The sequence below is a fragment of the Kibdelosporangium banguiense genome (genome assembly GCF_017876405.1).
In the GTDB taxonomy this organism is placed as follows: Bacteria; Actinomycetota; Actinomycetes; order Mycobacteriales; family Pseudonocardiaceae; genus Kibdelosporangium; species Kibdelosporangium banguiense.
In genome coordinates this window covers 6,249,993-6,306,981 of record NZ_JAGINW010000001.1, presented here as the reverse complement: position 1 = coordinate 6,306,981, position 56,989 = coordinate 6,249,993, and the positions used below count along the sequence as shown (strand labels likewise).

Here is a 56,989-nt window from a genome sequence, read left to right as displayed (position 1 = left end):
CTTGTTCGCGGCCGCGGCCGCCGCGGCCTGCTTGGCGCGTTCCTCGTCTTCGCGTTGCTTGGCCGCCTGCCATTCGCGATACCGCTGCAGTTGGGATTCCAGGCCGCCGACCTCGGCCTGGGCCCTGGTCAGTTCCTGCTCGGTCTGGGCCTTGGCCGCCTCGATCTGTGCCGCTTCGCCCGCCTGGCTGCGGCGGGCCTGTTCGGCCGCGCGAGTGGCGTTGTCCGCGACTCGTTTGGCATTTTCGGCCGCGGTCTGCTTTTCGTTCGCGGTATTCACCGCGGCCCGCGCGAGTGACTCTTTGTTGGCCTGTTCGATACGGGCTCGTTGCATTCGTTCGAGCGCGTCGATCTGGCTGCCGCTCACCGCATTCAGCAATGCCGCCCGGTCCAGCAGATCCTGTGGGCTCTTCGCGCCGAGGAACGCCGTAATGGAACCGACCGTGCTGCCTTGGCGGAAACTCGCCGCGGCGAAGTCGTCGACTTCTTTGTGGACCTGGGCAATGGCCGCGGACGCCGCGTCGGCCTCGGTCTTGGCCGCGGTGGCAAGACTCCGGGCTTTCGCCGCCTCGTCGCGGGCATTGTCCAGGTCGACCAGCGCTTTGTTGGCGTCCTCCATTTTCAGCTCGACCGCGGCCTGCAGGTCGATCAGCTTGGTCTCGGCGGCCGCCAGCTGGTTGGTCAGCTCGCCGACCCGGCCGGCCTTGGCGTCCCGGTTGGCCTTGCTGTCCTGGATCTCCTGGTCACTGGGCTTCGGCGGAGGCGGCGGGACCGCGAAGGCGCAGGGGGTGGCGGCCAGGACGAGCACTGCCGCCAGGACCGGGATGGCCGCTCGACAGACCCGCACGGCGCCTCCTGTTTGCAGACCGCTTCCGTCACAGCAGAACGTGCCGTAACAGTGACAACATAGTCACCGTGCATCACAAAATCCTCTTTGGACAGCCCGGACGTGCCGAATCGACCCGAAAGAGGGACACGATCCAGCGTGCTGCGACGATGAGCGTGTGCGTACTTTGATGCCGAGGATCGGGGCCGTCGGGGCAGCCACCGGTTTGGTGACACTGATACTCGGCACGTTCCTGGCATGGACGCGGTCCGGATCGGTCTACCGCGACAGCTATCAGTCTCTCGGCCTGCTCAAGCAATTGGGTTTCATGGGGGCGTTCCCCGCGCTGGACTTTTTCCTGCAGGGATGGCTGGCCGTTATACCCGCAGTGGCGATAGCAATCGCACTGTACGCTCTGGGACTACGCAGATCGGCCGCAGGACTGGCGGCCGTCCTGGCGATATTGATGGGAACGATCGCGGGGGTGGCGGCCGTCCAAGGGGGTGGCACGAACGGACTCGTGGGGATAGCCAGCGCCGGGCCGGTGGTCACATTCATCGGTGCGCTGCTGGCCTTGCTTGGGGCCGTGACCGTTCTTGTCAGCCAGCGCACCCGCATGAAGCAGCAAACAGGAGGGGAACCGTGACCTACCCGCCGTCCGGCGGCCAATGGCAGCCCAACGACCCGAATCAGTACTTACAGCAGCAGCCGGGTACGCCGAGCGGGCCGTTTCAGGCTCAGCCCGGTTACCCGCAGCAGCCGGGCGGCTACGCGCAGACGCCGCCGCAAGGTTACCCGCAGCAGCCGGGATATCCCCAGCAGGGCTACCCGCAACAGGGCCATCCCCAGCAGGGTGGCTACCCGCAGGACGCCTACCAGCAGCCGATGTACGGCGCACCGCAGCAGGGCGCCGGCTTCCCGCCGCCGAAGAAGAAGCGGACCGGCCTGATCGTCGGCGTGTTCGTCGCCGTGCTCGCCCTGGTCGCCGGCGGCATCGTCTACTTCGTGGCGTTCAACAAGTCCGACCACGTCGCCGAAGGCGCCCCCACCCCGTCGGACGCCGCGCAGAAGCTGATCGCCACGGTCAGCAACGGTGACGTCGCCGGCCTGCTGACCTCGCTGCCGCCGGCCGAGGGCAAGCTGCTCAGCGACCTCAACACCCAGGCGTTCGCCGAGATGGAGCGCCTGGAGGTGTTCAAGAAGGGCGCCGATCCGAACAAGATCCCCGGCGTGCAGGTCAAGACCGAGGGCCTGAAGTTCGACGACGCCAGGAAGCAGGAGGTCAACGACCACCTGACGATCACCATGCTGACCGAGGGCAAGGTCACGGTGACCTCGGACGCGCGCAACCTGCCGCTCACCGAGAAGTTCCTCGACCTGGCCGGCGCGCCGTCCAAGCCGGAGACCGAGACGTTCGACATCACCAAACAGGTGCAACGCACCGGCAAGCCGATCCGGATCGCCACGGTCAAGGTCGACAACGAGTGGTACCCGAGCCTCTTCTACACGATCGCGGACTACGCGCTGCAGGACGCCAGGAAGTCGTGGCCCAAGACCTCGATCCCGGGCAACGGCGCGGGCAGTGCCCAGGACGCGGTCAAGCAGGCGGCCGACGCCGCGGTCAACGCCGACTTCAAGCGGCTGATCGAGCTCATGCCGCCCGACGAGATGGGCGCGTTGCACGACGCGGGCCCGGTGCTGATCGAGTCGATCGCCGGCAAGGCCAGGCCGACCGGCGCGAAGATCAACAAACTGGAAGCCGACACCAGCAGCGTGACCGGCGGTACCCGGGTCACGTTCAAGGAGCTTGAGGTCACCGCCGAGGGCGAGACGGTCCGCGTCGTCAAGGCGGGCGACTGCTACGAGGCGAGCTCCAAGGGCCGCACCGAGAAACTGTGCGCGGCCGACCTGGCCACCGAGATCGGCGGCAGTCGCATGCCGGCCCAGGCCAAGACCGCCGTGACCAACATCGTCCAGGGCGTGTTCAAGAGCGGTGTCGGCGTGGTGGCCACCGAGGTCGACGGCAAGTGGTACGTCAGCCCGGGCCGTACGTTCTTCGAGCTGTTCCTGACCGTGCTGCGCGGTGTGCAGCCGGCTGACATCGAGGCGTTGCTGAAGTCCGGACGCTGATATTCGATCTCCGCTGCCCCCGCGCCGCCCGGTACGGGGGCAGCGGTGTCTCCAGCCACGAAACAAGCCGTAACGAGAAGGCTTTCCGCCCATACAATCCGGGTATGGATGATGCGGGCATCCGGATCAGCGACACCAAGCGCGACGAAGCCATCTCGACACTGGGCAAGCACATGTCCACGGGTCGCTTGGAACTGAGCGAGTACGAGGAGCGTTGCGGACGCGCGGCCACCGCTCGCACCAGGGGCGAACTCGAGGCGCTGTTCGAGGATCTGCCTGCCCCGCATCCCGACCTCAGCTCGGCCACGCCGCCCGCGGTCAAAGCCACCGCGCCCGCCCGCAGGTCCGCGAAGGATGTCGGGAAAACACCGGCGAACGCCGCCTTCGAGGCTCTCGGCGCGCTGAGCTTCATCGTCGGCATCCCCGGCGCGACCCTGCTGACCATCTTCCTCGGGATGTGGTGGGTGTTCTTCCCGGTCATCGGCATGCTGATCATCGCGGGCGCGATGTCCCAGGCCACCAAGAAGCCGGAGAACCGACGTCCCGGTCAGTCGTGAATGAACTCGATGCGGTTGCCGACCGGGTCGTAGGTATGAAGCCGGCGCCTGCCAGGGATCTCGGCCGGGTCGGCCCATACGATCTCGCAACCCGCGGCGTCCAGCGCGGGCACAAGCACGTCCAGATTCACCATGAACGCCGGGTGGGCCTTGCGGGCAGGCCGGAAATCGGCCTCGACACCCGCATGCAGCTCTCCCCCGCCGGGAACCTGGAACCAGCAGCCGCCGCGAGCGGCCAGCAGCGGAGGCTTTGCCAGTTCGGCCCAGCCGAGCACGCCGTGATAGAACGCCCGTAGTCGATCTTCGCTGCCCGCCGGACAAGCCACCTGAACGTGATGGATCACGTGTGTCCCATCCCTCGTTGTCGCCGAATACAGGACAAGCGTACTGTTAAAGACGAGATGGGGGTCGGGGTCTGCGAGCCCGGCAGGGATGCGCGAGACTCGGCCTATCCCAGAACTGACTTTGCTGCCACCCGCACACCGGCGCGCGAGATGGAGTTGGACGTGACTGCACCTACGAGCAAGGACAGCTTTGGTGCCCGCGGCACGCTGACTGTCGGCGACTCCTCATACGAGGTGTTCCGGCTGAACGCGGTCGAGGGCGCCGAGCGCCTGCCGTACAGCTTGAAGATTCTGCTGGAGAACCTGCTTCGTACCGAGGACGGTGCGAACATAACCGCCGGCCACGTCCGCGCGCTGGCCGGCTGGGACCCCAGTGCGGAGCCCGCCACCGAGATCCAGTTCACCCCGGCCCGTGTGGTGATGCAGGACTTCACCGGCGTGCCCTGCATCGTGGACCTGGCCACCATGCGTGAGGCCGTCACCCAGCTGGGCGGCGACCCGGACAAGGTCAACCCGCTGGCCCCGGCCGAGCTGGTGATCGACCACTCGGTGATCGCCGACATCTTCGGCCGCCCGGACGCGTTCGAGCGCAACGTCGACCTGGAGTACGAGCGCAACAAGGAGCGTTACCAGTTCCTGCGCTGGGGCCAGACCGCGTTCTCGGAGTTCAAGGTCGTCCCGCCGGGCACCGGCATCGTGCACCAGGTCAACATCGAGCACCTGGCGCGCGTGGTCATGACCCGCAACGGCCAGGCTTACCCGGACACCCTCGTTGGTACCGACAGCCACACCACCATGGTCAATGGCATCGGCGTGCTGGGCTGGGGCGTCGGTGGCATCGAGGCCGAGGCCGCCATGCTGGGCCAGCCGGTCTCCATGCTGATCCCGCGGGTCGTCGGCTTCAAGCTGCACGGTGAGCTGCCCCCGGGCGCGACCGCGACCGACCTGGTGCTGACGATCACCGAGATGCTGCGCAGGCACGGTGTGGTCGGCAAGTTCGTGGAGTTCTACGGCACCGGCGTGTCGGCTGTCCCACTGGCCAACCGCGCCACGATCGGCAACATGAGCCCGGAGTTCGGCTCGACCTGCGCGATCTTCCCGATCGACAGCGAGACCATCGACTACCTGCGGCTCACCGGCCGCGACGAGCAGCAGCTCGCGCTGGTCGAGGCGTACGCCAAAGAGCAGGGCATGTGGCACGACCCGGCTTCGGAGGCCGCGTACTCCGAGACGCTCGAGCTGGACCTGTCCACTGTGGTCCCGTCCATCGCCGGCCCGAAGCGCCCGCAGGACCGCATCGAGCTGGCGTCGGCCAAGCCCGCCTTCCGCCAGGCGCTGCGCAACTACGTCGCGCACACCGAGGAGCAGTCCACCTCCGCTGTGGACGAGGCGATCGACGAGACCTTCCCGGCCAGCGACCCCACCTCGCCGCACGAGGGTGAGAACGGTGACGGCAAGCCGCGCGTGGCGTACTCGGCCGCCGAGGGCAGCGAAGGCCGCCCCAGCAGCCCGACCACGGTCACAGTCGACGGCAACACGTTCGAACTGGACCACGGCGCGGTCGCGATCGCCGCGATCACGTCGTGCACCAACACCTCCAACCCGTCGGTCATGATCGGCGCCGCGCTGCTGGCCAAGAAGGCCGTCGAGCGTGGCCTGGAGCGCAAGCCGTGGGTCAAGACCACGCTGGCACCCGGCTCCAAGGTGGTCATGGACTACTACGAGCGCGCAGGCCTGCTGCCGTACCTGGAGAAGCTCGGCTTCCACCTGGTCGGCTACGGCTGCACCACCTGCATCGGCAACTCCGGCCCGCTGCAGGACGAGATCTCCGCGGGGGTGCAGGAGTCCGACCTCGCGGTGGTGTCGGTGCTGTCGGGCAACCGCAACTTCGAGGGCCGGATCAACCCGGACATCAAGATGAACTACCTGGCCAGCCCGCCGCTTGTGGTGGCGTACGCCCTGGCCGGGTCGATGGACACCGACATCGTCAAGGAGCCGATCGGCACCGGCTCGGACGGCCTGCCGGTGTACCTCTCCGACATCTGGCCCTCCCCGCAGGAGATCCAGGACGTGGTCACCACCGCGATCACCTCGGAGATGTTCACCAACGACTATGCGGACGTGTTCGCCGGTGACGACCGGTGGCGCTCGCTGCCCACGCCGACCGGCAACACCTTCGAGTGGGACGCGGACTCCACCTACGTGCGCAAGCCCCCGTACTTCGAGGGCATGCAGAACGAGCCCTCGCCGGTCACGGACATCTCCGGCGCCCGGGTGCTCGCGCTGCTGGGCGACTCGGTCACCACCGACCACATCTCCCCGGCCGGTGCGATCAAGCAGGACTCCCCCGCCGGGAAGTACCTGACCGAGCACGGCGTGGAGCGCAAGGACTTCAACTCCTACGGTTCCCGTCGCGGCAACCACGAGGTGATGATCCGCGGCACCTTCGCCAACATCCGGCTGCGCAACCTCCTGTTGGATGACGTTCAGGGCGGCTTCACCCGCGACTTCCTGACCGACGGCGCGCCGCAGACCACCATCTACGACGCCTCCGTCGCCTACGCTTCGGCCGGCATTCCGCTGGTTGTGTTGGCAGGCAAGGAATACGGGTCGGGTTCGTCGCGTGACTGGGCCGCGAAGGGCACTTCGCTGCTCGGTGTGCGTGCGGTCATCGCCGAGTCATTCGAGCGCATCCACCGCTCGAACCTGATCGGCATGGGTGTGCTGCCGCTGCAGTTCCCCGAGGGCGAGAACGTCTCGTCGCTGGGCCTGGACGGCACCGAAACGTTCGACTTCGCCGGTGTCACGGTCCTCAACGACGGCGAGACCCCGCGCACGGTCAAGGTCACCGCGACCAAGGCCGACGGCGGCAAGGTCGAGTTCGACGCCGTGGTCCGCATCGACACCCCCGGTGAGGCCGACTACTACCGCAACGGCGGCATCATGCAGTACGTGCTGCGCAAGATGGTCCGTTCCTGAGTAGCTCTCCGGACAAGCGGCCTCGCGGGACACCCGCGGGGCCGCTTTTCTTTCCGCTGAACTCATCCGGCTCCCACACTGCGCCGTTTGAGGACATAGGGCAGCACGAACAGGTACAGCCCGCTGGCCAGCAGCAGGAAGAGCGGCGGCAACGGCAGGTAGACGATCCAGTCGACCGCCACCTGCAACGCCAGCGCGACCGAAGTGACCAGGACCGTCACCGTGAACGTGACGGACAGCCAGCGATGGGTCTGCCGAATCCACTTGTCGCGGTGCATGGGAATCTCCTCGAAGCAGTCCGGGCATGTGCCGGGTTTTCGGACTTTCAGCCGGTTTCAGGCGTTGCGGTAACGCTAGGTGCGGCCGTCTGCCCGGTGCTTCTCGATTCCTGACCAGGTTCGCCTGCCTTCAGGCGGGTAATGCCGCCATCTCGCCGCGGGCCCGGAATAACACGGAGACCCACGTTCGGTACGGCTTCCAGTCTTCGGCGACTCGTTCGAGGTCGGTCACCGATGGCGAGGTGAGGCCGTAGGCGGTGGTGACGGCCTTGTGCAGGCGGGGTTCGGCGGTGGCGAAGACATCTGGGTGCCCGGCGCCGCGCAGCAGGATCAACTCGGCGGAGAACGTGCCGATGCCGGGTAGCTGGGCCAACTCGCGCAGGGCGTCGGCGGCGGGGATCGAGCGCAGGTAGGCGGCGTCCAGCTGTCCTTCGAGGGCGGCCTCGGCCACGCCGCGCAACCGGCGGTTCTTCACGTCGGCGACCAGGGGCACGTGGTCGAGTTCGAGAAGTCGCCGTGGGGCCGGGAACGCATCGAGCTGTATCCCCGACAGCTCGGCGGCCCCGGCCGGCACGGCGACCTTGACTCCGACCCTACGCGCGATCTGGTCCTTGAGCGTAGCTGCCTGGGTCATCCGGACCCGCTGGCTGAGGATCGACCAGCAGGCGGCCTCGTACGGCGAATGGAACAGTACTGGTCGCAGGCCCGGCAGGCCGGCCTGCAACTCGCGGATCACCCGATCTCGTCGCGCCAGCTCCGGGAAACCCGCACCATCGACATCCAGCGACAGGATCCGCCGCACATGCCCGACCGCGGCCGGCACATCCGCCGGCGACGCGGTCAACCGCACCTGCACCGGCCCGTCCGGTTCACACTGGCGAACCACCGCCCCGACCGGCCGCCACGACGGCGACGCCGGGAACGCGAGCCGCAGCGAGCCACCCCCTTTGTCCACATAGGACTGCCGCCCGGCCGGTGTGAACCCTTCCAGGAACCGTGCTGACGCACCGAGATCGAACGGTCCCGACACCGGCAGGTCGATCCACTCGCTGAGCATCGCGGTCATCTGTTGTCCCCTCCTCTGAGCGCCTGTGTGCACACCATCGCAGAGGGGTCCGACAATTCTTGATTGCCTCGCTTCGCTCGGCGGGCTTTGTCGCCAAAGCCGGCCGTTTCCACCCCGCCCCACGCAACCGGCCTCTTCGCCCGGGGCCGACCGCCGCCGGGGCTGGGGCGACGCCGGGCGCGTTGCGGCGCGTAAACGACCAGCGCGACAAAGCCAGCCCGCTTCTGATGTCCGCCAGTAGTTCAAGTCTTCGGATTCGCGCAGGTCAGTCCGAGATGTCCAGGAGGTAGGCGCGCAGTACGCGCTTGAGTTCGCCGGTGATCTCGGTCCGGGTGCGGCCGGAGGCGCTCAGGACCGCGGGCAGCAGGGCCTCGAAGATCTTGACGGTGACCAAGGCGATCAGGCGGCGTCTGCTGGGGTCGAGTTCGGGGACGCGGATGGCTATCAGGCCGTCGACCTGGTCGGTCACTGCCGACTGGAGGCGTCCGGAGAAGTGGAAGACCGCGGTGAAGCCATGGTTTTCCGAGGCTATCCGAATGGCCGGGTCGACCATCTGATTGATCACGTCGTCCAGCGGCACACCGGCGATCCGGCGATCGGCGGCCTGGTCATGGGCGACGGCCAGTGCGGCGATGTACTGGTCTGCCAGGGCTTCGGCCATGGACTGCTTGTTGGGGAAGAACTGGTAGAGAGTGCCAGGTGAGACGCCTGCGGCCGCGGCTATCGCGTTGGTGGTCGCGGCTGTGTAGCCGTCGGTGGCGAAGACGTCCGCGGCGGCGTCCAGTAACTGGGCTATCCGCCGCTCACCGCGGGCCTGTCTGCGGCGAGGTTTCACGGTCTGCATGGCCACCTCCTCAAAACAGGCGAGAGGCGAGTCCCTGCTCGTCTGACGGAGGGTAACGACCCTGTACCGGATATGACAGTGGTCATCACGAATAGGCGGTCACCACGCAGGAACGTGGTGACCGCCGGTTCAGATGAACGAACGGCTAAACAGCCTGGGAGAGTGACAGCCCGAACCGATCGCCTGAATCGGTCCACCACCGGGTCACCTCGAAGCCCGCCTCGGTCAGCTCCGCGGCGATCCCCGGACGCCGGAACTTCGCGGAGATCTCGGTCCGCAACTCCTCCCCTTGCTCGAACGACACCTCCATACCGAGCGCCGGGACGTGCACGGTCATCGCGCGCTGGGCCCGCAGGCGCATCTCGATCCACTCCTGGCCCTCGTCCCATAACGCGACATGATCGAACGCAGTCACGTCGAAGTCCGCACCCAGTTCACGATTCAGCACGTGCAGCACGTTGCGGTTGAACTCGGCTGTCACACCGGCCGAGTCGTCGTAGGCCACGCGGACGACCGAAGGGTCTTTCACCAGGTCGGTGCCCAGCAGCAGCCACTCCCCCGGCTCCAGCACGTCCCGCAGCGACGACAGGAACTTGGCGCGCTCGGCGGGAAGCAGGTTGCCGATCGTGCCGCCGAGGAAGGCCACGATCCGCGGCGCCTCCCCCGGCAGTAACGCCAGATGTTCGGTGAAGTCGCCGACCACCCCGTGTACCGCCAGATTCGGGTAGTCGACGGCCAGAGCCGCCGCCGCGTCACGCAATGCGGTGCTGGACACGTCCAGCGGGACGAACTGGTGCAGAGTGCCCTCGTCACGCAGGGCGTCGAGCAGCAGCCGGGTCTTCTCCGACGAACCCGAGCCCAGTTCGACCAGCGTGTGCGCCTTGCTGGTCGAGGCGATCTCGCCGGCGCGGTCGCCCAGGATCTCGCGCTCGGCCCTGGTCGGGTAGTACTCCGGCAGACGGGTGATCTGCTCGAACAGGTCGCTGCCGCGAGCGTCGTAAAACCACTTGGGCGGCAGGGATTTCGGGTTCGCCGACAGCCCCGCGCGCGCGTCCGTGGCGAGCGCGCGGGCGGCATGGTCGTCAGCCAGGTGAACGTCGATCACCGGGTCGGTCATTGCGGTTCCTCCAGTAGCGCCCGCACGGCGAGCGAAAGCGGGCCAGGGCAAGCGCTGGCCACGACGATGTGACGATCCGGGACCGGCGTCCATCGCGGATCGGTGTCCCACGGCTCCGACGCGATCATCACGGCCTCCTGCGTGACCAGCGTCGAAAGCGAGTGGGTCCAGGCGGTCGCGACCAGCGACCGCCCGTCGGTGAGCATCAGGTTCAGCCGTGAGCCGGGGGCCAGGTTCTCGACCTCCAGCACGGTTTCGGCGACCGCGTCGGCCGGCGCCTGTCCGTCGCGCAGCCGGTGACGGACAAGCGCCCACAACAGTGCCGCGTCGGTCGGCGCGTCGAGCGTCATCAGGTCTGTCACGGGAAGGCGCGAGGCCAACGCGGCGACCGACGACGGCCAGCCACGCACAACTCCGTTGTGGCTGAACAACCATTGGCCGTCGGTGAACGGCGCCGCGGCGGTCTCGACCACCGGCATGCCGACGGTCGCCGATCGCACGGCCGCCAGCACCCCGGTCGCCAGTACCGGCCGGAGCAGGCCCTGCAGCGCCGCGTCAGTCCACATCGGACTGGCGCGGCGGTACACGACCGGTCCGGCGCCGGCGAACCAGCCGACGCCGAACCCATCGGCGTTGATGGTCCCGCCCGCGCGCATGTCCGCCGGTGCCCAGCTCTGCCGCAGCAACGAATGCGGCGGATCGAGCACCAGACCGGCCACGGGCACGGCAGGGCCCAGGTAACCCAGATGGCGGCACACCGGGCTAGCGCGTCTCTTCCGGCCCAGGATCGCGCGCTAACCGGAATCCGCTGAAGATCTGCCTGCGGATCGGGTAGTCCCAGTTGCGGAACGTGCCACGGCAGGCCGCCGCGTCCGCGCCGAACGAACCACCCCGCAGCATCTTGTAGTCGGCTCCGAAGAACACCTCGGAGTACTCCTGGTACGGGAACGCCACAAATCCCGGGTAGGCGTGGAAATCACTGCTCGTCCACTCCCACACGTCCCCGATCAGCTGAGCGACGCCCAGCGGCGACTCCCCGCGCGGGTACGCCCCGATCCTGGCCGGACGCAGATGCGCCTGCCCCAGATTGGCGTGCTCGGGGCCGGGATCCTCGTCGCCCCACGGGTATCGGCGGGATCGGCCGGTCGCCGGGTCGTGCCGCGCCGCCTTCTCCCACTCGATCTCGGTGGGCAGCCGCTTGCCTGCCCACGCCGCGTACGCCTCAGCTTCGTAGAAGCACACGTGCACAACGGGTTCGTCGAGCACGAGCGGCTCGACCACGCCGAAACAGTCACGCAGCCAGCGATCGCCGTCCCGCACCCAGAACCGCGGCGCCCGCAGGCCGGTCTTCCGGTTGTAGGCCCAGCCTTCCTCGCTCCACCACTGTGGCCGGTCGTATCCGCCGGACGCGATGAACTCCAGGTATCCGGCGTTGGTCACCGGGTACTTGTCGATCACGAACGCACCGACCTCGATCCGGTGCGCAGGCCGCTCGTTGTCCAGGGCCCACGGCTCGACCGAGGTCCCCATGGTGAACGGCCCGGCTGGTACCAGGATCTCCTTGTCGAGCACGGGTCCCGGCGGTGCGGGCGGCATCGGCGCGTGCAGAACCGGTTCGCCGTCCCGCAACTGGTGCGTGGCCAGCATGGTTTCGTTGTGCTGCTGCTCGTGCTGCACGATCATGCCGAACGCGAACGCGTTCTCCACCAGCTTGCGGCCCTCTAAAGGCGTGCTGGCCAGCACGTCCATCACCTTGGTACGCACTTGCTGCACGTACGAACGGGTCTCGGCCGGCGAGAGCAACGGCAGCGCCGGCCGGTCGGATCGAGGGTGCTGGAAGGCGTCGTACATGTTGTCGATGTCGTCGCGGACCGGCTCCCTGCCGCCGACGTCCCGCACCAGCCACAGCTCCTCCTGGTTGCCGATGTGCGCGAAGTCCCACACCAGTGGCGACATCAGCTTGGAGTGCTGCTTGACCAGGTCGTTCTCGTCGACCGCGTCGGTCAGTGCGGTACTGCGGGCGCGTGAGCGGGCCAACTGCCCGGCTACGCGGTCGCGTAGCGATTCCGTGTCGAGTTCCCCGAATGAAGTGGTCATACCTGGTCCCTCTTCTCGCGCAGCCTGCGTTCGATGTCGCCGGTCACCTGGTCCGCCAGTCCGGCGGACAGGCCCGTGGCGCCCAGACCGGCCAGGCCGATCTCGGCGACCCGTGTGGCGGCCTTGGCGATCGCCGGGTCTCCCAGCCCGTCACGCGCCGCTTTCAGCCAGCGGTCCGCGACCGGGGTGCAGACGTCGATCACCGCGTCCACCTGAGCGGGCGTGGCGAGCAATGCGACAAGCAACGCCGCAGGCGAAAGCCAGTTGTCCCCCTGCTGCGCGTCGATATAGCGGATCTCGAGGTAGCCCTGCGCCCGCACCGGCGGGAACAGCGTCGAGAGGTGGTACTCGAGATCTCCCACAGTGGGCGCGCGGTCGAGCGCGCCGTTGATCCAGTCGGCGAAGGTGACGCCGCGCGGCGCCTCCCAACATCGGCCTTCGCGTCTGACACACAGCAACGGCGTGTCCAGTACCCGTCGTGCCCAGCCCGCTGCCGGGTCGTCGTCGATCCGGCTGGGGTAGGTCCGCGTCGGGTCCGTTCCCAGCACCGCTCTCAGGCGGTTGGACGCCCAGCCGGTGGTCCGGCCGAGCATCCAGGGCGAGTTGGCGAACAGCGCGGCGAGCGGCGGGCCAAGCAGGTGTACGGCGGCCCACCGGGCCGCGAGGTCCTGGCGTTCACCGACGTCGACGCACAGCTGGAAACCCGCTGTGCTGCACATCATTGTGATGCCGTCGGTGCCTAAAGGCTGGAAGGCCTGCTCCATCGCGGCATAGCGAGGAGTGTCCAACATACGTCTGGGTGTCCGATATGGATCGATCGCCGACGAGCCCAGCTCCAGCCCTTGGGCCGCGAGCAGGTCGGCGAGATGTCCGGTGTCGGCGGTGACGGTGGCGTGCAGGGCGGTCAGGGATTCCTTCGGCTGGGCCGAGATCTCGACCTGACCACCGGGCTCGGCGCTGAGCGGTGAGCCACCTGGCAATGGGAGGTGCGGGCTGTCGTCCCGCAGGGTGCGGGGAGTGTGCTGGTCGAGTGCTTTGACCAGCAGGTCCGCGGTCAGTTGTCGCGACGGGTCGTTGACATGATGGACTGTCCATTCCAGCTCGACGCCGGTCAGGCGCGGTGGGCCGTGTTTGAAACAGACAGAGGCGACGTAGGCCTCGGCTTCGACCCGCTCTCGCAGCGGGCGGAACTCGGGCCCGTCGATGGGCGCGTCTCGCATGATGGTCACGGGTGTTTCCTTTGCGGAGGGTCTCCTTGGTCGAACCTCGATCGACGCTACCCCCGGGGTCCGACAAAAGCATGGCGGCGACCTTACGACCGGGTGCTGGACCAGCCTCGATTACTCAACGTAGCGAAGTTTTCGGCGAGTCGGAGCAGCGTGTCACGGGCAATCGCAAAGCCCGGCCGCATCGTCAGCGCCCCAGTCAGGCGTGCGGTGGCCGCAATTGCCTGAGAAGGCTTGCGGCGCAAGGAATCGAAGCGTTTCAGAGCCGCCTCGGCGTCGGTCATTGTCGCCAGACAGCGCCCCAGCACAGCACCGTCCAACAGCGCCTGACAGGCGCCCTGCCCCAGGTCAGGAGTCATGGCGTGAGCCGCGTCACCGACCAGGGTGACCCGGCCGCGGACATACGACTTCAGGGGTGGACCGACGTAATAGAGGTCATGCCGGATGATGTCCGATTCGTCCGTGCACGTAAGGATTTCCGGGATCGGGTCGCACCAGTCCCCGAACAGCCGCCGCAACTCGGGCATATTCCCCTCGGGATACCGCCGCCCGGCGGGCGAGAAGACCGGCGCGAACCAGTTCGTCCGGCCGCCTTCCACGCCGGTGACGCCGAATTTCCGGCCCCTGCCCAGGGTTTCCCCGCTCGGCCCGAACTCGCCGGCCACCAGCCCGCGCCAGGCCGAGTACCCGGCGTACCGCAGTCCGTCCGGCACACCGAAAACCTGCTTGCGGACAACGCTGTTGATGCCGTCGGCACCCACCACAGCCCGGTTGCGGCGGACCAGACTATCCACATCAGACACCACGACCCCGGTCCGCACGACACCGCCGGGCAGCGCGCCAAGCAGGAGTTTGGTAAGCGCACCACGGGAAATCAACCGGACCGGCTCGGACAACCGGCGCGTGGTGTCGATCCGTGTCAGGAGACGGCCGTCCGGTCGGCGGAATACGGCTTCCGTCTGCGGCACACCGATTTGACGGACTTCGTCGCCAAGGCCGAGGGCATCGAGTGCCCGCATCGCGTTCGGCCACATCCCCAGCGCAGTCCCGGCGTCGGCGACCGCGTCCTGCCGTTCGAGCACGCTTACCGGCTGCCCGGCCCTGCTCAGGGCCACCGCACACGCCAGCCCACCGATCCCGCCGCCGACCACCACCGTCGTGTCCATATCGCGAGGCTACTACAGAAATAGTTTCAGCCGTAGTATCGGGCATGATGAGGCATGCGATCGGAACGGCTGGTGGCGTTGTTGTTCACCCTGCAGTCCCGGCGCAGCGCGACGATCGCCGAGCTGGCGACAGCCCTCAAGGTGTCCGAGCGGACCATGCACCGCGACATCGCCGCGCTGCAGGCCACGGGCGTTCCCGTATGGACCGAACCGGGCCGCAACGGTGGCGTCCGCCTGGTGGACGGCTGGCGCACCAGGCTCGACGGGCTCACATCCCGGGAGGCCGTCGCGATCTTCGCCATGGGCGTGCCCCGGGCACTGACCGAGCTCGGGCTCGGCACAGCGGTCTCAGCAGCACATGCCAAGGTCTCCGCGACGCTCCCCGCACCGTTGCGTGAGCAGGCACAGCACGTCGCGCAGCGTTTCCACCTCGACGCACCCGCCTGGTTCCGCAAAGAGGACGAAACCGAGCACCTCGCTGACATGGCACGCGCGGTATGGGAACAACAGCAGGCCCGCATCACATACGGCCGTGACGACCGGACCGTCGAACGTGTACTCGACCCGCTCGGCCTCGTGCTCAAAGCAGGCGTCTGGTATCTCGTCGCACGAACCGATGGCAACATCCGTACCTACCGCGTAAGCCGCATCACCGCTGTCGAACAACTCGACGAGCAGTTCGAGCGGCCGACCGATTTCGACCTCGCCGGCTGGTGGCAGCAGTCATCCGCCCAGTTCGAACGCTCCCTGCAGTGCGTTCAGGTCCGAGTCCGCCTCAGCCCGACCGGGGTCCGCGCGCTGCCCTCAGTGCTTGACCCCGACATGGCGACGCAGGCCCTGAAGGACGCCGGGCCACCCGGACCCGACGGCTGGACCGAGGTCGAACTGGGCCTGGAACGGCCCGGCATAGCCGCGGGCCAGCTGCTGGCCTTGGGCATCGAGGTCGAGATCCTCGAACCCACCGCCGTGCGGGCCGCTTTCGCGGAAGCCGCACGGCAGATGTACGACCGTCACCGGTAGCCGGTGGTGTCCGGATCCTTGCCCGCGTCCTGCACCTCGACGACATAGCGCCACGCGTCCGGCCGACTGCCGTCGACGTCGTCGATCTCGTAGATCTGCGCGAGCTCACCGCTGCTAAGCGTCTGTCCCGAGAACCGTTCCTTGTGCGCGTCCGCAGCCAGCGCCGCGACCGTACGCCCCGTGAACGTCGGCGTCTCCGAGATGGCGAAGTACGGCTGCGCCTTCAGCGCGTCCCGCCAGTTCTCCTCCGTAACCCCGAAGGCATCCAGCATCGCCTCGGACCGCAGCCAACCGGGCGTCACCGCGACCGCAGTGCAGCCGTAACCCTGCAACTGGTACGCCTCGGCAACAACCAGGGGATGCGACGCGGCCTTCGCCATGTGAAAACCAAGCGAGGTGTCCTTGCGGTATTTCGCGTTGTACTCCGCAGTGCCGTCCGTCATCTCCACAACCAGACCGCCAGGATGACGGATCACAAGCGGGAACAGGAAATGACTGGTGATGATGTGCGCATCGATGCCCAACCGGATCATCCGCAGACTCTCGTCGAGCGAGTGCTCCCACACCGGCTTGCCCCACCCGATATTGCCGTCGCCACCCCAAATGCCGTCCACCAGGACGTCGAGCCGCCCATGCTCACGATCGATCCGCTCAGCCAGCGCCCGCACCTGCTCCCGCTCCAGATGGTCGACCCGGACGGCGACGCCCTCGCCACCAGCCTGGTCGATCAGCTCGACCGTCTGCTCGATCGTTTCCGGACGGTTCACTTCAGACCGCTGAGTCCCCGAGGTCCGGCCCGTCACATAGACAAACGCACCCGCACGTCCCAACTCCACCGCGATCGCCCTGCTCGCACCTCGCGTGCCACCCGCTACCACTGCCACCTTGCCGTTGAGCTCCATACGACACACGATGACGGCAAACCCTGCCATCCAGTGACAGGGTTTCTCCAGGACATGTAACTACATTCGCAGTACTATCCGTTGGTGCCTACACGCCGGAACGAGATCCTGATCGGTGCTGTGTCCGTGCTCGCTCGCGGCGGGCCGCGGGCGCTGACGCATTTGTCCGTGGACGCGGCGGCCGAACTGCCCAAGGGGAGCACGTCCAACCATTTCCGCACCCGTGACGCGCTGATCCAGGGTGTGCTGGGACACCTGGTGAAGACTGAGCAGTCGCTGCTGAGTGACCTGCTGGGGAAGGTCGAGGGTGTGGTGGACCGCGACGCTTTCGCCCGCAGGCTCACCGACATGGTGCTCTACATGACCGATCAGGCCAGGGAACTGACGCTGGCCCGGCGTGCGATCTTCCTGGAGGCCGCGTGGCGCCCGGAGATCCGCGACCAGGTCCTGGGATGGTCGGTGCGGTACTGGCAGCTCGGGGGACGCTGGCTGGATCGGCTCGGCTCGCCCGACGCCGAGGGGCATGCCCGGATTCTGCTGGCCTGCATGGACGGCCTGATCACCGAGGTGCTCACCCGGCCGCTGCCCGCGTTGGATGTCCAACGCGCGACCAGGCTGATTGTGGACGGACTGCTGGACGAGCAAAGGCCCGCGTAGGACGACGCTCACCCGATCCGTCGTCCTGCGCGGGGTCCTGGGTGCTCGGGTGACCGGATCGCCGCCAGTTGTCCGGCCACCCGAGCGGTCTAGGTCGAGGCGTTCGACCGTCCGTTGAGGACAGTGTTGGCCCCGCTGTTGGCGACGATCGCGTTCTGGATCACGTCCAGGGCGCTGGAGGACGTGACGCCGGGCAGCGTCGCGGTGTTCACCGCGTAGAGCGTGAAGGTGTACGGGTTCGTACTACCGCCTGGGCACGGGCCGAAGTACTTCTGCGCGTTGGCCCCGCTGCCCATCGCCTTCTGTTTCGCGCCGCCCTGGCCGGGCACGTTGAACCCGGCGCCCAGGTTCTCCGGCAACGACAATGTGCTCGCCGGGATGTCCCAGATGATCCAATGTCGTTTGTTGCCGCTGTTGGCCCGGTCGGCGAACACGATCGCATAGCTCTTGGCGTTGGCATTGCCCGCGCCCCAGGCCAATGGCGGTGACGGGTCCTGGCCTGCCGTGCCGTCGCCCGCGCAGGTGTACTTCGCCGGGATCATCGCGTTCTCGGCGAACGCCGAGCTCGAAAGCTTGAAGTCACCCGGGTTCCCGCCACCCGAATACTGGATGTCGACGTGTAGGATGCGGTCGTTGTTGGCCGTGCCGTCCTTGTCGGTCGTGGTGGTCAGCCAGATGTCGCCCTCGTGGTCCACCTCGACGGTCCGCAGCCGGTTGTACGTGCCCTGGAAGTATGTTGCCTGCTCGACCAGGTTGCTGCTGCTGTCGATGCGCATCCGGTAGACCCGCTGGCCGACTGTGGTCGCCACGAAGACGTAGTCGTTGATGATGGTCAGCCCGCTGGGCGAGGCCGAACTGGTCGACCAGGTCTTCTTCGGCGCGATGTAGCCCGAGCAGTTGCCTTCGGTGCCTTCACAGGCCGGCCAGCCGTAGTTGCCGCCGCGCGTGATCAGGTTGACCTCGTCCTGGCTGGAGTTGCCGAACTCGGCCGCCCACAACCGGTTCTGCGAGTCGAAGTCCAGGCCCTGCGGGTTGCGGTGGCCCTTGCTCCAGACCGCGTTGCCGAACGGGTTGTCCGACGGGACCGTGCCGTCCGGGTTGATCCGCAGGATCTTGCCGTTGAGCGAGTTGTTGTCCTGCGCCCGGCTGTCGGTCTGCGCGTCGCCGACCGAGGCGTACAGCTTGCCGTCCGGCCCGAACCGGAGCCGTCCGCCGTTGTGGTACCGGCTCTTGGCTATGCCCTGCAACAGGATCTGGTACGTGTTCTGCACCAGGGCGCCGTTCTCGTACTTGATCCGGATGATCCGGTTGCCCTCCGAGGCGGTGTGGTAGACGTACAACCAGTGGTCTGTGGCGAAGTTCGGGGAGACCTCGAGGCCGAGCAGGCCGCCCTCGCCGTTCGTGCCGACCGCCTGGCTGATCTTGCCGGCCAGGGTCTTCTGGCCCGCCTCGGTCAGCCGGTAGATGTTGAACGTGTTGCGCTCGCTGAACAACGCCGAGCCGTCCGGCAGGAACACCACGCCCCACGCGACATCCACGCCACTGGCGATCGTGCTGACCGTGCCCGGGTTCGGCACGCCGGCCGGGCCGCCCGCGGTCGGCGTGACCGCGATCTCGTTGCTGAAGCCGGAGAGGTTGCCCGCCTTGTCCCGGGCACGGATCTTGAACTTGTACTCCTTGCCCGTGGTCAGGCCGGCCACCGTCGTGTTCGTGGCGGCACCGTCGGCGCTACCTGACTGGGCGCCGTCGGTGAAGATGTCGTAGCTGGTGACCTTGACGTTGTCGGTCGACGCGGTCCACGCCAGATCCACTGTGGTCGCGGACTTCCGCGGCGAGTTCAGGTTGCCGGGCACGGTCGGCGACTCGGTGTCGGGTGGAGCCGGGTCGGTCCGCACGATGACGTTGTTGCTCGCCTGGGAGACGTTGCCCGCCGCGTCCTTGGCGAACACCGTCCAGTCGTACTCGGTGTCGGACTCGAGGCCGTCGACCGTTGTCGCCAGGACGTTCGCGCCGACGGTCTTCATCAACTGGCCGTGCTGGTACACGTCGTAACCGGCGACGCCCACGTTGTCGGTGGCCGCATCCCAGGCCAGCGACGTGCTCGTGGCGGTCTTGCCGGTGGAGCGCAGGTTCGGCGGTGGCGTCGGGGCCTCGCCGTCGCTGCTCTCGATGGTCAGCTTGTCCGTGTTCGGGCCGCCGTTGGCAGTCGTGGCGGTCGCGCGGATCTTGTTCACGCCCGCGGCAAGTGTTGCCGGTACGGTCGCCGTCTGCCATGTCGTCCACGCACCGGTCCCGTTGAACGGCACGGCCGCGGACACGACTGTGCCGTTGACCGAGATGTCCATCGGCCGGTTCACGGTCGTGCCGTTGGCGTAACGCAACAACAGGTCGACCGAGCCGGGACCGGTGACTGTCCACTCGACATAGCTGCCGACCACATTGTCGAGGTTGACGAAGCCGCGGCCGGAGAAGCCGGTGTGGTTGGACTCCACCACGCCCTGGGAGATCAGCGCGTCCTCGGCCTCGAAGTCGTTGCCGGTCGGCGGCGCGGCGACGTCGGCCTCGATGTAGTCCAGGTTGGGGCCGCCGTTGGCACTGGAGGCGGTTGCCTTGATGTTGTTCGCGCCTGCGTTCAGCGACGCGGTGATCGTCACGTCCTGCCACGTGGTCCAGGCGCTGGTCCCGTTGAACGCCAGGGCCGCGGACACGACTGTGCCGTTGACCGAGATGTCCATCGGCCGGTTGACCGTGGTGCCGTTGGCGAACCGGAACTTCAGGGCTGCCGGACCGGCCTGGCCGGCGTCGACGGTGAACTCGACGCTGCTGCCGGTTACGTTGTCGTAGTTGACGAAACCGGTCCCGGAGAAGCCGGCGTGGTTGGACTCCACGACTCCCTGGGAGACCGTGGCGGACTCGGCTTCATATCTTGTCGCCGCGTCTGGCGCTGAACTGGCGGACGGTGCCAACGCGAGCACCGTGACACCGGCCGTGACGCAGGACAGCAACCCGCGCCAACGGGAACTTGATGCCACTGAGGCCTCCTACAGGGATTGTCGGGGCGGAGGTACTGCGGCGGAGTTCTGGGACAGCTTTCTGGCGAACGGGCGGCGCTCCAGAATTAGATAGGAAAGTTTCCTATCTATGTCGAGGATCACACACCTTGTGCCGACATCGTGTCAAGTCCTGTTACTCTGTGTGCAGACCTTCAGCTCCCAATCCGTACGTACGGATTGCAATACTGGCCCGGGCCTGGAAAGATTGTTCAATGCCCAGGGTCAGCCAGGACCACCTCGATGCCCGCCGCCGCCAGATTCTGGACGGCGCCCGTACGTGTTTCGCGCGCTACGGCTACGAAGGCGCGACCGTACGCAGGCTCGAAGAAGCGACCGGGCTATCCCGTGGCGCGATCTTCCACCACTTCCGTGACAAGGAGTCGCTGTTCCTCGCCCTGGCCGAGGACGAGGCCCGCCGGATGGCCGACGTAGTCGCCGAGCAAGGTCTCGTTCAGGTGATGCGCGACCTGCTGTCGGCACCGACCGGCGAGGCCTCCCCCGCCGACTGGCTGGGCACACGCCTGGAAGTCTCGCGCCGCCTGCGCACCGACACCGAGTTCCGCGCCCGCTGGGCAGAACGGTCAGAGGCACTCACCGAGGCGACCAGGCAGCGTCTGCAACGGCAGCGCGAGGCCGGCAACCTCCGCGACGACATCGACGTCAAGGTGCTGACCGCGTTCCTGGAACTGGTCCTCGAAGGTCTGGTCTCCCACCTGGCGATGGGCCTGCCGGCCGACGACCTCGAACCGGTACTGGACCTGGTCGAGGAAAGCGTCCGCCGCCACCGCCGCTCAGGCTGACGGACTCACCGCTCACGCCAAGCAAGTGGAGACAGAGTCAGCGCCGCCTCGGCAATCCGCTGAGCCGTCCCCGTCTTGAGACCGTCACGGGCCGATTCGATCCAGCCGTCGACACGCCGGACACCGACGTCGCGGTACTCGACGGCCTGCAGAAGCATCTCCAGTTTGTCCGCGTCCTTGGCGCAGCGGGCTTCAGCAGTCTGCCTCGATTCATACTCATCCACCGCTTCGCAGACCATCGCGCGGGACCGCTCAGGCAACCGTCCAGTCTGGTCGGCAGTGATCCGACGAGGATCAGGTTTCGTCAGGTAGTCGCCGGCCGTGTGCGGCAGATCTCCGGTCCGCGTCTCCTGAGTGTCGTGCCACAGCGCCAGAAATGCCGCCCGCGCGGGGTCGGCGCCTTCTTCAGCCGCGATCATCGCTGCCAGCTGCGCGACCCGCATGGTGTGCTCGGCAACCGACTCCGGATCACGCACCCCCGCATGCCACCAACCGGTACGCCGAATACGCTTCAACAACCCGAGTTCATAACCGAACGCAGCAAGCGCTGCGGCCTCTTCCAACAAGTTGAGTCCTCTCTAAAAGCCAGCGATGCGCAGCGCATACTGGAGCCCTGCAAGCTGATGACGTCCAGTCCGGGTCAGACAGTCTGTTGAAGCCAGTCTGTCGAGTTTTCCGGCCAACGACGCGTGAACCACAGGCCGTCCATTCAAAAGCGATGCTCGGGAAGCGACCAGCGCATGCAGCGTGTGGAGATTCAACGGAAGGTGCGGCGAATCTGGGTCGAGCCGATTCATCAGATGTTGCAGCAGACGAACCCCAGTCCATGAACGTGTGTCGGCGTCCAGCATGAACGCATCACTCGTCTGCTCGTTGTCCAACTCGCCGATCCAGTGCGCCCAGTAGTTCAGATTCGCGATCTCAGTGCGAGTGTCGGTCATGTGATCCACGAAGTCGTGAATATGCGTCCCATCACCGGTGGAAGCCAGAGCGACGGATGCAGAGCGCGCCTCCAGCAGGCCTGTGACGTCTGTCTGCTTCGCTGATCGGCATCCGGCGCGTTTCCATTCGGCACGCAGCCAGGCGACCACCTGCGGCCGACCGTCAAACCCGAGCAGGTAGACGGCCTGGCGGCGAAGAAGTGCCTCGTCTGCGTGCATGCTGCGCTCCGCAGCGGTCAACAGGTGATCGAAGAACCGGGTCCGTTCGTCAGCGTGCAGAGATGGACAAATCGGTGTGGGGCCACGTCGGGCCACCTTGGGAATGAACTCGCGCAGATGTTCTGGCGTCTTCTGAGTGATCGGCCACGTGATCAGATTGGTAATCGTCCTGCGGTGCACACTGGCGGCCAAAGGATGCGTGTCTGCATCGACCCATGCCACCTCGGCTGCGATACCGGTCGACAACACTTGATCAGCTTCTACAGCCTCACGGAGATGACGCCCGGTCGAGGCTGGTGCGCCAAGTCTGGACAACCGTCCGCTCAGTCGCAGGAAGTCACCAGCGTTCATCGCCGCGAGCGGTCGACGACCAGATTCCCACCCTTGAACAGTGGACACATCGACCCGAAGCAATTCGGCGAATTTCTCCTGTGTCAATCCGGTGGACTGACGGGCGAGTTTCAGAACTGCCCCGGACACGACACCTGTCACTTGCGAACCCCGACTGACAGTCAGGCCAGCGGATCCGCCTCTCACCATTGTTCCCTCATCACCGGTTGTCTCATGTCGTTTCACTCGCACTGGCAGTCAGTTCTCCTGTCGGTCGCTTGATCGTAGCGTCATACCCCAAGCAGTGAGAGCGCCGTCGTACAGGCGAGAAGGGAGGAAGAACGTGTCGGCCATGACATGTCCGATACCGGACGAACACTACGACAGTCGTTGAATCTCACTCGAACGGATGAACCAGCGAGGAGAAGCCAAGTGACTCCTCAACACGATCACGTCCGGGAAATCAGGGGCGACCAGACGGTGCGGGAAGTTCGAGACAGTGCGGCGGAGATTCTGGCTGCTGTGGGAGCAATCAAGTTGCGCAGGATCGCACTGTTCCGTGCCACGAGGTGGGCTGCTATCGCCACCGGCGCCTATCCGGATGACCCTGATCACGCGGCCATCCGTTGGGTCCGCGCCACAGAGTGGTTACGGATCGGCCGCAGCCTCCCCCGCCAGTAAACCTATCGCTACCAGGAGATCCACATGTCTGACACGACCGATATGTCCATTGCCGGCCACAGTCCGCAGTCTCTCTCTGACGACGTGGACTTCACCGCTCTGGTAGCGGAGATGGTCGCCGATCAGGCGCCTCGGGTGTTCGCGATCGTGCTGGAGTACGGCGAACAAATCGACGCCCAGATCATTGCCTGGGGCGTTGCACTCGAGGAGAGCGCATACGCCGTCACGGTCGACGGCAAGTACCAATACCTGCTGGAGGAGCCGGAGAATGCTCTGAATTACTTCCCCTGCAAGACGGGCACCACGCCACATCTCGTGTGGGCCTCCGGATGAACAGTCGTCAGCACCCCGTCACGGGAGCCAGAAGTGGCCAGAACCAGTCCCAGTCTTCCCTTCAGCGGCAGCAGACTTCGGCAGTGGCGCGAACGAGCCGGCCTGACTCAACAGGCACCTGGCCGACACCTGCGGACTGTCACGGTTCCAGATCTCCCGCTGGGAAACCGGATACGCCAAACCAGAACCCGGCTCTCTGAAACCACTTGTGTGAGGACTGGCCGACGCGCTGAACGAAACCGGCTTCACAACATCGTTCCGGCTCGCGGACCTACTCGACGAGCCGGCCACTTTGGACAACTCAGGCTGAGGGGCTCACGGCCTCCAGCGCCACTGGGACGCCGTTGAAGACGGCGTTTCCGGAGGGGATGTCGATCACTGATTCGTCGGTGATCACGTTGGCGTTGACGCCGGTTGTGCTGCCGGCCACCGAGAGGCGGGTGCCTGGTGTGTCGTGGCCCCAGCCGTGCGGGAGGCTGACGACGCCCGGCATGATCTTGTCGGTTTCCTCGACGGCGACTTCGAGTGAGCCGGTGCGGGAGACCAGGCGGACGTGCTGGCCGGTGGTGACTTCCAGTTTCGCCGCGTCGGCCGGGTTGATGTGCAGGGTGCAGGTGTTCGAGCCTTTGACCAGCGCGGGGATGTTGTGCATCCAGCTGTTGTTGGAGCGCAGGTGGCGGCGGCCGATCAGGACGAAACCGGGTTTCTGGCGGGCCAGCCAGTCCAGCAGGCGCGGTACGTCGGCGGCCAGCTCGGCTGGGCACAGCTGGACTTTTCCGTCCTCAGTGGATAGTACTTCGGCCAGGCGGGGTTGCAGGGCACCGAGATCCACGCCATGCGGGTTGTCCAGGAGGGTCTGCAGCCGGAGTCCGTCTGGCACAGCACCGAAGCCGTCGCCGTAGGGGCCGAGCCGCAGCAATACGTCCAGCCAGCGCTCGAGCGGGCCGTCGCCGTCGATCTGGGACCGCAACTCGGCGACGTCCCGGCCGAGCACTGGGGAGCCTTGCGCGGCAACGGCTTTGGCCAGCAGACCGCCGAGCATCAGCTCCTCGAGACCGCTCGGGTCGGCGGTGGGGGTTGCGGAGGCGATCAGCACCAGCCGGGCCAGGATCGCCGCCTCGCTGGGCCGTCCTTGCGGCAGCGGCAAGGCGGGCGGGGAGAAGTTGGCGAAGTTGCGGACACCCAGGGCGGTGAAGGCGAAGTCGAAGTGCGGGGACTGCAACACCCTCGGTGGGGGCAAGATCACGTTGGCGTGCCGCGTGGTCTCGTTGACGTACGGGTCGACGCTGACCATGAACTCCAGTGTCTGCAACGCTGCCGCGATCCGTGGCGCGTTCGGCGCGGACGAGGCCGGGTTGCCCGCGACCGTGAACAGCGCGCGGATCTGGCCCTCTCCCGGCGTTTCGATCTCCTCGGCCAGCGTCGCGACGGGCAGTTCGCCCAGGGTCTCGGCGAAGCCGCGGACACGACTGTGCCACCGTCCGGTCCGGAACGGACGGCGGCGCAGGTAGGCCGCACGCGTCGCGGACGTCGGGAACATCGCGCCACCGGCGCGATCGAGGTTGCCCGTCAGGGCGTTCAGCGCGTCCACGAGCCAACTGGACAATGTGCCGAACTCAGCGGTTGTCGTGCCGATTCGCGCGTACACGGCCGCGGTGGGCGCGGCGGCGAGGTCACGCGCGGTCTGCCGGATGGTCTGCGCGTCGATGCCGCATGCCTCGGCGGCTGCCTCTGGCGTGAACTTCCCCGCCAGGACACGGAGTTCGTCGACACCGGTGACCAACGGCGAGACGTCACCGACAAGGCCCTCGTCGAACAGCGTATGCACCAAGGCGAACAGCAGCACCGCGTCGGCACCGGGCCGGACGAACAGGTGCTGGTCGGCCAGATCAGCGGTCCGCGTACGGCGTGGGTCGATCACGACGAACCGGCCGCCGCGGGCGCGCAGCTTCTTCAGCCGGCCGGGAAAGTCCGGTGCGGTGCACAGGCTTCCGTTGGACTCCAACGGGTTCGCGCCGAGCATCAGCAGGTAGTCGGTGCGGTCCAGGTCCGGGACCGGGATCGCCTGCGGGTCCCCGAACATGTAACCGCAGGAAACGTGCTTGGGCATCTGGTCGCTGGTGCTCGCGCTGTAGACATTGCGCGTGCCGAGCGCTTTGGCCAGCACGGCGTTGTACACAGGGCCTGCCATCGCGTGCACGCTCGGGTTGCCCAGGTACAGGGCGACCGCTTCGTGCCCATGCGCCTCACGCACCGCGGCCAGTCCGCGCTCCACCTCGGCGAACGCCTCTTCCCACGACACCTCGACGAACTCGCCGTCCCGCTTGACCAGTGGTGCCGACAGCCGGTCGGGGTCCTGGTCGAGGTCGCCCAGCTTGGCGCCCTTCGGGCAGATGAAGCCCAGGCTGAACACGTCGTCCCGGTCGCCGCGAACGTCCGTGACGCGGTCACCGTCGAGTGTGATCCGCAGGCCACACGTGGCCTCACAAAGCGGACAGGTGCGGAAGTGCGTGGTGGTGGGCATGGCGCGCTCCTTGTCGGCCGGGCTGCCCGCAACCTACCGCACCCGTGAGACAAAAAGCCATTATGTGTCAGGTACTCACCAGTGGTGCGGTTCGTCGCGGAAGACCTTGAGGTTTCCCATGGTCACGCGGCCGCTGATGCGCACGACAGGCCCGCTCATCCCCTGTGAGCTGCCGAAGATCTTGCGTTTGCCGAGCACGGCCGTGCCGTCGTCGATCACGACCGCGTCCTGCGGGACGTAGACCGCGATCTTGCCGCAGAACGAGTCGGCCACGATCTTGATCTGCTCACCGCGGCGCATACCGGTCAGATCCAGGATCACCGCGCCGAACGTCGCCCGCGCGTACACCTCACGGCTGGCCTCCGGCGTCCGGATGATCTTGCTGACCGTGGCGACGACACGCTGCGACGGCTCGGACCGCACAGCCGGGCCCAGGTCGGCCAGTTGCGGCCACAACTGCCCCCTGGTCCGCGCCGCGAGCACGATCGCACTGCGTTCGGCGTGCTCCTCCCAGGTGATGCGGCCGTCAGCGACAGCGGCATCCAGCACGCGCGTCGCTTCCCACCGTTCTTCGTCGGACAGCCGTATAGCCACGTCGCCAGCCATAAGATCCCCTCTGAGACTAATTATCTTAGCCAGAGAGAGTCTCTCACATCGCCCGCTCTTCCGTCCAGGAGTCGGTCCAGTGGTCTTTCTGACGATGCGCTCGGCGCCCAGCAGTGGTGGACTGGACAGATGGAAGTGCTCGAAGCGCATGGCAGTGCGCTGAGCGGATTCGACTGGCTGGTCAAGGCGATCGGCCCGGCCGACTGGGCCGCGCCGACACCCTGCCCCGGCTGGACCGTTCGTGACCTGCTCAATCACCTCGTCGCCGAGCAGCTGTGGGTGCCCGAGCTGCTGGCCGGCGCGGATCTGGCCGAGGTCGGCGAGCAGTTCGACGGCGACGTGCTCGGTGACGATCCAGTTGGCAGCTGGACCACCGCGGCGACGAACGCACGCGAGGCATGGCTGCTGCCCGGCGCCCTCGACCAGGAGGTCCACGTCAGCTACGGGCTGGTCCCCGCCGAGGAGTTCGGCTGGCAGATGACGCTCGACCTGGCCGTGCACGGCTGGGACCTGGCCAAAGGCATCGGCGAGACCTCACCTCTGCACGACGAACTGGCTGACGCACTGCTCGCGGTGTTCCAGCCACAGGTCTGGCGGTGGCAGGGCACGGGCATTTTCGAGCCGCCCGTGCCGGTCGCCGCGGACGCGGGTTCACCTGCGAGACTGCTGGGAATGCTCGGCCGTCAGCCGGGTGGCTCGCTACACTTAGGGTCGATTTAGGACCTCTAGAGGAGTAGTGACGTTAGGTGCGCGACGCACAGTCGCCCGGTGGCAGTAGCCAGCCGGGCGAGAGTCCCGGCTGCCATATTTGCCCGGAAACCGTGGGGGAGTCACGGTGACCGGACCATTGCTCGATGTGCTCGGCGTTCTCGCCGTCATCATTCTGACTCTCGGCACCGCGATCTTCGTCGCGGCCGAGTTCTCCCTGACCGCACTGGAACGAAGCCAGGTCGAGAGCCACGTCCGGCGCAAGCCCGACCGTAGGGCCAAGAACGTCGAGAAGGCGCACCGCACGCTGTCGTTCCAGCTGTCGGGTGCCCAGGTCGGTATCACGATCACGACGCTGACCACCGGTTATCTGGCCGAGCCGATCATCGCCGAGTGGCTGGTGCCGCTGATGGGGGCCATCGGCCTGCCCGAAGGCGCGGCGCACGGGTTCGCGGTGGCCATCGCGCTGCTGCTGGCCAACTTCATCTCGATGCTGTTCGGCGAGCTGGTGCCCAAGAACCTGGCGATCTCCAAGCCGCTGGAGACCGCCCGGCGGGTGGCCGGGTTCCAGATGGGCTTCGCCAAGGCGCTGGGCTGGTTGATCAACGGACTGAACACGGCGGCCAACTGGCTCGTGCGCAGGCTCGGTGTGGAGCCGGCCGACGAGCTGGCGTCTGCGCGTTCGCCCCAGGAGCTCGGCTCGTTGGTACGGACAAGCGCCGCACACGGCACTCTCGACAAAGGCACGGCCACACTGTTGGACCGTTCCCTCCGCTTCGGTGACCGCACGGCGGACGAGCTGATGACGCCGCGCGTACAGGTACACGCTCTACGTGACGACGCGACTGTGCCTGACCTCGTCGAAATCGCCCGTGCGACCGGCTTCTCACGGTTCCCCGTACACACGGGCGACCTCGATGACGTCGTCGGCGTCGTGCACGTCAAACAGGTCTTCGGAATACCTGCCGAGCTGCGGCCGACCACGACGATGAAGTCGCTCGCGCGCCCGGTGCCGACGGTTCCCGAGAGCCTTGACGGCGACACCCTGCTCGACCGTCTGCGTGGCTCCGGGTTACAGGTCGCGCTGGTCGTCGACGAGTACGGCGGGACAGCGGGGATCGTCACGCTGGAGGACCTGGTCGAGGAAATCGTCGGCGACGTGCGCGACGAGCACGACCGGGGCGAGGTCAGCCCGGTCCGCCCGCTCGGCAAGGACGCCTGGATGGTGTCCGGCCTGCTACGCGACGACGAACTCGCCGAGGCGACCGGTTTCCGGATGCCGCAGGGCGAGTACGAGACGGTGGCCGGCCTCGTGCTGAGCCGGCTCGGCCGGATCCCCGAGGTCAACGACGAGGTCTTCATCGGCGGCTGGCGGATCACGGTCATGCGGATGGACCGTCACCGGGTGGCCGAACTGCGGGTGACCCGCACGGCGGACGCCGACACGCATGCCGAGGCAGGTGCGCGATGACCGGCATTCCCGCGATCCTCGTCTCGATCCTGCTGCTCGGCCTGAACGCGTTTTTCGTCGGCGCGGAGTTCGCCCTGGTCAGCGCCCGTCGCGACCGGCTGGAGGCGATGGCCGACCGTGGTGTGGACCGGGCCCGGATGGTGATCCGTGCGTCCGAGCGGACCTCGATGATGATGGCCGGTGCCCAGTTCGGCATCACGTTGTGCACGATCGCGCTCGGTGCGCTCGGCGAGCCTGCCGTGGCGCACTACCTGGAGATGGTGCTCGAACCGCTCGGCGTGCCCGCCGCGCTGATGCACGGCATCGCGTTCGCGATCGCGCTGCTGATCGTGTCCGTGCTGCACGTACTGCTCGGCGAGATGGTCACCAAGAACATCGCGATCGCCGCGCCGGAGCGCACGGCGGTCTGGCTGACGCCGTTCCTGGTCGCCTGGGTCCGGCTGGTCCGGCCGGTCATCTCGCTGCTGAACCTGATGGCCAACGGCATCCTGCGGCTGCTGAAGGTGGAGCCGAAGGACGAACTGGAGGCCTCGTACACGCCGGAGGAGCTCGCGAGCCTGATCGCGGACTCCCGCCGGGAGGGTCTCCTGGACGACCTCGAACACCGTCGGCTGACGCAGACACTGTCCTCCGCCGAGCGGACGGTCGCGGACGTGCTCGTCCCCATCGACGAGCTGACAACCGTGCCGTACCCGCCGAAGATCGGCGACATCGAGGCGGCCGTCGCGGCGACGGGGTTCTCACGCTTCCCAGTGCGGTTGTCGGACGGTCGGCTCAACGGGTTCGTACACGTGAAGGACGTGCTCGACATCGCGGGCGCGAACGCGGACACGCCGCTTCCGTGGGCGCGCGTGCGCGGTCTTCCGCAACTGCCCGCTGACACGCGTCTCGACGAGGCGCTGGCGGCGTTGCGGCGTGTACAGAGCCACCTCGCGAAGGCGGTCGACAAGGACGGCACCGTGCTCGGGGTCGTGGCTTTGGAGGACCTGGTCGAGGAGTACGTCGGCACTGTCCGGGACAGCACGCACATCGGCGAATAATGAGCCCGTGGCCGATCTGATCGTTCTCGCCGAGCCGGAGTGGCATGCGCGCCGCGACGCGCATGCCGCCCGGATGCGGCGCTGGGTCGAACCGCACCAGCAACGCAAGGCACGCGGCGAGAAACACCCCGTGCTGGACTTCCTGTTCAGCTACTACTCGTACCGGCCGACCCGGCTGCTGCGCTGGCATCCCGGCCCGGACGTGGCGCTCGACGGTCCTTCGGCGGACGCCCTGCTGAACTGGACCGGGTATGTCTCGACGCCCGACGGCGTGATGCTCGACCGGGCGACGCTCACGCCGAACCGGCGCGAGTCCGTGCAGTTCGTTCACGACCTGCTGGCCGCGACGCTGTCCCGGACGCCTCGGCTGGGCTGTTTCGGCCTGCACGAATGGGCGATGGTGTACCGGTTGCAGCCCGGCGCGATCCGTCATGAGAACTGGCCGTTGCGGCTGGGCTCGTCGGGCACGGACGCCGTGGTCGAGTCGCTGCCGATCAAGTGCGGCCACTTCGACGCCTTCCGGTTCTTCACCGAACCCGCCCGGCCCCGCAACGAGCTGCAGCCCACCCGGGCCACCCAGATCGACCTGGAACAGCCCGGCTGCCTGCACGCGAACATGGACCTGTTCAAGTGGGCCTACAAGCTGGCGCCGTTCACGCCCTCCGAACTGCTCGCCGACTGCTTCGAACTGGCTTCGGACGTGCGTGAGCTCGACATGCGGGCCAGCCCGTACGACCTGGGCTCGCTGGGCTACTCGCCTGTGCCGATCGAGACACCCGCCGGACGGGCCGCGTACGCGCGTCAGCAGGCCGAATTCGCCGACCGGGCCGCACCGCTGCGCAAGCAGCTGATCGAACTCTGCACGCAGTTGCTGGCCTGGCCGCGATAACGATCGGATAAGTTTCCGCAACCGTGCGTGTACTCACGGTGACTCAACTTGACCGCCAGCCTTCGGCTGTTAGCGTTAATTTCGCTTGACTAAGGCCGGATGCATCGGATGCCGACTACGGACGGTGCCGATACGGACAGCGAAATTGGCGAAGGCGGAGGGCGATGGGTCGGCACCGCGCGCTGGCGAGTGTCCGGCGAGGCGTTGCCAAATGGCCGTTCGCGGTGGTGGGGGTCGTCGCACTGATCGGGCTCGGCTGGGCCGGGTGGGCCTGGATCGATCACGTCCTGGACCAGCGGGCCGCCGCGCAGAGTCACGCGTGCCCGCAAGGCGACGCCGTCCTGCACGTCGCGGTGGCACCGAGCGCCGCGGGTGCGGTCGATCAGGCCGCGAAAACCTGGAACCAGCAGAAAGCCGTCGTGTACGACCGCTGCGTCCGGGTCGAGGTCACCGCGCTGGACTCCCCCCGCGTGTTCGCCGGTCTGTCCGGCGACTGGGACCAATCCGCGCTGGGCGTCCGTCCGGAGGCCTGGCTGCCGGAGTCGACCTTCTGGGTGAACCGGCTCGCCGCGGCCGACAACGCACTCGTCGTCACCGCCGCGGAGTCGGTCGCGACGAGCCCGGTCGTGCTGGCCGTGCCCTACGAAGCCATGAAGCCGCTGGTCAACGGGCAGTCCTTCCTCTTCGGCGATCTCGCCGAGCTGACCTCCGTGCCCGACGGCTGGGCCCGCTACGGCAAACCGGAGTGGGGCAGGTTCAGCGTCGCGATGCCCGACCCGGCCTCGAATGCCGCGAGCGTGCTCGCCATCCAGTGCGCGATCGCCGGGGCGAGCCCGCAACGCGCCGGGCCGGTCACCGTCGAGACGTTGACTTTGCCTGCCGTGCAACAGAATCTGGCCCAGCTCGCGGCCTCCCGGCCGGGTGCGGTGCCGGCCACCACGATCGACGCGCTGATGGAACTGGGCAAGGTCGGCAAGGTGCAGGGCGCGCCGTTCAGCGCCGTCCCGGTCACCGAGGTCGACCTGTACCGCCGCAACCTCGGTATGGACGGCAAACCCCAGGTCGGCAAGCCGTTGTACGAAGTCGCGGCGCGAGGTCCCAGCCCGGCCGCGGACTTCCCGTTCGTGGCGCTGTCCACGCCCGGCAACGACCAGACTCTCCTGCGCGCAGCCCAGAAGTTCCGGGATTTCCTCAAGCAGACCGAGCAACAGCAGGCGTTCAACCGTGCCGGACTGCGGGCCGCGGGCGGTGTGGCGTACCCGCGTGACGCGCCCGGAATCCGTTGGGACAGCGCGACAACCAGCCTGGTCCCGGCCGACGCGACCACCACCCAGCAGATCTCGGCGACCTGGACCAACGCCGCCGACGGCGGGCAGGTCGTCACCGTGCTCGTGGACGTCTCCCGCTCGATGCTGGGCAACGGCGGCGACGGCAAGAACCGGATCACCTGGGTCAAACAGGCTCTGCACGGGATGACCGACCGGATGGCCGCGGGCTCCCTGGGAATCTGGGAGTTCTCCCGGAAACTCGAGGGCGACAGACCGTACAAACGGCTGGCGCCAACGGCTCCCGTGGCCGAGCAGCGACCGGCTCTGCACGCGGGCATCGACGCGCTCACGCCTGCCAGCGCGACCCACCTCTACACCAGCCTCGAAGCGGTCTACCAGGCAGCGATCAACGCCTACGCCGAAGGCAAACGCAACCGGGTCGTGGTGATCACCGACGGACCGAACGACGGTGGCCTGACCTACGCCCAGATCCGTGACCGGCTAAGGGAACTGGGCCAGCCGCGCGGCAAACTGCCGATCAGTTTCGTGGCCATCGGCCCGGATCCCAACCGGCAGGAGATCACCGAGCTGGCCCGGTCGACCGGCGGCACGGTGTCCGCGCTGACCGAGGCGAAGGGCATCGACGGCGCGCTGGGTCAGCTGCTTTCGGCCGATGGCTGAAAGAACTCAGCGTGATGATCAGGACCTGATCGTCAGGTACGACGGCAACTTCGCGACCACCCCGGTGGAACTGGTCTCCCGGCGCACCCGCCGCTTGACCCACGGCACCAGGAACTGACGCGCCCAACGCCACTGCTCCCGCAACGACGGTTCGCCCGGGTCCGCCGCCACAATCTCGGTGACCGCCAGCCGACGGGGCGGAGAGCCGTTCAGCAGGCCCATACAGGCCTCAGCGGCCGCCCGGTGACCATCCGGGCCCGGATGCAGGCGATCGTCGCTCCAGCCGCCGATTCCGGGCGGCATCATCATCGCGAGGTCGAGGCACAGCGCGCCGTGCGTACGCGCGATGCGCCGGGTGAACGCGTTCCACAGATTCAGGCGCTTGACCAGCTCACGGCGCAGTGGTGTCGGCAGCGGGGTGCCCTGGGCGGGCGTGGGCAGGGTCGCCGTGATCACCTGGGCGCCGGTCGCGGCGAGCGATCCGACCATCCGGTCCAGGTCGGCCACGGTCTCCCGGATCCTGAGTTTGGGCCGGATCAGGTCGTTCATCCCGGTGACCACCGTGACCAGGTCCGGCTGCAACGCCACCGCGGCCGCGAGCTGCGATTCGAGGATCTGGCGGGTGGTCAGGCCGCGCACCGCGAGGTTGGCGTAGCTGAGCGGCCCCCGGCTGTCGGCGAGCAGATCGGCGAGACGGTCGGCCCAGCCACGGAACGTGCCGTCGGGCCCCGGGTCGCCGACTCCCTCGGTGAAGCTGTCGCCGAGCGCGACGAAGCGGTACTCGTTCACCCGACCAGGTTAGCCACGGATTTGACTTTGCCACTGTGGGAAGGCTGACCATGATCGCCGTGAACCTGTTGCCGATCGGTGAGTTCGCCCGGATGTGCCGGCTGAGCACCAAGCAGTTGCGCCACTACGACCAGTTCGGGCTGCTGACACCGGCCGTGGTCGACCCGGGCACGGGCTACCGGTACTACTCCCCCGCGCAGGCGCGTCAGGCGCTGGCGATCGCGTTGCTGCGCACATTGGACGTGCCGTTGCCGGAGATCGCCGAGATCATGTCCGACCAGGACAGCGTGCCGAAGACGCTGGCGGCGCACCTGGCCAGGGTCGAGGCCGAGATCGAGCACCGCAGGCGCACCGCACGTGCGCTGACGCGTCTGCTCGACGAAGGCCTGCTACGCCAGGAGGTCACACTCACGCATGAACCGTCACGGCGTCTTGTCGTGGCACGAACCACCTGTGCGCCAGCGGAAATCGGCGCGGCGACCGGGCAGTGCATCCAGTCGGTCATGTCTGTTGTCCAGTCGAACTGGAAACCACCCGTTTGGGGAATCTTCCCGCTGGACATCGACACGGACCGGCTCGCCATCGCCGCGGGTGTGGAAACCGACGCGCCCGGGGACGTCGAACTGCTGCCTGCCGGGCTCGTCGCGATGACCACGCATGTCGGGCCCTACGAAGACCTCACCCTGGCCTACCAGGGCCTGTTCGCCTGGATCTACGAGCGCGGCCACCGCCCGGCCGGACCGGCCCGGGAGGGCTACCTGGCAGGGCCGGACACCTCGGCGCCGGAGCAACTCGTCACCCGGCTCATCATCCCTTTGGAGCAATCCCATGACTGATCTCAAGAAGGACTTCAAAGAGCTGTTCTCCGGCAAGAGAGAACCCGCGATCATCGAGGTGCCTTCGTTGCCGTACCTCATGGTCGACGGCAAGGGCGCGCCCGAATCAGCGGAATACGCGGCAGCGGTGTCCGCGCTGTACGCGGTGGCGTACGGCATCCGGTTCGCGCTGAAACCGACTGTGGAGTACTCCGTGCCGCCGTTGCAGGGCCAGTGGTGGGCGCCCGATCACGATGTTTTCACCACAGGCGACCGGTCCGCCTGGTGCTGGACCATGATGATCATGCAGCCGGCGCAGGTGACCGAGGAGATCGTCACAGCGGCCATGGCGAAGGCACAACGGAAAAGGCCCATCGACGGCGTGCGCTTCGAGCGGTTCGAAGAGGGCACGTGCGCGCAGATCCTGCATCACGGCCCGTACAGCGAGGAACCGGCCACCATCGCCAGGCTGATGGAGTTCGTCTCCGCCGCCAGACGGCGGATCACCGGACGACACCACGAGATCTACCTGACACGCCCCCGGACCGACGCGCCGGAGAAGATGCGCACGCTGATCCGCTATCCCGTGTGAGAGAAGTTGTGGTCGCCGTTCCGGATGGCAGGCACGGGGGCTGTCGGGCCTGTATCCGGAACGGCACGCCTACCGGCCGACGTGTCGGGAGGGGTGCGGCATCAGCTTCTTGGACACAGGCGTCCTGCCGCGATGCGCCGTCCGGTCGACGGGTCTCTATCTGTGGTGGTTGTTGTTCGTCGTGCCCCGGTCCCACAACAGGGTTGCGACGTCAAGTTCAGGCACATCCCCGGCTGCCTGAACCGCGAAGGTGAACATCTGGGCGGCATCCGGCCCGTTGGTCCACACCACCCGGTACCTACGGATCTGTCGGTCGTAGTAAACCCGGACATAGGTCCCGGATTTGCTGGTCAGCAGGCTCGCAAGCCGCCGGGCACTGCGCGCGCGCTTGCTCATGACAAGTCCCTTGCCGCGCGACGGCACTGGATTCGTGGTCCCTGTACTCGTCGTGTTCTGCACTCGATCAGCCCCTTCTGTGCTACATCTCAAGTACGAGGACACCAGCGACCGGGCATCTCATGGAAGACTGAGAGCTACTCACGGCGCGCTCACGCGTACTCACGGTCAGCCGGGTGTGGGAGGCAGCATGGCGACCCAGGATGAGGACTCGCCTGCGCATCAAGACGTCTTCGTCGGGGAACTGCGGCGATGGCGGGAGGTGCGCGGCATGTCGCGTACAGCCGTGGCCGTTGCCATGGGGTACAGCCGTTCGTACGTCTCCAAGGTGGAGAGCGGGCACGAACGGCCGTCACGCGAGTTCGCAAAGGCAGCTGACGACGCGCTCAACGCAGGCGGTGCCCTACGCCGTGCGTGGCGTGAGCACGAGGCGCACAGACCAGTTGTCGTACGGCCAACGTACGCCGAACGGGTGCCAGAACCGTCTGCGGGCAGCCTGTTCGTCGAGCACGACGACGCCGAACTGCGTTACGACGGACGGGTGTACCGCGCGATCATGCGGCGCAGACTGGTGAACAACGGTTCCGAGCCGATCACCCGGTACATGATCCGGATCTCGGTCGACCGCTTTCCGGGTGATCCGGACCTGTCCAACCAGCTCTACCGCGACCGGCCGCTGACCTGGGAGGAACTGGATCTGCAGGCCTGGTACGGCGAGGACCGCTCGGAGACGATGCGCTGGGTGGCCCAGCACGACCGGGACGCCTTCAAGGAGGTGTGGCTGCAGTTCGCCAACGACAGCGGCCATTTCCCCTTGTACCCCGGGCAAAGCGCGTGGATCGAGTACACCTATTCGGTACAGGACGACAAGTGGGGCAACTGGTTTCAGCGCGCGGTCCGGCTGCCCACCTCGCTTCTGTCGGTCCGGCTGGACTTTCCCGACCACCTGGACCCCGCGGTATGGGGCCTGCACACCTCGATGACCGCCGAGTCAATGCCGTTTCGCACCGCGATCGACGAGCAGCGGGCCGGCAACCGGCGGATCTTCTCGTGGACGACGGAGGAACCTCCGATGCACGCCCGCTACCGGTTGGAGTGGCATTTCCGGCAACGGCCGCCCACCCGGGTCGAGCCGACCGAAAAGCCAAGCCAGGTCATGCGTTCGCTCGGTGTCGTGCAGTCCGACGACCCGATCCTGCACCGCGCGGCCAAACCCTTCCAGTTGCCCGAAGAAGCCGAAGACGCCAAACGGGTGATCGCGGAGCTGGTGTCTGCCGCCAAACGGGTGGCGCACGCGCACACCTTCGGTAAGGGAATGGGCTTGGCAGCCAACCAGATCGGGATCGACCGGGCAGCCTCGATCGTGTTCCCGCCGGGCAGCGACGACGTGATCATGTTGCTGAACCCCAGAATCATCGAGAACGGCGCCCACCACGACGAGCAGTACGAAGGCTGCCTGTCGTTCTTCGACGTGCGCGGGCTCGTCCCCCGGCCGCTTGTCCTGCACGTGGAACACCAGGACCTGAGCGGGCACCGCAAGATCACGATCTTCGAACGCGGGGTCGCCCGCCTCGTCGCGCACGAGATCGACCACCTGCACGGCACGCTCTACACCGATCGGCTGCCCCCGGGCGCCGAGGCGATCCCGATCGAGCAGTACGGCGGCAGCGGCCTCAACTGGCAGTACTGATCTTTTCCTGGCTCGCCTTGAGCACACCAAGGGTCGCCACAAGCAACAGCGTGATGCCGTTGGCGACGATGACCGGCAGGTCGTCACCGAGGATGCCGTAGGCGAGCCAGGCGCCGATGCCCACGCTCATCATCACGATCCATACCCATGACAGGTCACGCGCGCTGCGCGTTCGTATCGTCCGCCACACCTGGGGCAGAAAGCTGAACGTGGTCAGTGCGCCGGCGAGCAGGCCAAGGACAGTCAAGTGCACCCCTAGTTTGTACAGTGTCTGTACAAACGTTACAGTACGCGTCATGGGCGGCGGGACACAAGCGCCGAAGGACACTCTTGGGCAGCTGTTGCTCGCATTGCATGTGTCCGGCGGCACAGCAAGTCGCGCCGAGCTGACCGACCGGCTCGGCGTGGGCCGCAGCGTGATGGGCTACCTGCTCGGGGAACTGGCCGATCGGTCCCTGATCCGGATCGATCGCAGCGGCCGCAAGACCGACGGCGGACGTCCATCACATCAGGTGATTCTGGCCTCGGAAGCGCCGACGGTCGTGGCGGCGCAGATCCAGCCGGACACATTCACGGTCGCCAATGTGGGGCTCGGCGGCCAGATCCTGTCGCGGTCCGCACTCCCCCTGTCGGACCTGCAGCCGCTCGAGGCGCTGGACGAGCTCTGCGCGCTCATGACGTCCCACGCCCACAAAGGACACAACGTGCTCGGCTACGGGGTGGCCGTGTCCTCACCCGTTCGGAGTGCCGATGGTTACGCGGCGGCCGCCCTGCACCTGGGCTGGCCCGGTTTGCCGTTGCACTCATTGCTATCCGAGCATCTGTCGTTGCCGCTGGCGATCGGCAACGACGCCAACCTCGCCGCGATCGCCGAATACCGGCACGGCGCCGGCCGTGGCGCTTCCCAACTGCTGTACCTGACCACCGGAAACGTGGGCCTCGGCGGTGGCGTGGTCAGCCAAGGACGGCTGTTTCTCGGTGCGCACGGCTACGCCATCGAGCCCGGCCACATCACCGTGGACCCCGCGGGCGCGCAATGTCCTTGCGGCTCAACCGGTTGCCTCGAAGTCGAGGCGGATCACCGGGCCTTGCTGCGACTACTGTCGCTCGACATCCCACTGCGGTCCATCGCCGCCGAAGTGGCCTTGTTGCTGGACTCTCCCACGCCCGAGGTCATGGCGGCCGTCCAGCAGGTCAACACGCGGCTCGCGGTCGGCCTCGGCAGCCTCGCGAACATCGTGGACGCCGACCGGATCGTGCTCGGCGGAACCCTGGGGACGTTGTACTCGCTCGAACCCGACATAGTCCGCCGCAAACTCGGCGAGCGCGCCTTCCTCGCCGACCTGGCGGCCGTCCCCATCACTCCCGGCGAACTCCCTGACGCGATGTTGCTGGGTGCGGCCGAGCTCGCCTTTCAGCCGTTGCTCGACGACCCGCGAAACCTGGCCGGGTCAAGGAAATCCACCGCGCAGTAGGGATTCTCACCAGTCGCCATCTGCGCGAGCAGCTCACCGATCCCCGCGGCGTGTTTGAACCCGTGACCGCTGTCGCCACCCGCGATGATCACATTCTCGTCGATCCCGCCGAGAAGAAACTGCCCGTCCGGCGAATCCGTGACATGACACGGCACAACCTTGACCGGCTTCGGATCAAGACCCGGAAACGCTTGCGCCACAACCCCTTCGATGTCCATCGTCTCCGGGTGGACGCCGATCTTGACGGCGTATCCCTCATCGGAACCGTGGCCCCACAATCCCCCTTCGGGCCGATCCCAGATGAACGCGGGAAAGCGCGGTAGCGTGAATTCCTCTTTCGGCGCGAACCAGTTCAAGGGCGTCGGCCGATGAACCAAGGGCAGCCCTCCGACCAACCCGCTCAAACCCGCACCGGCCGCGACCACGACTTTCCCGGCGCGGAACTCGGTTCCCTGAGTACGCACAGTGGCCCCATCCACCTCAACAACCTCTTCAAGGTAAATCCGCGCCCCAAGCCGTTGCGCCGCCTTGACATGAGCCCGAACATTCCGCTCCGGATAACAGATCCCCGCCCCCGGATCCCACACAGCCACATCATCAGGCCGAAGCCCCGCATACTGCGGCTGCCGCGCCACCAGCTGCTCATGCGTCAGCAAGTCAACCGGCACACCCGCCTTCAACGGCCCTTGGACCGTCTGGCTGTCCGGCGCCCCCACATTCAGGCACCCCGTCTGCCTGACCAGCGTCTCCCCCGTGTCCCGCCCCAGCTCAGTCCACAACTCCAACGACTTCGTCGCAACAGCCGCCAACCCCGGATGCTCCATACAGGCAACCCTGAACAACCTCGTCTCCCCATGCGACGACCCATGCTCATGCCCAACCCCATGCCGCTCGACCCCGACGACGTCAAGGCCGCGCTGAGCCAACCGCCACAACGCAGCCGACCCGAACGCCCCCAGCCCCACCACAACAACATCCGCCCGAAGAATCTCCACCTTTGGCACCATAGAGCCTGTGCGGCCCCTCCTGCTCCTCGACATCGACGGCCCCTTGAACCCCTTCGCCGCCAAAGCCGACGCGAAACCACCCGGCTACCTCGAGCACAAATTCAGACTCGCCGGCTGGAGCCGCCGCCACCCACTCAGGATGTGGCTCAACCCGGCCCACGGCCGATCTCTCCTGCAAGCCGCAGGCCCCGCCGAACTGGTCTGGGCCACCACCTGGGAACACAAGGCCAACACCATGGTCGCCCCCGCGATCGGCCTGCCCAGCCTGCCCGTGATCCAGTTCGGCGAAACCGGCCCCGCCTGGAAATTCCCCGCCGTCGCCACCTACGCCCAGCACCGCCCCCTCATCTGGCTCGACGACGACTTCGCCATGTACCCAAGCGCCCGCGACGAATTCCTGGCCACCCGCGCCGGCCTGCCGACAAGCCTGATCCCGATCAACCCCCGCACCGGCCTCACCGACGCCGATTTCACCGAAATCCGCAAACACCTCACCTGATCCGGTCCTGGGGACACAGCACGCGATGTGACGGCCTGGTCGATTGAACGTCTTCACGGACTGACCATGCACATGAATTGTCCATTCCGCGATCGCGATTCGCTCATCCGGCGGGGCTTGCTCGTCATAGACTCATGCATCCCAATGTGCGCACGTGGGTGTTGTGTCCGCGCTGACAGAAGCGAGCGGCGATGTACCACACGATCATCGCAGTGGACGTAGAGGGGTTTGGCGGCCGGGACCTCTGGCATCAGGGTGTGGTGCGTACGGGTTTGTACGCGTCGGTGCAAGCTGCGTTCGCACAGTGCGGAATGCGATGGGAACGGTGTTACAACGAGGACAGAGGCGACGGTGTGCTGATCCTCGTTCCGCCAGAAGTGCCCAACAGCCGGCTTGTGGAGTGCCTGCCCAACGAACTGGCGGCACGTCTGCGCGAACACAATGCAGGGGCTGACGTTGGCGCGCGTATTCGGCTGCGCATCGTGGTGCACGTCGGCGAAGTAGAGCACGACAAACACGGGGTCTCCGCCCCGGCAGTGGTTTTCGCCTTCCGGCTGCTCAACTCCGCTGTCCTGAAGAAGGCTCTGGCCGGCTCCCACGGTGTCCTCGCGTTGATCACGTCGACGGAGTTCTTTGAGAACGTCGTCGTGAACTACCCGGCGGCCAACCCTGATATCTACTGGAAGGCCCGGATTTCCGAGAAGGAGACGACCACAGACGCCTGGGTCTGCCTGCCGGACAACCATGTTGTGCCTGGCGCCGGGGTACGCGAGACGGTACGCGACCGTAGTGACGGCGCCCGCCATGACAAGAGGCGAGTGCGCGTCGGCCGGTCGTCACGTCTTGTGTTGTTCATGGTGTTGTTGCTGGTCGGTGTAGTGGGGGGCAACGTGCTCGCGGCCGCTCCGCCGGATTACGACTGTCACGAGCCGGTGCAGCTCAACCTCAGTGTGTCGGCGGAGAAAGCACCGGTCATCCAGAAGTTGGTGCCCCTGTTCGAAAGGCGGTCCTGGCTGCAGGACGACGTGCATCGATGCAAAGAGGTGAGCGTCCATGTCACCGTGGTGACATCGGCCGATCTGCTGATCGCGGCGATCGGCCGTGGTTGGTCGGGACGCGACGACATACGGGACATGGGTCCTGAACCGCACGTGTTGTTGCCGGATTCGCGGTGGGAGTTCGAGGCTGCCCGAATGGCGTTGGGGCGCAACCAGCGTACGGATGTCACGCTGGACAACTGGGGGTCGATCGCAAGCTCACCGCTGGTGCTGGCCACGTCGAAACCGCGTGAAGCGACAGTGTCCGCGGCCGCACAGCCACACAGCTGGCAGCAGTTGCTCGGGGCCGCGAGACTCTCGCCTTCTGATCAGGCAGGCGCCGGTTTCCGTCGGCCGAGTCCGGTTTCCTCTGGTACGGGACTGCTCGCGACGATCGCTCTCTATTCGGCGGCGTTCGGCCGGGAGCTGACGGCGCCGGCACTTACGGCCACGGGCACACCCCCGGTACTTTACGGCGTCGAACGGTCGATTGCCGCCAGTGACGCGGAGAGCCAGACGATGTTGTGTTCGTTGCGGCACCGCATGGACAATCCGAGTGCTGCGCCGGTCGACACGGCCGTGCTGGTCTCAGAGAAGGCCGCATCGGACTTCAACATGGGCAGTCCGCTCGGCACGACCTGCCCGCCGGGACAGCGACCGGCCGGTTCCCAGTTGACATTGTCCTATCCCACGGAGGGCACGCCCTACCTCGACCATCCGTTCGTTGTGATCAACTGGAACAACCGGCCGGTGAACGAGCGGCGGCAGATTGTCGTCCGGCAGTTCTTCGACTTCCTGGTCGGGCCCAGAGCGCAGGACGAGCTGCGCCGCGCCCGGTTCCGCGATCGCAATGGCGACATCGCACCGTTCGACGGTGCGCCGCCAGGCCGGCCGACGGAACTGCCGCTGGGCGTCGTGGATGTCAATGCGGTGATCGAGGCGTTCCACGACGCCAGGAGATCAGCCAGGGCGCTGTTGCTGGTCGATGTGTCCACGGCCATGTCCGAGCCCTTCCCCGATGTCGGTGGCACGCGGCTCACCGCGGCGGCGGATGCGGCCAGCCGGGCCTTGCGCTCGATCGGTGACAAGGACGACGTCGGGCTATGGGCTTTCGGTGGTCACGTGGCTGGTGTAGCCGACTACCAGGAGGTGGTACCCATGGGCGGTTCGGCCGACAACCTCAACGGGACAAGCCGGGGGGAAACAGTCCGGGCACGCATTCGTCAACTGCGAGGCGAATCCCGGCCCGCTCGCTTATACCCCGTGCTGCGCGAGTCAGTGGCCAGCATCCACGGAGGCTCACAAAGCGACACCCGGGACGCCGTCGTTGTCATCGCCGACGGGACCGGCAATGAGCAAGGGATCACCGAACTGGTCGACTTTCTTCTTCATTCCGGCCGGCCGGTACCGGTTTTCATGATCGCGTTCGGCACGCCGGTCTGCTCCTCGGTCCAGTGGCAGGAAATAGTCCGGGCCACTGGTGGCGCGTGCCACGAGGTCGGTGGCGTCGCCGACATCGGTACCACCCTCGATGCAGTCGCGGCGGGACTGTGGGGTGGGAACGGTGGCTGACCTCCAGCGCCGGTGGTGGGCAGGCCTCGGTGCGGCGATCCTGCTCGTCCTGGCCGGCTGTGCGCCCCCGCCGCCCGACCCGTTCGACAACAGAGGACCGATCATCTTCGTCGATGGGCACGACACCAGCTTCGGCAAGCAGATCGAGCAACTGGTCAACGAGTGGAACAGGCGGCACGACTACTCCGAGAAGGTGACCTTCATCGAGATGCCGGACGCGACCGATGCCCACCGCGCTCAGTTGCGGGCACATGCACAGGACCTGGCGCCAGGAGACCAATCTGAATATCCGTCGCAGTGCTACGACGTGGTCACCATGGACATCATCTGGACGGCCGAATTCGCCAAAGCCGGCTACCTGGTGCCACTCGACCGCGATGAGTTCCAGGTGGACAAGTTCCTCAAACGCCCGGTCGAAGCCGTGACACTGGACGGCAGGCTGTGGGCGATTCCGATGCGGACCGATGCCGGCCTGCTCTACTACCGCAAGGACTTGCTCGACGCCGAACACACCGAGCCACCAAGGACCTGGGAACAGCTCATCCGGCAGGCCCGCACGATCGCCCCGAAGTACGGCAAGGACGGGTACGTCGGCCAGTTCAACCGGTACGAAGGTTTCACCGTCAACGCGATGGAAGCCATCTGGGCCAAGGGTGGCGACGTGCTGAGCCCGCAAGGCGCGGTGATCATCCAGTCCCCGCAGGCCAAAGCGGGCATCAAGATGCTCGCCTCCGGATTCGAGGACGGGTGGATTCCACGCGCCGCGCTGACGTTCACCGAAGAGCGCAGCCGGGAGGCGTTTCAGACCGGCTCCACCTTGTTCCTGCGCAACTGGCCTTATGTCTATCAGCGCCTCTCCGACCCGAAATCGCCGGTATCCGACAAGTTCGGCGTGACCACCCTCCCCGGCCCGAGCGCGCTGGGCGGGTGGAACCTCGGTGTCTCCAACTGCTCGACACACCGGCAGACAGCGCGCAATTTCATCAAGTTCGTCACCGACGAAACGAACCAGCGAAACCTGTTCAGGACCGCCGGGTTCGCGCCCGCCGTGGCGGCGCTGTACGAGGATCCCGAGCTTCGGAAACAGTTTCCCTATCTCGACGTGCTCCGGCGAAGTGTGGAGAATTCGCGGAATCGCCCTGCCACGCCGTACTACGGCGACGTCAGTGCCGCGATTCACGAGTATCTGGCCAACGCCCTGACCAACCCGGTGTCCACCGATGCCATGATCGACAGCCTCGTGGAGCAGTTGACCGCCGTCACACAAGGACGCTAGTTCACTCCAGTACGAATGTTGCGTCTGCTCGTCCCGCCGCGTCGGTCACGGCCTGTACGTAAAGCAATCCGTTGCTGTGCCGGATGTAGTAGCCGGAGTTGTTGAGCGATTCGAATGACACGGCTGAGCTGCTGGCGAGGCCGGGCCGTTGGGTGAACGACGCGTCGTTGCGGAACTGGGTGCTGCCGTCGTTGCGCTCGACCCACAGCTCGAAGTTACGGTGCCGCAGGTAGTAACCCGGGAAGTTGGTTGACTCCAACGAAACTGTGCCTGAGCCGGTAAGGCCGGTCACCGGCTTGAACTGGGAGTCGGCCAGCGGGGTTACGTTGGGTTCCAGTTTCGCCCGGAAGTCCCAGTGCCGCACGAAACGGTCGGTGGCGTTGTACGACTTGAGGCGGGCTGGGGTTGGGCCGTCTGGCACTGGGATGCCGAAGTCCGGGGTGCCGTCGGCTTTGTAGTAGACCTTTTGCACGCGGGTACGGCGGTTCGGGTCGTTGAGTGGGTCGCCGGAGATGTCGCGGTAGTTGCGGTCGTGGTAGACCATGATGTCGCTTTGGCCGTCCTCGGAGACTGTGAACGAGTTGTGGCCGGGGCCGTACTGGCTGGTCGCGGCGTTGCTCACGAAGACAGGGTTGGCGCTTTTCGTCCACGATGCCGCGTTGAGCAGGTCCGCCGATGCAGGCGCGGTCAGCATGCCCAGGCAGTAGTTCGCGTCGGTGGCGCTGGCGGAGTAGGTGAGGAAAACCTTGCCGTTGCGTTGCAGGACCGTCGGGCCTTCGGCCACTTTGTACCCACGGGTCTCCCAAGCCAGGGTGGGCACGGTCAACCGGGTTGTCTGGCCGGTGATCGTCCATGGATTCGCACCCATGCGTGCTATGTAGAGGTTGGAGTTCGTGGAGATACCCGGTTCCTGCTGCGCCCAGATCAGGTATCGCACGCCGTTGTTGACGAATGTCGAGGCGTCGAGCGAGAAAGTGTCCCAAGGGGTGGTGATTCGCCCGCGTTCGGTCCATGTCCCGGTCAGCGGATTGGCGCTGGAGCTTTCCAGTACGTACATCCGGATGCGCCAGATGTCGTCCGCGCGGCCGGCGGCGAAGTAGACGTACCACTTGCCGTTGACGAAGTGGATCTCCGGCGCCCAGATGTGGGCGCCCATCTCGCCGCTGGAGTGCTTGCGCCAGATCACTGTCTCCGGTGCCGTGGACAGGCCCTGGATTGTGGTCGCGCGGCGCAGGACGATCCGGTCGTACTCCGGGACAGTGGCGGTGAAGTAGTAGTAGCCGTCGGTGTGTTTGACGATGTGCGGGTCGGCACGCCGCTCCGCGATCGGGTTCGTGTACCGCACCGCGGGTGAGGCGGCCGCCTGCGTCACGGGCAGACCCGCGACGAAGGCGATGACAGCCAGCACCAGTACGGCCAGCCGATTCTTCATCGACTTTCCTTTCAGGCCAACGGTGTGGACACGGTGAACGACGCGTCCTGGGCGAAAGCCGTGTCGGACGTGCGCCAGTCGACGCGTACCTCGTAGTTGTAGTGACGCAGGTAGCGGCCAGGGTGCGCGTAGGACTCGAACGACGTTGTGCCGCCGCCCGCGAGACCGGCACGCCCGCAGAACGTGGCGTCGCGGGCGAACACCGTGTCGCCGGTGTTGGTGTCCAGCCGGACGCGGAATGCGTAGTGCCGCAGGTACCTGTCAGGGAAGTTCACCGACCGGAACGAGTAACAGTTGCCGTTCGCCAGACCGGGCACGATGGTGAACGTCGCGTCCTGGCGAGCCGCGGCGCTGCTGGACGAGCTCACCGGCTCGACATAGGCCAGGTTGTCACGGTGCCGGACGTACCGGTCGGGGAGGTTGGCCGAACGCAGGGAGCGGTTACCCGTTGGCACAGCTGTGTTGTCGCCGGAGTCCTCGCGTAGAACCGTGAAATGCCTGGCGGTTCCGGACAGGCCGGGCAGCTCCACCTTGGCGCCGAAGGAGTTCAGGTTCGCACTGTCGGTGTAGAAGTACCGTCGCTGGCCATACTGGTCGAAGTAGATCCGCCAGCGGCCATCGGGCAGCCGCACGACTGCGGGGCCTTCCAGACCTGAGCCCCAGCCTGCCCAGTTGCCCGTCCCGGCGAATGTCCACGGGCCGCTCAGCGATGTGGCGGTGGCGTGCTCGATGTACTTCGTGGTCTCGTTCTTGAGGAAGTTGTGGTACGTGGTCCCGGACTTGACCACGAAGCTGTCGATGTAGTTGGCCGGGATGCCGAGCGCGACCGGACTGGTCCACGCCGACAGGTCCGAGTTCGTCGCGGTGATCCGGTACGGCCGGAACTGCCCCGCGGTGCCCGTCGTGGACGCCGAGAAGATCACGTGCACGCTGCCGTCGGTGTCCTTGAACCACTCCGGCGCCCAAGTGCTGCCAGTGGCGCCGTTGAGGCCGACCCGGACGTTGCGCAGGAACGTCCAGCTCACGTAGTCGGCGCTGCGCGCGAAGCCGATCGTGTCGCCCGTCCAGTTCGTGGTGTAGACGATGTAGTAGTAGCCGTCGGTATGCCTGACGACACTGGGGTCCCGGATCAGGCCCGACGGCGGCGTATAGGCGTTCGCCCTGACCTGCGTGAAGTTCGTCGCGTTCGCCGAGTCGTAGACATACATGTTCGACTCGCTGCTGTTGGTGAACGCGGTCATCAGGTAGTGCGGCGCGGGGCCGGCAGCCAGAGCCACCGAGGGGACGGCGACAGCACCTGACAAGGCGGCGAGTGCCGCGCACGCGGCAACCAGCTTGCGCATGGACCGGCTCCTTGCAACGTTGATAGGCACCGGAAAGTGAGCGCTAACACTATGCGGGACGTTCCGGCTCTCTGGCAATAACGTTGTCGCCTACTGCAATCCAGCAGGCGTATCGCAGTCGCGCACAACGATGGTTGTTAGCGATAACAAGGACTGTCCCAGCCTCCGACGGCTGTAGCTGGGGTTGCGTGGCTATGCTGCCGCGATGGTTCTGGGGGAAAGAGCGGCTCGGGCCGTCGCGGCGGTGTGCCGGACGTGCGTCCGGTATCGATTAGTCGTGATCGGCGCGTGGGTGCTGCTGGTGCTGGCACTGGTGATGACGGCGCGAGTGATCGGCACGCCGACGGACAACGACGTGAGTCTGCCGGGTACCGACGCCCAGCTCGTGCGGGATCTGACGGCGTCTTCGGCGACACCGCTCACCTCGGGGACCGTGATCGTGGTGGCCCGGGACGGGCGGCTGGACGACGGGACCCTGGTGGCGACAGCGGCCTCCCTCTGGGGAGCCGAGCACGTGACGACGGTGAAACCACCCTCACCGCAGGAAGGGTCGCTGTCCGCGGACGGCCGCACCGGCTGGTTCACGGTGGGGCTGGACGTCCGCCGCGCGGAGCTCACCAAGGCCATGGCACACGCCGTCATCGAAGCCGCCAAGCCCGCCGCCGACGCCGGCCTGCGAGTACTTCCCGGCGGGGCGCTCGCCCAGGTCATCGACGGCTCGGGCAACACCGGCAACGAGTTCTTCGGCCTGATCCTGGCCGCCCTCGTGCTTTTCCTCGCGCTGGGCGGCCTTGTCGGTGCGGCGCTGGCGCTGCTGTCCGCGGCGCTCTCGGTGCTCGCGACGCTGGAGATCGTGGGGCTCGCCGGGAACCTGACCTCGATGCCGGCTCAGGCGTCCACCCTGGCCCTCATGGTCGGCCTCGGCGTCGGCATCGACTACTCACTGTTCCTGCTCAGCCGGTTCCGCACGTTGACACGCTCAGGCCTCACGGTGTCGCGGGCCATCCAACGCGCGGCCGCCGACTCCGGCACGGCGGTGGTCGTCGCCGGTGTGACGGTCGCGGTCGCGCTCGCGGGGCTGAGCCTGACCGAGGTGCCGCTGCTGCAGACGCTGGCCTGGACCTGCGGGATCGCGGTCCTGTTCGCCGTTCTCGCCGCGCTGACGCTGCTGCCCGCACTGACCTCGCTCGCCGGAGGGCCGCTCGCCCGCGGCGGGAGGCTCTACAACCGGCTCGCCCGCCGCACCGGCTCCGGTGGTTTCTGGGCACGCCAGGCCGACCGGGTGACTCGACGGCCCTGGCTGGCCGGCGGGTCCGCGGTCGTGCTGCTGGTCCTGCTCGCCGCACCAGCGACCGACCTGCGGCTCGGCCAACTGGACGCCGGGTCCTCGCCGGAGGCCACTGCCGTCCGTCAGGCGAACGACGCCATCTCGGCGGCATTCGGCCCCGGCGCGGGCACGCCGCTCACGGTGCTCGGCCAACTGCCGACGCCGGTCACCGGCGCCCAGGATTCCCGTGTGCCCCCGCTAGTGGCGATGGTGTGGGCCCAGCCGGGGGTGGCCGCCGTCGGGCCGACGACGCCGTCCGGGGACGGTCGGGTCGTCACGGTCCAGGTGATCGCCTCGACCTCAGGCGGTGACCCGGCGACGGCAGACCTCGTCCATCGCCTGCGCAGCCAGTCCGTGCCGGGCATGACCGTGCACGTCGGCGGCAGCACCGCCGCCCGGGTGGATCTCGCCGATCGGGTCACCGACAAGCTGCCGCTCGTCATCGGAGTCGTGCTGCTGCTGTCGGTCGCGGTCCTGCTGTTCGCCTTCCGGGCACCGCTGCTCGCCCTCAAAGCGGCCGTCATGGACTTCATCTCCATCGGGGCCGCCTACGGCGTGCTGACGGCAGTGTTCACCTGGGGATGGGGTGTGACCTGGATCGGGCTCTCCGGTCCGGTGCCCATTCCGAGCTTCGTGCCGCTCATGCTGTTCGCGCTGCTGTTCGGCCTGTCGATGGACTACGAGGTCTTCCTGCTCAGCGACGTCCAGCGGCGCTGGAAGCGGACCGGGGACAACCTGCGATCGGTCCGCGAGGGCCTGCTCGGCACCGGCCGGGTGATCACCGCGGCGGCCGCGATCATGGTCGGGGTCTTCCTCGCGTTCGTGCCCAACAACGACCCGACGATCAAGATGTTCGGCGTCGGCCTGGCAGTCGCCATCGCCGTGGACGCGACCGTCGTGCGGTGCCTGCTCGTCCCGGCCACGATGGCGATGCTCGGCAACCTCAACTGGTGGACGCCGGGCCGCAAGCGGGTGCGCACCGCCGAACCGGTCTGACGAGGCCTGTCCCGGCACTGTGCGCATGGGTGTTTGCGCAGGGCCGGGGTGTCTCGGTGGGACCGAACCGGGGATGGCGGTGGTGTACCACTACCATCCGGGGTCGTTGTGCGATGCGATCCGGAGGCTGTTCTTTGATGGGCGAGGTTCCTGCCGTTCAGTTGAACAACGGCGTGTCCATTCCGCAGGTCGGTTTCGGGGTCGCGCTCGTGCACGACACTGTCGTGGGCGAGGTGATCGAGACCGCGCTTGAGGCCGGGTACCGGAGTTTCGACACGGCTTCGATCTACGGCAACGAGAAGAGCGTGGGCGAGGCCCTCAAGCAGTCCAGTGTGCCGCGTGAAGAGCTCTTCGTGACCACGAAGCTGTGGCACAACGCGCTGGGCTACGACGCCGCGATCACCGCGTTCGACGAGAGTCTCCAGCGGCTGGGACTGGAGTACCTCGACCTGTTCCTGATCCACTGGCCGGCGCCGTCGCGCGGGGACTTCGTGCAGACGTGGAAGGCGTTCGAGAAGCTCGCGGCCGATGAGCGGGTCCGGGCGATCGGGGTGTCGAACTTCCAGATCTCGCACCTGCGCCGGCTGAGCGAGCAGACCGGCACAGTGCCGGCGATCAACCAGATCGAGCTGCACCCGAACCTGATCCAGGACAACCTGCGGGCCTACCACAGCGAGCACGGCATCGTGACCGAGGCGTGGAGCCCGCTGGCGCAGGGCAGGCTCGTCACCGACGAGAGCATCGGCCTGATGGCCGAGAAGTACGGCAAGACCCCGGCCCAGGTGATCCTGCGCTGGCACCTGGAACTGGGCAACGTCGTGATCCCCAAGTCGGTGCAGCCGGCCCGGATCCGGGAGAACATCGACGTGTTCGACTTCGAACTCGCCGAGGACGACGTGCTGGCCCTCTCGGAGATGCACAACGACTCCCGGGTCGGGCCGCACCCGGACCACTTCGGCTAGGCGCTGCCACCCAGGAGTTCACGGGCGAGCATCCGGCTCCACCACTGTTCGATCCGGTCAGGCTCCCACCCGCGTTCGGTGGTGAGCGTTGTGTAGACGTCGATGTTGCACACCGCGGCATAGACGTCGACCGACGTTTCCAGGTCATGGCGTAGGACACCAGCCGGCCACGACGAGAAGACCTGGATACGGGTCTCGTCGCCGCGTCTGCGTGCCTCCAGGTACATCGCGGCCAGTTCAGGTCCCGCGTTGCGTACGAGCAGGATGATGTCGCCCGCTCGATCGAACAGCCGCCTGTCATAGCCGGCCATTGCCGCCAGTTGCTCTCTGGGGCCGGCGGCTTCGAGTTCTTCGAGCAGCTTGGCGCCGTCGGCCGTCAGGTCGGCGGCGTCGGCCAACGCCATGGCCAGCCCGGTCTTGTTGGTGTACGCCGCGTAGACCGTCGGCACGGACACACCCGCCTCACGCGCCACGTCCCGCACGGTCGTCGCCGCCCAACCTTGTTCGACGAACAGCTTGCGTGCCGCACGCGCGATGTCCGCACGCGTCTCCTGTGCCTGCACAGTGCGCCGCAACGAGTCGTACTGACGTCGTTCGCTCATTGCCAGCAACCTCTTCCGCTGCTTATATTGAATATATGACGCGTAAACTCAATATAGTCCAGGTCGGGGGCGTCGCCGCCATCGGCTTCGCCATCATGATCGTTCTTGGCAACGCGATCGTAGTGCCGGCCGGTTTTCCCTTGACCGGCACTGAAATCGCCGAAGTCACCGCCTTCTTCACCACGAACTCAGGCCTCGTCGGCCTCGCCTCCGCGCTTGCTCCCGCTGCCTGGGTCCTGGCCACGATCTTCGGCGCGGGCGCGCTCTGCGCGCTCTGGCAGTCCGAACGCGGCTGGGCTCTCGTCGGCTTCGCCGGTCTGCTCCTGCAGAACGCCGCGTTCGCAGGCGTGATCGCGCTCCGGCTCGCCCTCACCAACAGCCCCGACGGCGCCTTGTGGGCCCTGCACGACGCACTGTTCACCCTCAACGGCACGTTCCTGGCGATCGCACTCGTGGGCCTGTCCGTCAGCGGTCTGCGGGCAGGCTTCATCCGGCCCTGGCACGGCATCCTGGGCCTGACATCGGCCGTGTTCATGTTCAGCTCGGCGACCCTCACGCCGCTGGTCATCGACCATGCAGGCCCGCTTGGCCTGCTGGGTCTGACGGGCTGGCTGATGTGGGTCGCCTGGATCGTCACGTGGGGCGTGAGGTTGGTCCGGTTGCGGCAGTCAGTAGGCTCCGGGCTCGAACCTGAGGGGGTAACGCGTGGCCTTCAAGCAACCCTTTCCCAAGACGGGGCCGGACATCGACGGCAAGGGGCTGGTGACAGCGGCGGATGAGTACGCGGTGCGGTTGCGCGCGTACTACGACTCCCGGGCGGGCTGGCACCGCGTGTACCACCGGCTGAGCGGAATCCTGATCATCCTGGTCGGTGCCGGCCTGCCGGTTCTGACGAACCTGGACTATCCGGCCAAGGCGACGGTCGTCTCGCTCGCGGGCATGGTCATCGCGGTGCTCACCGGTCTGCACGCCTTCTACCGCTGGGACCAGTCCTGGATCCTGCTGCGCAACACCGAGGCCGCCGTGACCGCGGCCTACTGGGCCTGGCGGACGAACCTGCCGAAGAACGGCACCAACAACACCGACAAGCAGACCGTCGAGCTGACCAACGCCTTCCTCGGCCAGCTCGCCCAGATCCGCGCGCAGGAAGCCAAGACCTTCTTCGAGAACGTCACCCCACCCGGGACAGCGCAGGGCACCACCCGCTGAGAAGCTCCCGCCCCAGGGACGGGAGCGACGGACTCAGCTTGTGTAGGCGTCCAAGGGCGGGCAGGAGCAGACCAGGTTACGGTCGCCCTTGGCGCCGTCGATCCGGCGGACGGGCGGCCATGCCTTGGGGCGCGACGAAACGCCGTCAGGGAACGCGGCCTCCGCGCGGGTGTACGGGTGGTCCCACTCGCCGGCGATCGAGGTGGCCGTGTGGGGGGCGTTCACCAGGGGGTTGTCGTCGGCGGGCCATTCGCCTGCGGCGACCTTGTCGATCTCGGCCTTGATGGCGATCATGGCGTCGCAGAAGCGGTCCAGTTCCGCCAGGTCCTCGCTCTCGGTCGGCTCCACCATGAGGGTGCCGGCCACCGGGAAGGACATGGTCGGGGCGTGCAGGCCGTAGTCGGCCAAGCGCTTGGCCACGTCGTCCACGGTCACGCCCGAGGACTTGGTGATCGGCCGCAGGTCGAGGATGCACTCGTGGGCAACGAATCCACCTTCGCCGGTGTACAGAACTGGGTAGTACGCGTCCAGACGGCGAGCGACGTAGTTCGCGGCGGCCACGGCGGTCAAAGTCGCGTCGCGCAGGCCCGTGGCGCCCATCATCCGGACATAGGCCCAGGAAATGGGCAGGATGGACGCGCTGCCCCACGGTGCGGCGCTGATCGGGCCGACGCCGGTCTTGGGGCCCGCGAGGGGCTGCAGCGGGTGGTTGGGCAGGAAGGGCGCGAGGTGCTCACGGACGCCGATCGGGCCGACGCCGGGACCGCCACCGCCGTGCGGGATGCAGAAGGTCTTGTGCAGGTTCAGGTGGGACACGTCCGAGCCGAACCGGCCGTACTGCGCCAGGCCGATCAGCGCGTTGAGGTTCGCGCCGTCCACGTACACTTGGCCGCCCGCGTCGTGCACCAGGGAGCAGACCTCGCGGACGGTGTCCTCGTACACGCCGTGCGTGGACGGGTACGTGATCATGATGGCGGCGAGGTCGTCCTTGTGGACCGCCACCTCGGACCGCAGGTGGTCCATGTCGATGTTGCCCTTGTCGTCACAGCGGACCACCGACACGCGCATACCCGCCATCACGGCGGAAGCCGCGTTGGTGCCGTGGGCACTGGCGGGGATGAGGCAGATGTCTCGGGCGCTCTCGCCACGGTCGCGGTGGTACGCACGGATCGCCAGCAGGCCGGCGAACTCGCCCTGGCTTCCTGCGTTGGGCTGCAACGACACCGAGTGGTAGCCGGTGATCTGGGCCAGCCAGTTCTCCAGGTCGGAGATGATCTCCAGCAGGCCGGCCGCGTCCTCGGCGGGCGCGAACGGGTGCAGGCCGGAGAACTCGGGCCAGGTGATCGGCTCCATCTCGGCCGTCGCGTTCAGCTTCATGGTGCACGAGCCCAGCGGGATCATACTGCGATCGAGCGCGATGTCCTTGTCCGACAACGCCCGCAGGTAGCGCAGCAGCGACGTCTCCGAGTGGTGCGTGTGAAAGACCGGGTGCGTCAGGTAATCCGAAGTACGCAGCAGGCCCTCAGGAATGATGTCCGACATGGACGCTGTGGACGAATCCACGGCATCAACATCAGCCGCCACACCAAAGGCTTCCCACACAAGGGAAAGGTGCGCACGGGTCGTGGTCTCGTCGCACGAGATCGCGACGTGGTCAGCATCCACAAGCCACAGGTTGACATCCTTCGAGCGGGCCGCGCGGACGACGTCCGACGCCCGCCCTGGGACCCGGACTCGTACGGTGTCGAAGAACTGCGAGTGCACCACCTCGACCCCGCCGGACCGCAGGCCGGCAGCCAGCACAGCCGCCATGCGGTGCGCGCGCAACGCGATCGACTTCAGCCCCGACGGGCCGTGGTACACCGCGTACATCGAGGCCACGACAGCGAGCAGGACCTGGGCGGTGCAGATGTTGCTGGTCGCCTTCTCCCGGCGAATGTGCTGCTCACGCGTCTGCAGCGCGAGCCGGTACGCCATCGCGCCGTCCGCGTCGGTACTCACGCCGACCAACCGGCCGGGCAACTGACGCTCAAGTCCCTTGCGCACAGCCATGTACCCGGCGTGCGGCCCGCCGAAGCCCATCGGCACACCGAACCGCTGGGTCGTGCCGACCACGACGTCCGCGCCGATCTCGCCCGGCGGTCGCAGCAGGGTCAGCGAGAGCAGGTCCGCGGCTACGACAACCTGCGTACCGCGGGAATGCGCCTCGGAGATCAACTCCGAGTGGTCACGGACGACGCCGCTGCCACCCGGGTACGACAGCAGAACGCCGAAGAAGTCGCCCTCGGGCAGACCTGAGGTCAGGTCCGCGACCACGACCTCGATGCCCAGCGGCTCCGCGCGGGTCTCGATCACGGCGATGGTCTGCGGGAACGTGTCGGCGTCGATCAGGAAACGCGACGACTTCGACTTACCGCCACGGCGCACGAGCGTCATCGCCTCAGCCGCGGCTGTCGACTCGTCCAACATCGAAGCGTTCGCCACGGGTACGCCGGTCAGGTCGGCGACCATGGTCTGGAAGTTCAGCAGCGCCTCGAGCCTGCCCTGCGAGATCTCCGGTTGGTACGGCGTGTACGCGGTGTACCAGGCCGGGCTCTCCAGCACGTTGCGCAGGATCACCGGCGGGGTAAGGGTTGCGTAGTAGCCGAGGCCGATCATCTGGGTGACCGGGCGGTTACGGGCAGCCAGTGCCCGCAGCTCGGCCAGGGCCTCGGCCTCGGTGGCCGCCGGCGCCAGGTTCATCACGAGGTCGTCGTCCCGGATCGAGTCCGGGACCGCCCGCTCTGCCAGCTCGTCCAGCGACCGCACGCCCACGACGTCCAGGATCCGGCTCAGTTCGCCGGCCCGTGGCCCGATGTGCCGCTCGGCGAACGGAGTGCCGTGCTCAAGGTCCTTCAGGGATGTCATCGGTCCTCCGGCTGGGTTCAGGCGTGCTCAAGCAGGCCCTCCCCCTCTGTCCATACCCATCACACGGGCGCCTGAGAGGTTCACCCGCTCACGCGGGCTTTCACCGTCGGCGGGGCTTGAAAACCCACTTTCCAGAGGCGTCTCCTCGCGCGGTCCTGGATGCCTGAGAGGTTCCGGGGAGGAATTGCTCCTTCGGCGCCAGCACGAACGGGCCTGGACTCTCCCGCACGAGATCAGCGACTACCCGAGAAGGATAGCGTGAAGCCGATCAGCCGTGGTCCAACTGTGAGTCATCCGGCGTTGCGAGCGCGGCGCCTGGCCGACAGTTCGTCGTCATGCGGAATCAGCTCGGCGCCGTCGGCCCGTTCGGCCGGGAACTCGTGGATGGTGCCGCTGATCTCCCGCATCGCACCGCTGACCGCGATGCCGAACACGCCCTGGCCGCCCTGCAGCAGATCCACGACCTCCTCCGGCGAGGAGCACTCGTAGACGGTCGTGCCGTCACTGAACAGGGTGATCTTCGCGAGGTCCCGGACGCCGCGGCGGCGCAGATGGTCGACCGCGACCCGGATGTTCTGCAGTGAGACACCGGTGTCCAGCAGCCGCTTGACCACCTTCAACACGAGAATGTCCTTGAACGAGTACAGGCGCTGGCTACCCGAGCCGTGGGCCGTGCGGATCGACGGTGCCACCAACCCCGTGCGCGCCCAGTAATCGAGCTGACGGTAAGTTATCCCCGCGATCTGACACGCGGCCGGACCACGGTAGCCGACCAGCTCGTCCGGCAGTGAAGCGTCCGGGAACAGTTCGCCCTGTTCACCGGCGTCCACGCCGGCGAGCGGACTGTCAGGCCGTTGCTCCATCACGCTGCCTCCCATCGTCCCCGGCGCCCCACCCCAGGACAGGAAACCGCCGGTCATGAGCATTCGACGGCGGTGCCTCTGGTGGTCACACCGTCGTCATGCGCTCTTCTCTGAAGGTAGGACGGGCGGGCAGCGTGGTCAACGCGACGCGCGGGGAGCGCCGAAGGTCCGGAAGTGGTTCACGACACTCACATGTTTGAACCATGACAGAGCGGGAACAGCCGGCAACGCAGTTGGTCCGTTCGGGGCCGGCGGACACCTGAAAGAAGCAAGCTCAGGTGTCCGCACCCCTAAAATCCTCGGGGGATACCGAATCCAGGAACTCGCGGAACTTCTCGACTTCGTCTTCCTGCTCGTCCGGGATGATCAGCCCGGCCTCGGCGAGCACCGAGTCCTCCGCGTGGATCGGAACACCTATTCGCAGTGCCAGCGCGACCGAGTCGCTCGGCCGGGCCGAGACCCGGATGTCCCCGTCGAACACGAGCTCGGCGAAGAAGGTGCCCTCGCGCAGATCGGTGATCCGCACCTGTTCCAGTTCGCGTCCGAGAGCCGCGATCACATCCTTGAGCAGATCGTGGGTCAGCGGCCGGGCCGGCCGGACACCCTGCTGCTCCAACGCGATCGCAGTCGCCTCGACCGAGCCGATCCAGATCGGCAGGTAGCGTTCGCCCTCAGTCTCGCGCAGCAACAAGATCGGCTGGTTTGCGGGCAGTTCGACCCGCACGCCAACGACGCGCATCTCGCTCATCGGCCATCGCCTCCCTCAGCACGCTCAACCGCGACGACCCCCGCTGGGTTTGAGGATCGCGCATCGTCACCTTCGACGCTACCCGCCATCCGGGCCTCACGCTTGACTTCCCAGGCTTGCATATCGATCACGATGTGACCTCGGCGCACCCCGGACTAGCTCGGATAACACCGGATTAACGACCGGAAACACCACGAAGTCCGGCGTTGACCAAAAGTGTGTGCAGGGCAACAGAAAGCGACGCCAGCTCGCGAACCGCCTCGTCGGCGCGGGCCCGCGCCTGGCCGTCCTGCTGGCGGTACATCGGTGTGACGATCTGTTCGATCAGCCCGACTTCCCGGTCCGCGGAAGTACGGAAGGCACGCAGATGCCGGGGCTGGATCCCGAACCGCGCCATGGCTTTGACCACCAGGGCGAGCTCCGCGTCGGCACTCTCGTAGAAACCCGCCGGACCCGGCTTGATCAGCCCGAACTCCTCCAGCTGGGTGAGCACGGCCGGCTCGAGCCCGGTGGCTTCGAGCAGGTCCTCCCGCGTCAGCCGCCGCCCGGCAGTTACCTCAGGAACCTCGGCGACCTCGGGTACGACTGCACGCGGACCGGGAGCATCACCCCGGTCCGCGGCGGCCAACTGCTGTTTGATGACCTTCAGTGGCAGATACTGGTCACGCTGTGCCCGCAGGACCACCCGCAGCCGCTCGAC

At 66.9% G+C, this 56,989-nt stretch carries 51 protein-coding genes and 2 riboswitches (2 of these 53 only partly in view); of the genes, 24 read left to right on the top strand and 27 right to left on the bottom strand.

What is annotated here, in order from left to right; genetic code table 11:
• Positions 1 to 846 carry the 5' portion of an NlpC/P60 family protein gene (locus JOF56_RS29660; RefSeq protein WP_209642768.1) on the bottom strand. 477 nt of this gene lie to the left of the window's left edge, so the window shows 846 of its 1,323 coding nt (coding positions 1-846); it begins with the start codon at positions 844 to 846; its stop codon lies beyond the left edge, outside the window.
• A 157-nt stretch (positions 847 to 1,003) separates the two neighbouring features.
• Between JOF56_RS29660 and JOF56_RS29655 the strand changes: the two genes are divergently transcribed.
• From JOF56_RS29655 to JOF56_RS29645, 3 genes are all read left to right on the top strand, one after another.
• The gene (locus JOF56_RS29655) at positions 1,004 to 1,471 is read left to right on the top strand and encodes a hypothetical protein (protein WP_209642767.1); all 468 of its coding nucleotides are present in this window, start codon (positions 1,004 to 1,006) and stop codon (positions 1,469 to 1,471) included.
• Positions 1,468 to 2,955: a flagellar basal body protein FliL gene (locus JOF56_RS29650; RefSeq protein ID WP_209642766.1), complete on the top strand. Its 1,488-nt coding sequence runs from the start codon at positions 1,468 to 1,470 to the stop codon at positions 2,953 to 2,955. Before JOF56_RS29655 ends, JOF56_RS29650 begins: the two co-directional genes overlap by 4 nt.
• Before the next feature lie 104 nt (positions 2,956 to 3,059).
• Positions 3,060 to 3,512, top strand: a complete 453-nt coding sequence (locus JOF56_RS29645; RefSeq protein ID WP_209642765.1) for a DUF1707 SHOCT-like domain-containing protein — start codon at positions 3,060 to 3,062, stop codon at positions 3,510 to 3,512.
• Here JOF56_RS29645 and JOF56_RS29640 read toward each other — a convergent pair.
• Positions 3,503 to 3,856, bottom strand: coding sequence for a VOC family protein (locus JOF56_RS29640; RefSeq protein WP_209642764.1), 354 nt, complete (start codon positions 3,854 to 3,856; stop codon positions 3,503 to 3,505). The genes JOF56_RS29645 and JOF56_RS29640 overlap by 10 nt on opposite strands.
• 162 nt (positions 3,857 to 4,018) lie before the next feature.
• Between JOF56_RS29640 and JOF56_RS29635 the strand changes: the two genes are divergently transcribed.
• A complete protein-coding gene (locus JOF56_RS29635; RefSeq protein WP_307855314.1) occupies positions 4,019 to 6,835 on the top strand; it encodes an aconitate hydratase in 2,817 nt (938 codons plus the stop codon).
• A 62-nt stretch (positions 6,836 to 6,897) separates the two neighbouring features.
• On the opposite strand, the gene JOF56_RS29630 is transcribed toward JOF56_RS29635, so the two are convergent.
• The 8 genes from JOF56_RS29630 to JOF56_RS29595 all read right to left on the bottom strand — a co-directional run bounded on the left by JOF56_RS29630 (position 6,898) and on the right by JOF56_RS29595 (position 14,629).
• Entirely contained in the window at positions 6,898 to 7,113 is a 216-nt protein-coding gene (locus JOF56_RS29630) for a hypothetical protein (protein WP_209642762.1), read from the bottom strand.
• 130 nt (positions 7,114 to 7,243) lie between these two features.
• Positions 7,244 to 8,179 (bottom strand): DNA-3-methyladenine glycosylase family protein, encoded by a 936-nt coding sequence (locus tag JOF56_RS29625; protein WP_209642761.1) that lies wholly within the window; start codon positions 8,177 to 8,179, stop codon positions 7,244 to 7,246.
• Positions 8,180 to 8,444: 265 nt separating this feature from the next.
• A complete protein-coding gene (locus tag JOF56_RS29620; RefSeq protein WP_209642760.1) occupies positions 8,445 to 9,023 on the bottom strand; it encodes a TetR/AcrR family transcriptional regulator in 579 nt (192 codons plus the stop codon).
• 145 nt (positions 9,024 to 9,168) lie between these two features.
• Positions 9,169 to 10,140: an L-histidine N(alpha)-methyltransferase gene (egtD, locus tag JOF56_RS29615; RefSeq protein WP_209642759.1), complete on the bottom strand. Its 972-nt coding sequence runs from the start codon at positions 10,138 to 10,140 to the stop codon at positions 9,169 to 9,171.
• Positions 10,137 to 10,898, bottom strand: coding sequence for an ergothioneine biosynthesis protein EgtC (gene egtC / locus JOF56_RS29610; protein ID WP_209642758.1), 762 nt, complete (start codon positions 10,896 to 10,898; stop codon positions 10,137 to 10,139). Before egtC ends, egtD begins: the two co-directional genes overlap by 4 nt.
• A gap of 4 nt (positions 10,899 to 10,902) precedes the next feature.
• On the bottom strand, positions 10,903 to 12,237 hold the full coding sequence (gene egtB, locus JOF56_RS29605) for an ergothioneine biosynthesis protein EgtB (protein WP_209642757.1): 1,335 nt from the start codon (positions 12,235 to 12,237) through the stop codon (positions 10,903 to 10,905).
• Positions 12,234 to 13,457, bottom strand: a complete 1,224-nt coding sequence (egtA, locus tag JOF56_RS29600; RefSeq protein WP_209648561.1) for an ergothioneine biosynthesis glutamate--cysteine ligase EgtA — start codon at positions 13,455 to 13,457, stop codon at positions 12,234 to 12,236. The genes egtB and egtA overlap by 4 nt, the downstream gene beginning before the upstream one ends.
• A 92-nt stretch (positions 13,458 to 13,549) precedes the next feature.
• Positions 13,550 to 14,629 (bottom strand): FAD-dependent monooxygenase, encoded by a 1,080-nt coding sequence (locus JOF56_RS29595; protein WP_209642756.1) that lies wholly within the window; start codon positions 14,627 to 14,629, stop codon positions 13,550 to 13,552.
• 54 nt (positions 14,630 to 14,683) lie between these two features.
• On the opposite strand from JOF56_RS29595, the gene JOF56_RS29590 reads away from it, so the two are divergent.
• Positions 14,684 to 15,649, top strand: a complete 966-nt coding sequence (locus JOF56_RS29590; protein WP_209642755.1) for a helix-turn-helix transcriptional regulator — start codon at positions 14,684 to 14,686, stop codon at positions 15,647 to 15,649.
• Here the strand turns inward: JOF56_RS29590 and JOF56_RS29585 are convergent.
• Positions 15,640 to 16,551, bottom strand: coding sequence for an SDR family oxidoreductase (locus JOF56_RS29585; protein WP_209642754.1), 912 nt, complete (start codon positions 16,549 to 16,551; stop codon positions 15,640 to 15,642). The two genes, JOF56_RS29590 and JOF56_RS29585, sit on opposite strands and share 10 nt — an antisense overlap.
• An 84-nt stretch (positions 16,552 to 16,635) precedes the next feature.
• Between JOF56_RS29585 and JOF56_RS59625 the strand changes: the two genes are divergently transcribed.
• Positions 16,636 to 17,208 (top strand): TetR/AcrR family transcriptional regulator, encoded by a 573-nt coding sequence (locus tag JOF56_RS59625; RefSeq protein WP_209642753.1) that lies wholly within the window; start codon positions 16,636 to 16,638, stop codon positions 17,206 to 17,208.
• A gap of 89 nt (positions 17,209 to 17,297) precedes the next feature.
• Here the strand turns inward: JOF56_RS59625 and JOF56_RS29575 are convergent, their stop codons facing one another.
• Positions 17,298 to 20,240, bottom strand: coding sequence for a PQQ-dependent sugar dehydrogenase (locus JOF56_RS29575; RefSeq protein ID WP_307855313.1), 2,943 nt, complete (start codon positions 20,238 to 20,240; stop codon positions 17,298 to 17,300).
• A gap of 233 nt (positions 20,241 to 20,473) precedes the next feature.
• Here JOF56_RS29575 and JOF56_RS29570 point away from each other — a divergent pair, with 233 nt between their 5' ends.
• Positions 20,474 to 21,061 carry a TetR/AcrR family transcriptional regulator gene (locus JOF56_RS29570; protein ID WP_209642752.1) on the top strand — a complete coding sequence of 196 codons (588 nt, stop codon included), beginning with the start codon at positions 20,474 to 20,476 and terminating at the stop codon, positions 21,059 to 21,061.
• A gap of 5 nt (positions 21,062 to 21,066) precedes the next feature.
• Here the strand turns inward: JOF56_RS29570 and JOF56_RS29565 are convergent, their stop codons facing one another.
• Together JOF56_RS29565 and JOF56_RS29560 are read right to left on the bottom strand one after the other, a co-directional pair.
• Positions 21,067 to 21,624 (bottom strand): HD domain-containing protein, encoded by a 558-nt coding sequence (locus JOF56_RS29565; RefSeq protein ID WP_209642751.1) that lies wholly within the window; start codon positions 21,622 to 21,624, stop codon positions 21,067 to 21,069.
• 15 nt (positions 21,625 to 21,639) lie between these two features.
• On the bottom strand, positions 21,640 to 22,713 hold the full coding sequence (locus tag JOF56_RS29560; protein ID WP_209642750.1) for a helix-turn-helix domain-containing protein: 1,074 nt from the start codon (positions 22,711 to 22,713) through the stop codon (positions 21,640 to 21,642).
• A 543-nt stretch (positions 22,714 to 23,256) separates the two neighbouring features.
• On the opposite strand from JOF56_RS29560, the gene JOF56_RS29555 reads away from it, so the two are divergent.
• Positions 23,257 to 23,565, top strand: a complete 309-nt coding sequence (locus JOF56_RS29555; RefSeq protein ID WP_245378449.1) for a hypothetical protein — start codon at positions 23,257 to 23,259, stop codon at positions 23,563 to 23,565.
• A 301-nt stretch (positions 23,566 to 23,866) separates the two neighbouring features.
• On the opposite strand, the gene JOF56_RS29550 is transcribed toward JOF56_RS29555, so the two are convergent.
• Positions 23,867 to 26,089 (bottom strand): molybdopterin oxidoreductase family protein, encoded by a 2,223-nt coding sequence (locus JOF56_RS29550; RefSeq protein ID WP_209642749.1) that lies wholly within the window; start codon positions 26,087 to 26,089, stop codon positions 23,867 to 23,869.
• Positions 26,090 to 26,164: 75 nt separating this feature from the next.
• Positions 26,165 to 26,683, bottom strand: coding sequence for a DUF1707 SHOCT-like domain-containing protein (locus JOF56_RS29545; RefSeq protein ID WP_209642748.1), 519 nt, complete (start codon positions 26,681 to 26,683; stop codon positions 26,165 to 26,167).
• Between the two features lie 141 nt (positions 26,684 to 26,824).
• Here JOF56_RS29545 and JOF56_RS29540 point away from each other — a divergent pair, with 141 nt between their 5' ends.
• The 5 genes from JOF56_RS29540 to JOF56_RS29520 all read left to right on the top strand — a co-directional run bounded on the left by JOF56_RS29540 (position 26,825) and on the right by JOF56_RS29520 (position 32,752).
• A complete protein-coding gene (locus JOF56_RS29540) occupies positions 26,825 to 27,415 on the top strand; it encodes a TIGR03086 family metal-binding protein (RefSeq protein ID WP_209642747.1) in 591 nt (196 codons plus the stop codon).
• A gap of 115 nt (positions 27,416 to 27,530) precedes the next feature.
• Positions 27,531 to 28,874: a hemolysin family protein gene (locus tag JOF56_RS29535; RefSeq protein WP_209642746.1), complete on the top strand. Its 1,344-nt coding sequence runs from the start codon at positions 27,531 to 27,533 to the stop codon at positions 28,872 to 28,874.
• Complete coding sequence (locus JOF56_RS29530) at positions 28,871 to 29,914, top strand: hemolysin family protein (RefSeq protein ID WP_209642745.1); 1,044 nt, start codon at positions 28,871 to 28,873, stop codon at positions 29,912 to 29,914. The genes JOF56_RS29535 and JOF56_RS29530 overlap by 4 nt, the downstream gene beginning before the upstream one ends.
• 7 nt (positions 29,915 to 29,921) lie before the next feature.
• Positions 29,922 to 30,803, top strand: coding sequence for a 3-methyladenine DNA glycosylase (locus JOF56_RS29525; protein WP_209642744.1), 882 nt, complete (start codon positions 29,922 to 29,924; stop codon positions 30,801 to 30,803).
• A gap of 164 nt (positions 30,804 to 30,967) precedes the next feature.
• Complete coding sequence (locus tag JOF56_RS29520) at positions 30,968 to 32,752, top strand: substrate-binding domain-containing protein (protein ID WP_209642743.1); 1,785 nt, start codon at positions 30,968 to 30,970, stop codon at positions 32,750 to 32,752.
• An 18-nt stretch (positions 32,753 to 32,770) separates the two neighbouring features.
• On the opposite strand, the gene JOF56_RS29515 is transcribed toward JOF56_RS29520, so the two are convergent.
• Positions 32,771 to 33,541 (bottom strand): SGNH/GDSL hydrolase family protein, encoded by a 771-nt coding sequence (locus JOF56_RS29515; RefSeq protein WP_209642742.1) that lies wholly within the window; start codon positions 33,539 to 33,541, stop codon positions 32,771 to 32,773.
• A gap of 35 nt (positions 33,542 to 33,576) precedes the next feature.
• Here JOF56_RS29515 and JOF56_RS29510 point away from each other — a divergent pair, with 35 nt between their 5' ends.
• Both JOF56_RS29510 and JOF56_RS29505 read left to right on the top strand, forming a co-directional pair.
• Positions 33,577 to 34,377 carry a MerR family transcriptional regulator gene (locus tag JOF56_RS29510; protein WP_209642741.1) on the top strand — a complete coding sequence of 267 codons (801 nt, stop codon included), beginning with the start codon at positions 33,577 to 33,579 and terminating at the stop codon, positions 34,375 to 34,377.
• Positions 34,370 to 34,948, top strand: a complete 579-nt coding sequence (locus JOF56_RS29505; RefSeq protein WP_209642740.1) for a GyrI-like domain-containing protein — start codon at positions 34,370 to 34,372, stop codon at positions 34,946 to 34,948. Before JOF56_RS29510 ends, JOF56_RS29505 begins: the two co-directional genes overlap by 8 nt.
• A 156-nt stretch (positions 34,949 to 35,104) precedes the next feature.
• Here JOF56_RS29505 and JOF56_RS29500 read toward each other — a convergent pair whose 3' ends face one another.
• Entirely contained in the window at positions 35,105 to 35,344 is a 240-nt protein-coding gene (locus JOF56_RS29500) for a hypothetical protein (RefSeq protein WP_209642739.1), read from the bottom strand.
• A gap of 190 nt (positions 35,345 to 35,534) precedes the next feature.
• On the opposite strand from JOF56_RS29500, the gene JOF56_RS29495 reads away from it, so the two are divergent.
• Positions 35,535 to 37,034, top strand: coding sequence for a peptide deformylase (locus JOF56_RS29495; RefSeq protein ID WP_209642738.1), 1,500 nt, complete (start codon positions 35,535 to 35,537; stop codon positions 37,032 to 37,034).
• Here JOF56_RS29495 and JOF56_RS29490 read toward each other — a convergent pair.
• Positions 37,018 to 37,287 (bottom strand): SemiSWEET transporter, encoded by a 270-nt coding sequence (locus tag JOF56_RS29490; protein WP_209642737.1) that lies wholly within the window; start codon positions 37,285 to 37,287, stop codon positions 37,018 to 37,020. The genes JOF56_RS29495 and JOF56_RS29490 overlap by 17 nt on opposite strands.
• Before the next feature lie 43 nt (positions 37,288 to 37,330).
• On the opposite strand from JOF56_RS29490, the gene JOF56_RS29485 reads away from it, so the two are divergent.
• Positions 37,331 to 38,509, top strand: coding sequence for an ROK family protein (locus JOF56_RS29485; protein WP_209642736.1), 1,179 nt, complete (start codon positions 37,331 to 37,333; stop codon positions 38,507 to 38,509).
• On the opposite strand, the gene JOF56_RS29480 is transcribed toward JOF56_RS29485, so the two are convergent.
• Complete coding sequence (locus tag JOF56_RS29480) at positions 38,449 to 39,504, bottom strand: FAD-dependent oxidoreductase (protein ID WP_209642735.1); 1,056 nt, start codon at positions 39,502 to 39,504, stop codon at positions 38,449 to 38,451. The two genes, JOF56_RS29485 and JOF56_RS29480, sit on opposite strands and share 61 nt — an antisense overlap.
• A 19-nt stretch (positions 39,505 to 39,523) precedes the next feature.
• Between JOF56_RS29480 and JOF56_RS29475 the strand changes: the two genes are divergently transcribed.
• From JOF56_RS29475 to JOF56_RS29465, 3 genes are all read left to right on the top strand, one after another.
• Complete coding sequence (locus JOF56_RS29475; protein WP_209642734.1) at positions 39,524 to 40,015, top strand: HAD domain-containing protein; 492 nt, start codon at positions 39,524 to 39,526, stop codon at positions 40,013 to 40,015.
• 191 nt (positions 40,016 to 40,206) lie between these two features.
• Positions 40,207 to 42,624 carry a vWA domain-containing protein gene (locus JOF56_RS29470; RefSeq protein ID WP_209642733.1) on the top strand — a complete coding sequence of 806 codons (2,418 nt, stop codon included), beginning with the start codon at positions 40,207 to 40,209 and terminating at the stop codon, positions 42,622 to 42,624.
• Positions 42,617 to 43,900 carry an ABC transporter substrate-binding protein gene (locus JOF56_RS29465; protein ID WP_209642732.1) on the top strand — a complete coding sequence of 428 codons (1,284 nt, stop codon included), beginning with the start codon at positions 42,617 to 42,619 and terminating at the stop codon, positions 43,898 to 43,900. Before JOF56_RS29470 ends, JOF56_RS29465 begins: the two co-directional genes overlap by 8 nt.
• Before the next feature lies 1 nt (position 43,901).
• Here JOF56_RS29465 and JOF56_RS29460 read toward each other — a convergent pair whose 3' ends face one another.
• Together JOF56_RS29460 and JOF56_RS29455 are read right to left on the bottom strand one after the other, a co-directional pair.
• On the bottom strand, positions 43,902 to 45,332 hold the full coding sequence (locus tag JOF56_RS29460; protein WP_209642731.1) for a family 43 glycosylhydrolase: 1,431 nt from the start codon (positions 45,330 to 45,332) through the stop codon (positions 43,902 to 43,904).
• Between the two features lie 11 nt (positions 45,333 to 45,343).
• Entirely contained in the window at positions 45,344 to 46,675 is a 1,332-nt protein-coding gene (locus JOF56_RS29455; RefSeq protein WP_209642730.1) for a glycoside hydrolase family 43 protein, read from the bottom strand.
• A gap of 205 nt (positions 46,676 to 46,880) precedes the next feature.
• Here JOF56_RS29455 and JOF56_RS29450 point away from each other — a divergent pair, with 205 nt between their 5' ends.
• Together JOF56_RS29450 and JOF56_RS29445 are read left to right on the top strand one after the other, a co-directional pair.
• Positions 46,881 to 48,998, top strand: coding sequence for an MMPL family transporter (locus tag JOF56_RS29450; protein WP_209642729.1), 2,118 nt, complete (start codon positions 46,881 to 46,883; stop codon positions 48,996 to 48,998).
• 137 nt (positions 48,999 to 49,135) lie between these two features.
• Positions 49,136 to 49,960, top strand: a complete 825-nt coding sequence (locus JOF56_RS29445; protein WP_209642728.1) for an aldo/keto reductase — start codon at positions 49,136 to 49,138, stop codon at positions 49,958 to 49,960.
• Here JOF56_RS29445 and JOF56_RS29440 read toward each other — a convergent pair.
• Positions 49,957 to 50,562, bottom strand: coding sequence for a TetR/AcrR family transcriptional regulator (locus tag JOF56_RS29440; RefSeq protein WP_209642727.1), 606 nt, complete (start codon positions 50,560 to 50,562; stop codon positions 49,957 to 49,959). The genes JOF56_RS29445 and JOF56_RS29440 overlap by 4 nt on opposite strands.
• Positions 50,563 to 50,597: 35 nt before the next feature.
• Between JOF56_RS29440 and JOF56_RS29435 the strand changes: the two genes are divergently transcribed.
• Both JOF56_RS29435 and JOF56_RS29430 read left to right on the top strand, forming a co-directional pair.
• Entirely contained in the window at positions 50,598 to 51,341 is a 744-nt protein-coding gene (locus JOF56_RS29435) for a hypothetical protein (RefSeq protein ID WP_209642726.1), read from the top strand.
• A complete protein-coding gene (locus tag JOF56_RS29430; RefSeq protein WP_307855312.1) occupies positions 51,325 to 51,771 on the top strand; it encodes a DUF4231 domain-containing protein in 447 nt (148 codons plus the stop codon). Before JOF56_RS29435 ends, JOF56_RS29430 begins: the two co-directional genes overlap by 17 nt.
• A 33-nt stretch (positions 51,772 to 51,804) precedes the next feature.
• Here the strand turns inward: JOF56_RS29430 and gcvP are convergent, their stop codons facing one another.
• The 4 genes from gcvP to ftsR form a co-directional block, all read right to left on the bottom strand.
• A complete protein-coding gene (gene gcvP / locus JOF56_RS29425; protein ID WP_209642724.1) occupies positions 51,805 to 54,678 on the bottom strand; it encodes an aminomethyl-transferring glycine dehydrogenase in 2,874 nt (957 codons plus the stop codon).
• A 36-nt stretch (positions 54,679 to 54,714) separates the two neighbouring features.
• Positions 54,715 to 54,818: riboswitch (glycine riboswitch) on the bottom strand.
• Positions 54,819 to 54,914, bottom strand: a riboswitch (glycine riboswitch).
• 54 nt (positions 54,915 to 54,968) lie between these two features.
• Positions 54,969 to 55,541, bottom strand: coding sequence for a MerR family transcriptional regulator (locus JOF56_RS29420; RefSeq protein ID WP_209642723.1), 573 nt, complete (start codon positions 55,539 to 55,541; stop codon positions 54,969 to 54,971).
• 274 nt (positions 55,542 to 55,815) lie between these two features.
• Entirely contained in the window at positions 55,816 to 56,289 is a 474-nt protein-coding gene (locus tag JOF56_RS29415) for a bifunctional nuclease family protein (protein ID WP_037260078.1), read from the bottom strand.
• A gap of 175 nt (positions 56,290 to 56,464) precedes the next feature.
• Positions 56,465 to 56,989, bottom strand: partial view of a transcriptional regulator FtsR gene (gene ftsR, locus JOF56_RS29410; protein WP_209648558.1) — the 3' portion only. It continues 141 nt past the right edge of the window; only the last 525 of its 666 coding nucleotides appear in the window; its start codon lies beyond the right edge, outside the window — the gene reads right to left on this strand; the stop codon is at positions 56,465 to 56,467.

What these genes read in the sequence shown, in the direction of transcription:
- JOF56_RS29645 (WP_209642765.1), top strand. Translation starts at nt 3,060, where the DNA reads ATGGATGATGCGGGCATCCGGATCAGCGACACCAAGCGCGACGAAGCC.
- JOF56_RS29630 (WP_209642762.1), bottom strand. Translation starts at nt 7,113, where the DNA reads ATGCACCGCGACAAGTGGATTCGGCAGACCCATCGCTGGCTGTCCGTC.
- JOF56_RS29625 (WP_209642761.1), bottom strand. Translation starts at nt 8,179, where the DNA reads ATGACCGCGATGCTCAGCGAGTGGATCGACCTGCCGGTGTCGGGACCG.
- JOF56_RS29620 (WP_209642760.1), bottom strand. Translation starts at nt 9,023, where the DNA reads ATGCAGACCGTGAAACCTCGCCGCAGACAGGCCCGCGGTGAGCGGCGG.
- egtD (WP_209642759.1), bottom strand. Translation starts at nt 10,140, where the DNA reads ATGACCGACCCGGTGATCGACGTTCACCTGGCTGACGACCATGCCGCC.
- egtB (WP_209642757.1), bottom strand. Translation starts at nt 12,237, where the DNA reads ATGACCACTTCATTCGGGGAACTCGACACGGAATCGCTACGCGACCGC.
- egtA (WP_209648561.1), bottom strand. Translation starts at nt 13,457, where the DNA reads ATGCGAGACGCGCCCATCGACGGGCCCGAGTTCCGCCCGCTGCGAGAG.
- JOF56_RS29595 (WP_209642756.1), bottom strand. Translation starts at nt 14,629, where the DNA reads ATGGACACGACGGTGGTGGTCGGCGGCGGGATCGGTGGGCTGGCGTGT.
- JOF56_RS29590 (WP_209642755.1), top strand. Translation starts at nt 14,684, where the DNA reads ATGCGATCGGAACGGCTGGTGGCGTTGTTGTTCACCCTGCAGTCCCGG.
- JOF56_RS29585 (WP_209642754.1), bottom strand. Translation starts at nt 16,551, where the DNA reads ATGGAGCTCAACGGCAAGGTGGCAGTGGTAGCGGGTGGCACGCGAGGT.
- JOF56_RS29570 (WP_209642752.1), top strand. Translation starts at nt 20,474, where the DNA reads ATGCCCAGGGTCAGCCAGGACCACCTCGATGCCCGCCGCCGCCAGATT.
- JOF56_RS29555 (WP_245378449.1), top strand. Translation starts at nt 23,257, where the DNA reads ATGTCTGACACGACCGATATGTCCATTGCCGGCCACAGTCCGCAGTCT.
- JOF56_RS29550 (WP_209642749.1), bottom strand. Translation starts at nt 26,089, where the DNA reads ATGCCCACCACCACGCACTTCCGCACCTGTCCGCTTTGTGAGGCCACG.
- JOF56_RS29540 (WP_209642747.1), top strand. Translation starts at nt 26,825, where the DNA reads ATGGAAGTGCTCGAAGCGCATGGCAGTGCGCTGAGCGGATTCGACTGG.
- JOF56_RS29530 (WP_209642745.1), top strand. Translation starts at nt 28,871, where the DNA reads ATGACCGGCATTCCCGCGATCCTCGTCTCGATCCTGCTGCTCGGCCTG.
- JOF56_RS29520 (WP_209642743.1), top strand. Translation starts at nt 30,968, where the DNA reads ATGGGTCGGCACCGCGCGCTGGCGAGTGTCCGGCGAGGCGTTGCCAAA.
- JOF56_RS29505 (WP_209642740.1), top strand. Translation starts at nt 34,370, where the DNA reads ATGACTGATCTCAAGAAGGACTTCAAAGAGCTGTTCTCCGGCAAGAGA.
- JOF56_RS29500 (WP_209642739.1), bottom strand. Translation starts at nt 35,344, where the DNA reads ATGAGCAAGCGCGCGCGCAGTGCCCGGCGGCTTGCGAGCCTGCTGACC.
- JOF56_RS29495 (WP_209642738.1), top strand. Translation starts at nt 35,535, where the DNA reads ATGGCGACCCAGGATGAGGACTCGCCTGCGCATCAAGACGTCTTCGTC.
- JOF56_RS29485 (WP_209642736.1), top strand. Translation starts at nt 37,331, where the DNA reads ATGGGCGGCGGGACACAAGCGCCGAAGGACACTCTTGGGCAGCTGTTG.
- JOF56_RS29470 (WP_209642733.1), top strand. Translation starts at nt 40,207, where the DNA reads ATGTACCACACGATCATCGCAGTGGACGTAGAGGGGTTTGGCGGCCGG.
- JOF56_RS29460 (WP_209642731.1), bottom strand. Translation starts at nt 45,332, where the DNA reads ATGAAGAATCGGCTGGCCGTACTGGTGCTGGCTGTCATCGCCTTCGTC.
- JOF56_RS29455 (WP_209642730.1), bottom strand. Translation starts at nt 46,675, where the DNA reads ATGCGCAAGCTGGTTGCCGCGTGCGCGGCACTCGCCGCCTTGTCAGGT.
- JOF56_RS29450 (WP_209642729.1), top strand. Translation starts at nt 46,881, where the DNA reads ATGGTTCTGGGGGAAAGAGCGGCTCGGGCCGTCGCGGCGGTGTGCCGG.
- JOF56_RS29445 (WP_209642728.1), top strand. Translation starts at nt 49,136, where the DNA reads ATGGGCGAGGTTCCTGCCGTTCAGTTGAACAACGGCGTGTCCATTCCG.
- JOF56_RS29440 (WP_209642727.1), bottom strand. Translation starts at nt 50,562, where the DNA reads ATGAGCGAACGACGTCAGTACGACTCGTTGCGGCGCACTGTGCAGGCA.
- JOF56_RS29435 (WP_209642726.1), top strand. Translation starts at nt 50,598, where the DNA reads ATGACGCGTAAACTCAATATAGTCCAGGTCGGGGGCGTCGCCGCCATC.
- gcvP (WP_209642724.1), bottom strand. Translation starts at nt 54,678, where the DNA reads ATGACATCCCTGAAGGACCTTGAGCACGGCACTCCGTTCGCCGAGCGG.
- JOF56_RS29420 (WP_209642723.1), bottom strand. Translation starts at nt 55,541, where the DNA reads ATGGAGCAACGGCCTGACAGTCCGCTCGCCGGCGTGGACGCCGGTGAA.
- JOF56_RS29415 (WP_037260078.1), bottom strand. Translation starts at nt 56,289, where the DNA reads ATGAGCGAGATGCGCGTCGTTGGCGTGCGGGTCGAACTGCCCGCAAAC.